The organism is Streptomyces sp. NPDC101194 (genome assembly GCF_044767885.1).
Lineage (GTDB): Bacteria > Actinomycetota > Actinomycetes > Streptomycetales > Streptomycetaceae > Streptomyces.
Genome location: NZ_JBIWOS010000017.1, coordinates 32,435 through 87,521, shown reverse-complemented (window position 1 = coordinate 87,521; position 55,087 = coordinate 32,435). Strand labels below are relative to the sequence as shown.

Here is a 55,087-nt window from a genome sequence, read left to right as displayed (position 1 = left end):
ACACGTGGCTCAGCTACTGAGAGTCCAGAACTTCAATGTCTCGAGTGACGGAATCGGTGCCGGTGAGGACCAGACCCTCGAGAGGCCATTCGGTCATGTCGAGCCCGAGAGGCTGTTCGCCTGGGCCGGCGCCACGGCGAGCTGGCCCATGCGCACCGACCCCGGGGGCAGCCGAGGTCTCGACGACTACCTCACGCGGGACTACGCCCGCAACATCGGCGCCGAAATCATGGGCCGCAACAAGTTCGGGCCCCAGCGCGGGCCCTGGCACAACCACGAGTGGCGCGGCTGGTGGGGGGACGAGCCCCCGTTCCGCACCCCGGTGTTCGTCATGACCCACCACAAGCGCCCTTCGTTCACACTCTCCGACACCACGTTCCACTTCGTCGACGGCGGCCCTGCCACGGTCCTCGAACAGGCCCGGGAGGCGGCGCAGGGCAAGGACGTCCGACTCGGCGGTGGGGCTACCACCATCCGGCAGTTCCTCGACGCCGACCTCGTCGACACCCTGCACGTGGCGGTCTCGCCGCTGAAGCTCGGATCCGGAGTACGACTCTGGGAGTCCCCCGATGAGCTGCTCGACCGGTTCCACCTGGAGGTCATTCCCAGCCCGAGCGGGGTGACGCACCATCTGTTCTGGCGAAAGTGACCGGTCCTCAGGGCTGGCCCCGGCTGGCTGTTTTGCTTCCCGGGGCTGCCCTGAGGCGGGCCGTCATGCTCAAGGGCCGCACCCGCGGGCCGGCGTTCGTCACCCACCGCCGCCCCGGACCGGGCAAGGTCCTCGGCCCGCGCGACGTCTGCCCGGACACCGGCCTGGCCCACCTCTCCTGCGGCCAGGCCCGCGCCCTGCTCGACCAGCACATCGCCCTCGCCGGGCCGGGCACGGGCTGGGACCTGCACGAGTACCGGCACTCCTCGCTGACCCACCTCGGGGAGCGGGGCGCCTTCGAGCTGATGCTGATGGCCAAGTCGAGGCACAAGAAGGTCGAGAACGTCCGTCGGTACTTCTGGCGACGCCTGTCATTGAGGGCCGGCCCCGACCCGGTTCGTCCCGGCACCGGCCCTCGTCGTCGTGGCGGTGACCAGGCCTCGGCCCGGTCACGGATTGGCTGGGCCGCCTTGCTTCACGGGGTAAGGCCGGCGGCCTGGAAGGCGGCTTCGGCTTCGTTGCGCTGGTTGAGCGCTCCGTAGTAGTTGGGGTGGACGAAGGTGCACGCCTCGCCCTTGGGTAGCAGCGCGGGTACCTGTTCGCGGGCCGGGCACTGGTACTGCGCCGGGTCGGCGGGCTTGTCCACTCCGGGCGGCATGACCAGGTTGGAGAAGACGCCATACATCCAGCGGTCGGAGCCGCTGGCACACACGCCGTGCTGTTCGCTTGAGGTGTAGGTGTCGACGTAGGTGGCCTGGTTCTCGTCGGCCGCGTCCGCGATCTTCTGGTTCAGCCTCTGCTGCAGGGAGTCGAGGTACGGTGCGTCGCTGGTCAGCCGGACCGTGCCGAGCTGGTGGAAGTTGCCGTACGCGCAGCCGAACGCGGAAGGCACGATGGCGGGGTACCCGAGCAGGAACACCTTCGCCTCGGGGGCCCTGGAGTGGATGTCCGCCAGAGTGGCCTGCAGGCCGTCCTCGACGATCTGCCAGCGCTCGTTGAGCCAGTGCTGCCCTTGCTCGGACTCGTAGTAGGCCTTGCAGTACTTGACGGGCAGCGTCTGCTCGGCCCCAATGGCCAGGCAGTTGTTCATGATGTCCCCGAAGCCGAGGTCGTTGCCGCCGATGCCGACGGTGACGATGTCGGTGTCGGCGTTCACCGCGTCGATCTGCGGCGTCTTGGTGACCCAACCGCCGTGGTCCTTGCCGTCGGCCGGCGGGCCGAAGAGCACGCCGTCCGGCTGGGGCCCGAGAACCCCTTGCGCGACGGTGGCTCCGCCGCACGTCACGTCGGTCATGTTCACCCAGCCCGGGTGCGCCGCGTTGAGGTCCCGCTTCAGCATCGCCTCCCAGCTGTACCCGGAACGGCCGCACCCGTCGCTGTCGGCGGGAGCGTCCCACGGCGGGACCATCACATCCGCACTGTAGGAGTCTCCCAGAGCCACCCAGTTCAGCGTCTGTGCGGCCCGGCCGCGCTCAGCGCTCGCGTTGGCTGATCCGGCACTCACCGCACCGACCAGCAACAGGGCCGTCGAGGCGAGGGCCACCAGTCGACCCATGGACTTCGGACGCATCCGCGTCCCCTCTCACTCAGCGTAGCCATTTGACTACACGCTAAAGATAGGGCGGCCATGAGGCCGATCGAGTGGGGTGCACCAGCCAAACCACCTGGGCGTATGACGCTGAGGGCTCGCATGGCCGCTTACGTCCGCACGATCCAGCGTCTGCCCCCCGTCTCCAGCACCCGTTCCGTGCGCGACTTCCTGAACACGAGGGGGCGAAGGAGGATGATGTCGCGGCTTCCGCCCGCACATGGACGACATCGACCGCGTGAAGAACTCGCCGCTGGTCGGGATCGGCCTGTGACCGCCCACGCGAGCACGCCCGCCCGCCGGACCGTCGACCAGGAGGACGACGCCAGCAGGATCGGTGACAGCGTTCTTACCGGCACCCCGTCTTCCGCGAGCGGGCGGTTGGTGGGGGCTTCGGTCGCGAAGGTTCTAGTCGGAAACCTCAGACCACACAGTCACCTGTGCCGTGTCACCGATGTCGGAGTCATTGCTCGTCGACGTGATCGTCAGCACGGCGATGCGCCCAGCATCGGTCCGGACGCAGACCACCGTTCCTTTCTCCACCTTCACTCTTGTCCCCCCCTGGGTGGAGAGCAGGTCGGAACAGTCCCGTCTGTTGGGCATTTTCGAGCCTGTCCAGAGTGCCAATCGGGGCTCGTTCACCACGCTGTAAGCATCTATATGTGAGGGGTCGAACGGGGCGATGACAATGTCGGGGTCAGGGTCGGCGATGCCGATCTTCGGAGGGACGACGTCGAGGTCCGGCCCTGCGTTCGCAATACGCACGGACCCTGTGTACTGGATCGCTTTCGAGTCAGAGCTCGAACTTACGCTAGGTGCAGGGTCGTCCGCCGAACCAGACTCCGTGGGCTGATTGGTCGGCGGAGTAGCAGTCACTGGTGGCACGGTCCTGCCTGGCGTCTCGGAGGCCTGCACCGATGGCTTATCGTCCTTGCCGGCGCTGGTCAGAACTGCAGGGGCGACAGCGGTGATCAAGCCGAAGACGCCACCGCCAAGGGTCGTGATCACAGCTACGAGGAGGGCGACCTTGCCGGTTTCGCTCAGCCCCACGAACCAATCCCGGGCGCGGCGCAGGGCTGACCGTCGAGACGGTGGGGGCGGTGGCTGTGGGGCGGAGCCCGGGTTGGGCGTCGGGCTCGGATTGTTGTTGTTAGAAGGCGACGCAGAAGACACCCAAACTCCCAACTACGACTGTTAGTTGTGATCCGAGAGAGTAAAGCAGTTGGGTCGTCGGCGGACGGCTCGCAGAGATTCAGGGTGCACGGCGAAGCCCCCAGCGGGAGGCGGCGCAGGGCAAGGACGTCCGACTCGGCGGTGGGGCTACCACCATCCGGCAGTTCCTCGACGCCGACCTCGTCGACACCCTGCACGTGGCGGTCTCGCCGCTGAAGCTCGGATCCGGAGTACGACTCTGGGAGTCCCCCGATGAGCTGCTCGACCGGTTCCACCTGGAGGTCATTCCCAGCCCGAGCGGGGTGACGCACCATCTGTTCTGGCGAAAGTGACCGGTCCTCAGGGCTGGCCCCGGCTGGCTGTTTTGCCTCCCGGGGCTGCCCTGAGGCGGGCCGTCAAGCGATGGTTGCTTAGCGATACTTGTCGGGCTACGGCAGTTATACGAGAACCGGGCCTTCCATACCGGGCTGGCCGTCAGCACTGTGAACTCGCTGCGCGAGGCGCTGTTGCGAGCCCTGCCCTTCCTGTAAAGCAAGCTTGACATCCACCGAGGGGTGACAAGTAAGCTTTACACGTGCGAAACAGCGTCAGGGAACTGAGGTCGTCACGAGGGCTCTCCCAGGGCCAACTGGGCACGGCCCTCGGGGTCTCCCGGCAGACGATCAACGCCATCGAGACCGAGCGGTACACACCTTCCCTGCCGCTCGCCCTGTCCATGGCCAAGTTCTTCGAGGTCAGCGTTGAGGAGATGTTTCATGCCGATGAGGGCCCAGCAGATGACCAGTAGCACAGCCAGGTGGTCCGTCCCCGGCTTCTTCCTCGTTCTCGGAGGCGCCTGCCTCGTGGCCGCGACGTTCGGAGGCCGCCTCGCTCTCGGCCTGGTGACGTTCGGGATCCTGGCGGTCTGCAGTCTCGCCTTAGTGCTGCTGGGGCGCCGGAGCGAGACCTATCAGGGCCTCACCGAGAAGGAACCCGACGAGCGCTTCGCCCGGATCGCAGGACGAGCCTGGGCCGGCACGGGCGTGGTGCTAACCGTGGGGAATCTCAGCGCCTTCATCGGTGAGCTGGCATCCGGACGAAGCGGCGATCCGTACTTCTGGTTCGTGGCCACCGCCGCCATCACCTACGTCACGTTCGCCGTCTTCTGGTCTCGGCATACCTGAGACGCTGGCGCCTCGAACGGCTCGTCACCGTACGTCCAGCCAGGCAACGCGATCATCCTGGTCACCGGAGGTCAGTGCCGGATGACGCTGAGCGGGCGTGGGCAATGGCGGACAGGTCAGTTCCCGGCCGAGTCCTGGGCGGCGGCTCGACCTTGGACTTCGGTGGCATCGGCGCCCCTTCATCACGCAAAGCACTCCGATGGCCCCACCGCAAGCACCCAAGTGGTGTCAAATCTCAGGTTCTGGTCCAACTTCTGTGGAACTCTCACGCTCTGTAACCTGCCGGACTGGATGGCCCTTCGTGACTCGTTGACAGATCTGTTTGGGATCATGCCCACATGGACCTCGACCTCGCCCCGCCGACTAACGTTGGCCCGTTGCGGATCGGTATGACTCGGCACGCGGCCAACACAGCGCTGGACTCGCTCCGCGATCTCTCTGCGATCTCGGAGTCCGACCGGCCGGGTCAGCACATCTTCCGTCCCAGTGGACTGATGATTAGCATCCACTGCGTGCGCGACATGCTTGAAGCCGTCGAGCTGGGAAGGCCGTCGTCCCAGACGGATCGAGTGTGGTTCCAGGGTGTGGACGTGTTCGCGCTTCCGGCCCGCGAGGTTGTCCGGCGCGTCGGTGAGGTGACCTCGATCGAGGAAGACCCTGACGACGATGCTTCATTCATCGCCCCGGACTTGCTGCTGAGCTTCTGGCGTCCGTTCGCAGCCGATGATGAGCCGGAGGAAGAGCAGGGCTACTACTTCAGCTCGGTCTTGCTGGCACGGCCTGGCTACTACGACACCCCTGCTCAGGCTGCGGAACGACTCCAGCAGAGCTCGTGACTGTCCCGTCAGGATGCCAGCAGTACTCGTTTCCGCAGGAGGCCGAAGCTGGCCCGGCCGTACATCTGGCGCTTGATCATTTTGATCCGGTTGATGTGGCCTTCGACGATGCCGGAGCTCCACGGCAGTGTTAGGCCAGCGGTGACGGCGGCGAGATCGCGTTCGAGGCCGTTGACGAGGGTGTGGAGGCTGGGCAGGTCGTCAGCGCGGACCGCCTTGATTCATGGTGGGAGCTGGTCGCCCTGGAGCTGGGCGAGCATCTTCCCGAACGCGCGGACATGCCTGGTGAGGGCATCCAGTTCGGGGGAGCCGGCAAGGACGGATTTGAGCTTCAGGCGCTCGCTCTCCGGCAGGGTGTCGGGGTGAGTCAGGATCCAGCCGGTGACCGTGCGTGGGGACGGCGGGCGGGCTGCAGGTGCGATCGGGGATGTGCGGAACGGCTGGAGGTAGGTGCGGACGGCGCCGTAGCCGCCGGTGTAGCCGTGCGTCTTGATCTCTTCCCAGAGGGCATCGAGCAGCGAGCCAGGAAGATCCCCACGATGTTCTGGCCGTCCTGGACAGTCCGGCTCACACCGCCTGAAGGAATCCATGCACGGACCCTGGCCCCCGTTCTGGCCGCCTTGCTGCTGATCCCCAACAGCCGCACCCCCTTGGACCACGCCGCCAGGCTGGTCGACGAGGTCAGTGACGGCTCGAGATCTCACGCCTCCTCCAGGAACTCGACGACCTTCCGCAATGGCCGGACATCGTCACCGTCCTGGACCGGCTCGCCGACCATCTCGACGCCGATGACATCCCCATCCACCACGGCCGGCGCCTGGACTACACCGGTCTGCTTCCCCGCGACCGCTGGCTGGAGATCTGCCGCTGCACCGGAACACCGCCGGGAACCGGCCGACGCGAACGCATCGTCCGCAGCCAGCCGACGACCTGGGTGGGCTCGACAGCACAGAGTTCCGGGCGGCATCAGCGCGGTTCACCGCGCCGGAACTCGCACACGCTCTCCAGCAGGAAGCCCTCGGCTTCCTGACCTCTCCCCACATCCACGACGAGCCCGTGGCTTGGCAGCCTCCCACCACCTTGCTGGCCGGACTCTCCCTACCCGGACCTGACCCGGCGCACATCGCCCTACTCCACCTGCAACCAGCTCGTACGAGAGCGCCGGCACCCCGTTCAGTACGCCGCCCAGGCCCTGGGCACGACCGTCGAGGCCATCCGGCATGTCCTCGACGAACACCCAGCCCCCGCGCTCCCGCTGACGAAGAACGCCGCCAGAGCCACCGGCCGCGTCCGGCAGCAAGCCCGGCAAGACATCCCGGCAGAGCGCTTCACCCAGTTCTACCTTGACGAACACCGCTCGCTCCAGCAGATCGCCACCCTCACCGGCTTCTCCCGCAGACTGCTGACCGATCTCGCCAAGGAGTATGGAATCCCGCTCAGGAAGGGCCCCCAAAACTACAGACACCGTGGCGTCGTCGAACGGGACTGGCTCATCGAGCAGTACGTCCACCGTCGGCGAACTTTGCCAGACCTCGCCCGCGAAACCGGCATGAGCACCGCGAATCTGGCCCGCTGGGCCCACGCCCACAACATCCCTGTCCGCCCCCGTGGCGGAGCAAGTCACAACGTGGCCCTCCGAGCCCACGACCGCCGTCAATCGCCTTCGCCATCATGAGCGGATGACGACAAGCTTGCGCTGCTACTGGGATGAGGAAGACATCTGGTTCTACTTCGAGGTCGGCCCCGAAGGATGGATGACCCCAGGTTGACATTGACCGGCCGGTCAATAATATTGGCCGCATGGTCAATAGTGATGGGATTCACGCACCTCATCAGCTCGGTGCCGTCAGTGTGCTGGTCGGGGTCTACGTCGCCGCCATGGTCGGAACGGTCGTGGCGCTGGCGGTCATGGCGTCCACGGCCCCGGAACAGGCGACCGATGAAGCGTGGGGGCACGCCCTGCTCGTCATGTTCTTCGCAATCCTCCTTCTGGTGCGACTCCGGTCCGCCCGATCAGGCAGCACGAGGGCAGTCCGGGCACTCGGCATCATTGCCACGGCGATGCTTGTCGTGAACCTGGTGGAAGCCGCCCTGCCGGGTGTCTTCCCGGGGTGGATGCGGGTCGAGATGGTGGCGATCGCCCTGTGGATGTCGGTACTGCTTATCCTGGTCCGTCGTTCGGCAGGCCGCTGACTGGTGTCTCTCACAAACGCGCTAGCTAGGAATATTGGTGTGAACACACCCCACGGAGAGCCTCGACCACGTCGGAGTAATCGCCAGCGCCTCAGCGAGGAGGTGCGTCGGACACAGATCATCAAGGCCACGATCGCGGTGGTTGCCGAACTCGGCTACGAGGGTGCCTCCCTGGCCCGGATCGCCGAGCAGGCGGATGTTTCCAAAGGCCTGGTCTCGCACTACTTCACAGACAAGGATCGCCTGATGGAAACAGTCGCCAGGACGACTCTGGCGACCCTCAGGCAGACCATTGCCGACTCTCTCGTCCTGACCGATCCGGTTCCCGAGGTCATCCGCGCGGCGATTCGCCGTGTGGCCCGCCTGAGCGCGACGCACCAAGCCGAGCTGACCGCGATGCGACAGATCAGCACCAACCTGCGTGAGGCCAATGGGACCCTACGTCTCGGCCTCACCGACTACGAAGAGACCTACCAAGGCCAGGAAGCCCTGTTCCGTCGCGGTCAGGAAGAGGGTAGCCTCCGCGACTTCGACACCCGGGTCATGTCGATCACCTACCAGGGTGCCATCGACACGATGGTCACCTACCTCCATGAGCATCCCGAGGCCGATGCCCACCACTACGCGGACGCCCTCGCTGACCTCATCGTCGCCGCCATCAGGCGCTGCTGAAGAGATGCCACGGAACTGAGACACAAGCGCCTGGACACGGCCCGAGACAACTCCGAAACCCGCTGATCAGGGCGGTGTCCTAGGACATGAGCGGCGAGATCCTACAAATGCGATGCGGCGAGCGGGCGGGCCTGTCCCGACGCGAGCAAGAGCCCCTTCAGGGCGCTTGACCGCCCCCTCGCCGCCCATCGATGTCTCCCGAACGGGGCCCTGTTCTCAGCCATTGCTTGCTGGGAACAAGGCAGTCTTCTCGGCGAGTGGCGTGTCGTCGTGCGAGGGACCTGATGATCTACGGCAGCGGCCCTGTCCAGGGCGCTCGCGAATCGTCCACTGGAGGCAGAGCCGTGCACGGCACCATCACCCTTGACGACGACCCCGATCTCGCTCACCTGGTCGACCTCCTCGATGTCCTTCCGCACCCGGACGTGTCAGCCTTCTGGGGCGACGGTGACCACAGCATCGGGTCCAAGATCGGGTACAGGCTCAGGGAAATCCTCAACGGCAACGGACGCTCACGCCGAGTCGTTAAGACTGCGGAAGGCCCCATCAACCCCCCCGACGCAAGCAGCTCGGCGATCACCGTCACCATCTTCCGGATGCCGGGATCTCGAACGATCAGCCCGTCCGAGCACCAGAAGCACCGACCGCCTGCCGCTTCTCCTGTCTCCTCCCACCTCTTCGTCAACCGGCTGACCTCGGCGACTGTGAAGATCGTCGCACTCCAGCGAGAGCCGTCGGGGAGGCGAACCTCAGCATCGACGTTGCAGACCTTGTCGAGTGCCTCCTCAGGGTTCGGGAGGAAGAAAGCCTCGAAGCCATCGGTTCGGACGCGATAGTAAGGGCCGTCCCATCTGGCCTCGGAGCGCAGTTCCGTGCTCGTGCTGGTCACCTGGGGAGGATCCCGGCGCGCGACGCCGGGCACAACTGGCTTGCGGGCAGATGATCACACTGGTGACACCCCGGCCAGTGAGCAGGTAGTTTGCGGGAGGACAGAGAGAAGAGTTCGCATGGACTCCCGGATCGCCCGCATCCGACGCAAGCTGGCCAAGGTGCCCTACGCCGCACTGCGAAGCCACTCCTTCGGTGAAGAGAAGCACGGGTTCCGCCTTGAACCCCCGTTGCCGGATGCGAAGGTCGCCGAGTTCGAGGCCGACCACCACATCGAATTGCCCGATCCCTACCGCAGCTTCCTGACCACGCTGGGCGGGGGCGGAGCATCGCCTTTCTACGGCCTGATGCCGCTGCAGTCATGTCGGCTGTTCACGATGGACCCCCGAGGCGAGCCCAGCCGCCCTCGGGGTTTCACGTTCGCCGGCGGCCCGCCTCACCGAAGCGACCTTTTCCTGCACATCATCGAGGCAGGGTGCACCGACCTGGTGCTTCTCGGTATCACCGGTCCACTGGCCGGCCGTGTCGTCACCGGCAACGTCGACGGCTTCTGGGGCCCCAACGTCTCGTCGGCCACCGACTTCCTGGCCTGGTACGAACGCTGGCTCGACCACATGCTCGACGGCCGCGACAACCGTGACCTGGAACTGACCTCGCCCGCCCTGCGAGCGCCTCTCGGCCGCCTGATGAGGAAGCACCGCAGCCGAGAGGATGTGTCACGCAACTGAGAATCCGGATTCATGTCATCCGATTGAGAACGGGCCGAAGGCGCACGTCGTGCAGTCGATCACATGACATCGAGGCTGAGAACCTACACCAGCTGTAGGGTCTCAAATTTCGTGTCGGAATCTCACGGTCGATGTCGGATCTAAGCCGGATCCGACACTGAGCTGAAATTCGCAGGTCGCTGCCGTACCTCAAAGTGTTGCTGGTGCGGTCAAGAAGCACCGGAAGTAACGGAGCCATCCGTTGTCAGTGGTTACTGAGACCCTCCCTGCATGCATTCCGACTCGCTCCGCTTCGCACAGGCGACCACCGCGCAGGACATCGACCAGGACCGGCGCCAGGCCCTCCTCAACTGCTGGATCGATGTCTCCAACGCCGGCGGCGCTGCCGGCTTCCCGTTCCCTCCCATCGACGAACGGGATGCCACCCCGGCCCTTGAGACCATCCTCGAAAGCCTCGCCCCCCGAACCAGCCGCCTCCTGATGGCCCTCGACAATGACGAACTGGTGGGCTGGCTCAACATTCGCCGCGATACCTACGCCCTCATCGCCCACTGGGGAACACTGCATCACGTTCAAACCCACACCAGCAGACGCGGGCAGGGGATCGGCGGCGCCTTGGTGAAGGAAGCTCATCGCATCGCGCGTGAGGACATGGCCATTGAGCAACTGCACCTGGCTGCACGCGCTGGAGAGGGGCTGGAGACCTTCTACGGAAACCTCGGCTGGAAGGAGATCGGGCGCTGGCCAGGAGCCCTCCGCTTCAGGTCCGGCGACGATCGCGACGAAGTCCTCATGCTCGTCAATCTCTGATCTGAGGAAATGACACGTTCCTGAGACTGCAGCTGAAAGACACGCTGAGTGGCTGTTGTTGTTCCGATCTTGAGCGGTGCCGCTCGAACGAGAGTCTCAGTATCGGGTGACCACGGTAGGCGCCGGGCATGAGAAGGCGGCGTACATGGTCGTCTCGGCGCAGACCCTCGCGCGAGGCTCGCCGTGGCTCCCCAGGGTGGAGTGTCGCCCCTACCCGGATCGCCTACGCGCGAGATGGACGATGATGTCGGCGGCGATCTCGATCGTCTCGGGCAGGACCCGCGTGATCGCATCGTATGCCTGCTGTCGCCTCGATTGCGGCAGTTGGAGATACGCCGAGACGGTCGACAAGTAGCCGATGTAGTCAGGAGCGTTCATCGTCAAGCGCCGCTTGACGACGGCCTGCTGAACGTCGAGGAACAACGGAGACCGTTGCAGCTCCGTGCCCGGCCACTGCATTTCCTCATCAGAAGCAGTCCCGTCGGGAGATGGAACCTCGTCGCTTTCCAGGAACGGCGCCCGCGCCGTACGCACAGACTCCGCAACAGCTGGGTCAGCCAGCTGAACCTGACCACCGAATGAGGCGAACATGCCCTCTGGCTCCAGTAGCGCGGCCACTCTTGACCACCGACCCTCCGGGCGTGTCCAGTGCAGGGCTGCAGCCGCATAGACCAACCCATAGGTTTCACCTAGCCGCAGGTCCTCGAACGCGGCCCGCACGGTCGCCACGTTCGCGGGCACGGCCTTGTTCAGCTCGGCGAGCATGGCAGCATCGGGCTCCGTCGCCGTGACCGCGACCCCGTGGTCAGCGAACAGGCGGGTTGCTTTGCCTGTCCCTGCACCGATCTCCAGGGCCGTCCGAACTGGCTGGCCCGCATACGTCATCACCAAGTCGAAGAGCTCCTTGGGATACTCCGGCCGGAACCTTTCGTAGGCTTCCGCGATTGCGCCAAAGCTCAGTGCACGAGCAGACATGCCACGCATCCTGACACGAACGGGGCAGACAGCGCTTGGCGATCGAGGCGTTGGCGAAGACCTACGGAGCGAAGTGGCCCAAGGCCGTCGCGAAGGTCACCGACGACCGGGAGGAGCTGCTGGCGTTCTACGACTTTCCGGCCGAGCACTGGATCCACCTACGGACCACGAACCCGATCGAGTCGACGTTCTCCACGGTCAAGCTCCGCGCCAAGGTCAACCGCGGCGCCGGCAGCCCGGCCGCAGCCCTCGCGATGGTGTTCAAGCTCGTCGAGTCCGCCCAGGAACGTTGGCGCGCGATCACCGGAGCCCACCTGGTGCCCCTGGTCCGTTCGGGCGCCCGGTTCGAGAACGGCTTCCTGGTCGAGCGCTCTGAAAGAATCACAGCATGACCGGCCAACGCCACGCCGCCACCGAATCCCACCGGCCCTTTGCTGAACCGGTCCGGCTCGACCTGTCCGATCCCGACACCCTGCGTCATCTGTGGGACCTTCAGCGGGGCTCCTACGCGGTCGAAGCCCGGCTCATTGGCTTCGACGGCATCCCGCCCCTGCACGAGTCCCTTGAACAGTTGCGCGCATGTGACGAGTCCTTCCTCGGGGTTCACGACGAGTTGAGACTTGTCGGAGCGGTCGCCTGGACCCGCTTGCGGAACGGGGCTCTGGACATCTGCCGCCTCGTGGTCCATCCCGTCGCGCATCGCCGCGGCGTTGCAACAGCACTGCTCGACGCTCTGGACTCGATCGAGTCCGCGGAACTGACCGTCGTCTCAACCGGAACCGCCAACCTGCCCGCGGTCGAGCTCTATCGTCGGCGCGGATTCATACCTGTCGGCGAGCGCCAGATCGCGCCCGGCGTCGCGGTCACGCTGCTGGAACGCAAGAACGCATCAGCATCTCAGCCAACCCAGGTGATGTAGTCAAGATGACGTCCGATCCGCTGCGGGAGTGCGGACGCCGCCGTCGCCGCCCGGCCTTCCTGATTCAGGGCCGTGCGTCGTGCAGATGTCCCGTACCCGCTCCGTGCGGAGGACCTCAGCGCCGCTGATGGTCGGCGTTCGAAGTCAAGCACAGGGCGTTGTCGACCAGCTTGCTTTCGGCCTGTTCCACGTGCAGGACGTCGTTCGCCGATTGGGCGAACACGCCCGACAATGAGACCGTGACGCTACGCCGGCCGTCGGCGGTGACACCGTCGGCGGTGATCCACCCGGAATCGCCGCCCTCGTGGCCCCAGTACGTGCCGCCGCACGACAGCGGGCGCGAGAAGAACCCCAGCCCATCACGGACGCCGGGCATGAGCTGCTCGAACTCCTTGCTGACTGGGATGGTCTGTTTCATCTGCGTCAGCTGCGCCGGGGGCAGGAGTCGACCGCCGAGCAGGGCGCGGAAGAATCGGTTGATATCTGCGGTGGTGGAGACGAGTCCGGCCTCTCCATTGGTGCCCGGGCCGACCTGCTCGGTGACGTTCACGGGCGGTTCGCCGGGCTTGAACCTTTGGTAGGTCTCGGCGTGTGGCTGGGGCAGCTTGGGTGAAGTACCCGGCCCGAAGGTGTGCTTGAGGCCGAGCGGCCGGACGATCCGATCCTGTACCTCCTGATGCCAGGGGTGCCCGGTGACCCGCTGGATGATCATGCTGAGCAGGACGTAGCCGGTGTTGGAGTAATTCCAGTCCTTGCCGGGCTGGAAGTCCGGCCGGTGGCGCATCGCTCGGCCGACGGTCTGCTCGGGGGTGTAGGTGTCGTATCGGTGCTGGTAGAAGTTCTTCGCCGAGGTGTAGTCGGGGTAGTCGTCGTGGAGGCCGCTGGTGTGCTGGAGCAGTTGGCGGATGGTGATCGCGCGGCCGTCATTGCCGTTTCCGGACACCACGCTGGGCAACCATCGCTCGACCGTGTCGTCCAGGGAGAGTTTGCCGTCGCCGGCGAGTTGCAGGATCACGGTGGCCACGAACGCCTTGGTGACGCTGGCTATCCGGAAGTAGCCGTTCGAGGGGACCGGTCGCCGGGCCGTCAGGTTGGCGACGCCGCTGGTGGCGGTGAGGTTTCGGCCGTCAGGGGTGGCCAGGCGGGCCTGCACTCCCGTCACGCCGAGTGCGGTGATCGCGTCGGCGTCCCGCCGGAGCTGGGCCTCGGCGTCGTGCTGGAGCCGGGCCTGGTCGTCGTGCTGTTTGGCGGCGCTCGCGCCGGACGTACAACTGGTGGAAAGTATTCCGGCCACGACGGCGGCCAGGGCCAGGTTCCATCGCATGGATCGGCCGCGCCGCCGCCCTGAACGAATCGGTGAACTCATCATGGGCGTTGACACTAGGTCTGGCTCAGGTGTGCAGACGATACAGCTCACCCGTGGGAAAAAGGGGTAGCTGGCTGTAGTGCCAGGCTCGGTCGCCATGGCTCAGTCTTGTGCGAATGAACCACCATGGAGCCAGTCGGCTTTCGGCGATGTGGCGCGGCCTGGGTTATCTACTCGGAAGCCTGTTCACCGCTGCGGTCGCCCTGTTCGCGCTGCCCATACTCATCGTCCCGATGATGGCTCGCGCCTGGGCGTCCTGGCATCGTCGCCGCGCAGACCGGCTGCTGCGTTCTCCGTTTTCCGGTCCCGTCCATGTCGGTACGTGGCGTGTTCTCGGGTGGCTATGCACATCCATCGTGAGCAGTTTGGCGTTCGGGCTCCTCGTGGTGCTGTGCGCAGGTAACGCGGTGGCCACGGCCATCACGGTGCCCTTGTGGTGGGCGTTGCCCGCCGGCACCCGCGCGGGCGGCTTCGCCGTCGGTGTTCCATTGTCCGGGTGGGGCACGGCGTTGACCCTGGGAACCGCACAAATCGTCATCTTCGCGGCCCTGACCTACTGGCTGGTTCCACTGCTGGCGCGCCTACACGCCCGGATCTGTGCTGCGTTGCTGTCCCCCTCGGCCGCCGAGAAGTTGGCGCAGCGTGTGGAGACGCTGACCGAGACGCGGGTCGGCGCCATGAACGCGCACGGCGCGGAACTCCGCCGGATCGAACGTGACCTGCACGACGGCACCCAGGCCCGGCTGGTGTCCATCGCGATGCGGCTGGGCGTGGCCCGTGAGTCGCTGAGCGAGGACCCCCAGATGGTGGCCAGACTCTTGGCGGAAGCGCATGAGAGTACCGAGGAGGCCATGACGGAGCTCCGTGCGGTGATCCGGACGATCTACCCGCCGATCCTCGCCGATCGCGGCCTCGCCGGGGCGCTGACCGCGCTGGGGACCCGATCGGCGATCGACACCACCCTCGATATCGGCGGCCTCGGCACGATCCCCGCCGCAGTCGAGGCCGTGGCGTACTTCACGGTCGCCGAGGCGCTCACCAACGCTGCCAAGCACAGCCAGGCCACCCGGACCACCGTTCGCGTCGCACGCGACGGTGACCGGCTGTCGATCGAGGTCACCGACGACGGAGTCGGCGGCGCCGACGAGACGCTGGGTACCGGCATCGCCGGAATCCGCCACCGTGTCCTGGCGCTCGACGGCACCTTCCACATCCACAGCCCCGTCGGCGGCCCGACCACGATCACTGTGAGGCTGGCATGCGGGTCGTGATTGCCGAGGACAACGTCCTGCTGTCCAATGGGCTGGAACTCCTGCTGACCGCCAAGGGCTTTCACGTCGCCGCGATCACCCAGGACGCCCCCGGCTTCGTCGCTGCCGTCACCGAACACCGACCAGACGTCACCATCGTTGACGTACGGCTACCGCCAACCTTCCGCGACGAGGGCATCCACGCCGCCATCCACGCCCGCCGCGAGCATCCCGGCCTGCCCGTGCTCGTCCTCTCCCAATACGTCGAGCAGCAGTACGCCGGCGAGCTGATCTCCGATGGACGCGGCGGCGTCGGCTACCTTCTCAAGGACCGGGTGAGCCGGGTGAGCGAGTTCATCGACGCGCTGCGGCGGGTCGCCGCCGGCGGTACCGTCATGGACCCCGAGGTGATCGAGCAGCTCCTCACCCGTCACGCCCACGACCCGATTGCCGCCCTCACGCCACGCGAACGCGAAGTTCTCGCCCTGATGGCCGAAGGAAAGGACAACGCCACGATCGCGGCCCGGCTCGTCATCACCGAGAACGCCGTCCACAAGCACATCGGCAACATCTTCGCCAAGCTCGGCCTCTCGCCGGCCGACAGCGGCCACCGCCGCGTCCTCGCAGTCCTCACCTATCTCAGCCGCCACTAGGTAAGACGTCATCTCAATTGGTGTCTGACTGCGGGGATAGCCGCTGGCAGACAGGCTGCGGGGGTTGTCGAATGCTTCGGTGAGTGACTACTGGACACCCGCTCATCACGCAGTCGAGCACGAGGATGTAGTGACCCTGGCCCGGTTGCTGGCCGTGTTATGATGGACGAGCCAAGTCTTGTGCTGGCGGCCGCCGGTCACCGGGCAGTACGTACTGAAGCCAGAGAGCGCGCACGTGAGCGAGCACGCAGGCGCCGGAACCGGCCATCACTTACGAGTTGGTGCGTGACAGCGGGTGGGTCGTGTTGGCCTGGAGAGGGCCGTTGTTCAGATGGCCGCAGCGCGGTCGGAGACGAGGCCGGCGATGGCCTGGTAGGTGGCGGGCAGCCGGTCTCGTCGGTGTGTCCAGCGGGTGAGTTGCTTCCAGCGTTTGTGGTCGGCGAGGGCTCGGGTGGGCGTGGCCCGCACCTGCCTCGGGCTCGCGGTGCGGGCAGTTGGGCTCTGACGGCATCGCGCAGGCCGTCTCGGACGGACCGCTGGACGAAGTCCTCGATCTGGGCGTCGTCCAGGGCCGGATCGGTCGACTGGGGGCGCGGGACGTCGCGTTGAGCGAGGACCTGCCCCGGCGCGCCCACGTCCGGGCGGGCGCCGAGGTGTGCCTCGCCCTGGAGGACGAGCGGGTGGTGAAGGTCAGGGTCGCCGCCGTGTACAGCCGCGCCCGCGGCTTCGGCGACGTCGTGCTGCCCCAGCGTCTTGGATCCGGGCACCTGGTCGGCCGGTCGCTGCTCCTGGACGCCGTGTACGTACGCGCCCAGCCCGGCCGGGAGCGGCTGTTGACCGGCAGCCTCGCGACGTTGCACCGGGCCGAGCCGTCCTGGCAGGTGCTCGACCGCGACGCCTACCGGGCCGAAGCCCTGCGCTGCCAGAACGCCTCCATGGCCGCCACCTATCTCCTCCTCGCGGTGGTGACCGTCTTCACCTCGATCTCCGTCGTGAACACCCTGGTGATGACCACGATGTAATGCTCCGGCGAGTTCGCCCTGTTGCGTCTCGTGGGCGCTACCCGCAGACAGGTCGTCCGCATGATGGGCCTGGAGAACGCGGTGATCGTGCTGGCCGCGCTCCTGGTCGGATCACTGGTCGCGGGGGTCGTTCCGTCGGTGTTCAGCCAGGCCCTGACCGGGTCGTCGCGCCGGCGCCTCGACGGCGCCACGCTCGCCCTCATCCTGGGCGGCGCGGGCATCCTCACCCTTGCCACCGGCGTCTCCACCACACGCATCGCCCCGCGCCAGCGCCCGTCCGCCGCACTGCGCGGAGCCGAGTAGAGGGCGGGCGACACAGGCCTGGCAGGGGGGGCAGCCGAGGTACGGCCGGAAGGGATGGCAGGCGGTAGAACCCGACGCTGGGAAGCAGCATTCGGGGTGGTCAGGAGCGTCGGCGTGGGTTGAGTTCGGCGTGGGTGTGCAGCAGGTTGCGGCGGGTGTGGTCGTCGATGGATCGGGTTGCCTCGCGCAGGGTGAGGCCGGATACCTTGGGCAGTCGCTGGAGCAGCCAGTCGGTGATCTGTTGTGGGTGGTGTTTGGCGCCCTCGCGCAGCGTCCAGCCGAGTGCCTTGCGCACGAAGAAGCGGGAGTCGGTGAGCAGTGGGGCGGCGAGCTCGGAGAATCCCGGGAAGTAGTGGGGGAATTCGCCCGGGTCGCGCAGTGCTGGCAGGTAGGAGAGGATTCCGCCGCGGCGTACCCACTGGTGCTCGTCGCGGCTCCACCGCAGGTAGTCGTCGGCGGTCTGCGGTAGCCGCAGCAGCAGGGTTCCTGCGACCTTGGGGGCGATCAGGTCGACGTGCGCCCAGGTTTGGCTCTCGCGCAGCAGTTGCTCCAGGTAGGCGGTGTCCTGGGGTTCGAGTAGGTCGGTGCTGCTCTGCAGGAGCAGAGCGGCGCACGAGCGGGATTCGTGGACCGGTGGGGTCCACAGCTTCTGGCTGAGTTCCAGCAGGGTGTCCCGGTCGAGCCCGGGGTGTCGGTGCAGGAAGTTGCGGACCACGGTCCGCATGGCGGGCAGTGGAACGCCGATGTGTTCTAGCGGGCTCTTGAGGTAGGCCTTCTCGCCTTCGGCCCGTCCGGGCACGGCGTTGTCCTCCAGTGCGGTCCTGAGCTGGGCGGCGAGAACCGGCGCGGGCGGGGTGGGCGAGGGTCGGGAGGCTGTGCGGTTCACCGGTGTCTCTTGGTTCGTGTGAGGTGCGGTGTCTGGGGTGGGCCGCGGTTTACCGGTCGAGGTGTTCGACCGGCTGGCGCAGGATGGTCTTCATCTTCTCGGGGGCGGTCTTGCGGGGGTCGCTGAGGTAGATCTCGTGGTGCAGGCCCGATTCCCGCAGGCCGTGGGCGTCGAGGTAGCTGTGGTGGAGTTCGTGCAGCACGGGTGCCTCGTCGTCGTAGGAGCCGGTGTGCAGCACCTGGGCGCTGGGGCCCTCGTGGAGGGGCAGGTGCCGCAGCTGGGAGATCGTGGGGAGTTTCTTCTTGGCCAGCGCGGTCTGCTTGGCGTCCTCGATCATCTCCTTGGTGATCCAGGGGGGCATGTTGATGAGCATGGTCCAGTTCCAGGTGTCCTTGGCGCGGGCGGTGAACGCCTCGGGCCGCTGCGCCCACCACAGTCCTTCGAGCGGGGCGACGACGAAGTCGCCGCCGCCCGTCCGCTTGCTGGCGAACTTCAGGGTGTAGGCGACCGCGTAGAGGGCCTCGACCGCGGCGGCGTAGGCGGGCGCGGTGTTCGGGTTCCCGGTGCCGTCGATGGCGATGAACTGCTGTTCCGGAATGTCCACGACGGCCCACGCGGTGTTCTTGGGTGCGTAGAGCTCCTTGTGTTGCTTCTTGACGTCGTACGGTGCCACGGGTGTCTCTCTTCCTTGGGGGCGAGCGTCGCCCAGCGATGCCCGGTAGTGGGTGAGCCAGGCCTGTTCGGCTGACAGCTGGCCGAGGGTGTAGTCGAAGATCGCGTGCACGAATCCGGGGGCATGCTGCTGACTGGACGCGGCCCGGCGGACGTGTTCGATGCGCTCCGCGAGGGCGCGGGAACGCTGGTCGAGGGCGGCGAGCAGGCGTTCGTGGTCGACGGCCGGCTGGTTGGCCAGTCCCACCAGGACGCGCGGGAAGAGCGGATGGGGCTCCGCGATCGCCTCCTCGGCCGCCTCCGCGCAGGCCCGGTGCCCTCCGGCGGTCGCCGCGTAGATCTTGCGCGCCTTGCCGCCCTGGGACTGTGACGGGCCGACCTGGCTGATCAGGCCCCGTTCCCGCAGTTTCGTCAGCAGGTAGTAGATCGAGCTGAAGCCGATCTCGGTCCAATCGCGCATCCCTCGCTCGGAGATCACCGCCTCCAGCTCGTATCCGTGCCGGGGCTGCTCCACGAGCAGGCCGAGCAGCGTCAGCTCGGCGGCGGACAGGTTTGACTTCATGCTCTTATTCTAGCGCTAGAATAGCTGGCGTCTGCTGTACGTCCGGCGCCCGGACGGCCTTGCTGGTGCGGCGCTGCCGGCTGCTCGGCTGATCAGACCAATGCCGGTGATTTAGAGGTCGCACAGATAGGCGTGTGCTCATGGACGGCGGTGCGGGCGTTCGTCCCAGCGGTGAGTCGTCCATGCCTGTCGAATGAGGCTGCGCACGGTGGTGATCGTGTCGGCAAGATCGAAGAAGGCGTCGATGACGGTGGCCCGGCGCTCGTAGCAGCGGGCAAGGCGGTAGAAGGCGTTCTGCCAGGCGTGGGTGCGCTCCACGTGCCACCTCTGGCTCGCCTGGATCGGCGCCTTCTCGCCTTTGCGCGCGATCCGGCCGTGCAGGCCACGGTCGCCGAGCAGGGTGCGAGTGGTGTCGGAGTCGTAGCCGACGTCCAGGTGGACGGTGATGTCGTCGGGTAACGGCCCGAGGCCGTTCAGGCGGTCCAGGGTCGGGGCGAGCAGCGAGGAGTCGTGGCAGTTGGCTCCGGCCAGGACGCGGCTCAGTGGAATGCCGTAGCCATCTGTCATGCCGGAGCGTTTCAGGTCCTGTTTGCCGCGGTCGACCGGGGAACGCCCGGCCACCTTGCCGCCGGGGGCTTTGGTGATGGTGTCGTCGATGGCGATCTGGTCGAGAATGAGGCCGACGATCCGGTCACAGGACTCCAGCGCGATTTGCTTGAGGCCGGGCGAAGATGCCGAGCTGGATCCACTCGTCGCGGCGGTTGCGGATCGTGGTGGCCGGTCGTGTCGGCGATCGCCTGGTAGGAGCAGCCGAACCGCAGGAGCTTGTCGAACACGATCCGGTCCTTGATGCGCGGGCGGTGGCAGCGCAGGGGATGGTCCGGGTGATACCGCGGCCGCTCCGGAAGCAGGGCGGCGAATTGGTCCCACAGGGGTCGGGTCAGCCATGCCGGTAGTGCGGGCACGAACCTTCCAAGTGATCAAGGAATGTCAGCCTCTTGGCTGAGGCCGTTGACAGGCTGCGTCGAACTCGGCCCATGTCGTCCACGCCGTCTGTGCCTCACTGGGGTGCTCGGCGGCTTGTCGACCCGGCATCGTGCATGGATGCGTGACTGCCCCCGGGGGAGGGCGGGGCTTGTCTGGCCGCCCTCCCCCGGGGTGGGGTCAGGCGGACTCGGTGGGAAGGCCCGCCTCCGCCCAGTCCTGGATGCCCTCGCGGTATTTACGGACGTTGGTGTAGCCGAGAGCGGTGAGCCGGTCGGCGACCTGTCCACTGTTGGGGCACGCCGGGTTGGAGCAGTAGGTGACGATCGCCGCGTCGCGGTCGGGGAGCAGGGCGGACGCCTGGGTCTCCACGTCGGCCAGGACCAGTTCGAGTGCGCCAGGAAGGTGCTGCTTGGCGTAGTACTCGCCGCCCAGAGTGTCGACGACGGTCACGCTGCCCGCGTCCATGGCTGCCTTGAGCTCGTCTCGTGTGATGAGTGCGGTCATGCCCCTGCCTTTCAAATATCGGACTATAGTCCGGTTGTGGCTCACGACAATAACGGACCGCAGTCCGATTCTGCAATGCTGCTGGAACTCCTGCGCACCCCGCCGCCAAAAGAGCAAGCACGCTCGGCACGCAACCGTGCCTCCGTGCTGGAAGCGGCCGCACGGCTGTTCGCCGAGCACGGCGTGGAAGCGGTCTCCATGGACCAGGTGGCCGAGGCCGCCGGTGTCGGCAAGGGCACCCTGTACCGCCGCTTCGGCGACAAGTCCGGGCTGGCCGCCGCACTCCTTGACGCTCGAGAACGCGTACTGCAGGAGGCGATCCTGTTCGGACCGCCACCGCTTGGCCCTGGAGCCGCCGCCGAGGAACGGCTCACCGCATTCATCGACGCTTATGTCGACTACCTGCTGGAGAACCTGGCTCTCATCCGTACCTCGGAGACTGCTGCGGTCGGCGCCCGGTACCGGATCGGGGCCTACCGGTTCTGGCACCGCCACACAGCGATCCTGCTGGGCACCACACCCGACCCCGAACACGCCGCTCACGCCCTGCTCGCCGCGCTGGCCGCCGAACACGTTGCCGCCCTCCTGCCGGAGCTCGGAGAACAACGGATCCGGGCCGGCCTCATTCGCCTCGCCCGCTCGGCGATGCAACCCCCCAGTCCGTAGGGCAAGGGCCGAGTCGTGAACCCACACCTATCCGCGCGACCTCTAACGACTCGGTCCGCGATTGAGGTCAGGCCGTGCTGGCCTGGCGGGTCGGCTGGTGGGTGGTCAGCGGACCGAGTCGTAAGACCGTGTCAGTGGGGGCGATTACCGTGTCGGCCATGACTGACGCTCTGTGGGATGAAGCTCCATCGGCTGGCCCCAGCGCGGTGCCCGGCGGCTTGACCGACCCGGGCTGGCTCGTCTGCGCGGACCCGGACTCGGTGCTCGCGCTGCTGGGAAGTGCGTCGGAGCCGGAGGATCAGCGGGGGGCGACGGTGTACCGGGCCTCGCTCGACGTGCACCGGCATCTGACTGCCGCCGAACGTCGCTTCGTCCTTGCACTGGACGCGGCCAGGCTGGACGATGAGGATCTCGCGGCGCAATTTGCGGCGGTGGCGGTTCCCGGTGCAGAGCCGCTCGGCTGGGAGCCGGCCTGGGTCAGAGGCTCGCAGGCGGATTCCCGCCTGGTGTGGACGCTGACCGGTCACCAGGGCCACGTGTCCGCTGTCGCCACCGCCGTGGTCGCCGGTCGCGCGGTGGCCGTGACCGGCAGCCGGGACGGCACCGTTCGGATCTGGGATCTCGCCACCGGACGGGAGGCCTGCCCATCCCTGCACTGCCGCACGAATGTCCGGTCGGCGCTGACCGTGGAGGTCGACCGCATCGCCACGGCCACCTTGGACGGTCGCGAGGTCGCGCTGCTGCGCTCGGAGCTCGCCGGCGAGCAGCGGCTACTCCTCCTCGACCTTGCGACCGGGTCCCTGACAGGTGAGTGCGTCCGTGTCGTGGCCGTGGCGGAGTTGGCCGGCCGGAGCGTGGTGCTGACGCTGGAGGACGACCGGGCCCTGCGGCTGTGGAACGTCGCCACCGGCGAGGAGCTGGGCTCGTCCGTGCCGGCGCAGGTGCTGGCCGGTTCGCACGGCTACCCGGCCGCGGTGCGCGTCGAACTCGGCGGCGCGGTGCGGACCTGGGACCTTGCCGGGAACGAGCTCGACTCGGCGCCGGTGGACGCGGACGAGCAGGCGTACGACCCGCAGGCCGTCGCGGTGGTGGTCGACGGTCGGCCGGTCGCCTGCGCCTTCGACGCCCTCGACATCGACCATCTCCACGACGGCGACACCGCGGTGGCTCTCCTCGGTGACCTGGCAGCCGCTTGCGGGCATCGATCCGGTGCGCCCGTTCGCGTCTCCCAGTTTGTGGTGGTGGCCGGGCGCCCGGCCACCCTGTTCCAGGAGTACGGCGGGTCGCTGCGGGTTTGGGACCGGGTGGCCGGCTCCCGGCCCGGCACGCAGGGATGGGTGGTGACCACCGACGAGCTGCACGGACAACCGCTCCGGTTGCCGGCCGAGGCCCCGGGCGAGGACAGCTGGTGCTGGCAACTCGCCGACCCTGCACCGGCCGTGGCAGTGGACGCCGAACGATCAGCCACGCGGGTCCTGGATACCTGCGTCGTCGCCGGACGCACGCTCCGGTTGACTGTCGACGCCGACCACGTGGTGCGGGTGCGGGACACCGCCGCCGGGGCGGAAGTCGGTGAGTGGCCGTTCCCCTGCCACGAGGACCGGATCCGGGCCGGCGCCTTGGCCGAGGTGAACGGGCAGCTCCGGGCGGTGACGGCCGTCCTCGACCAGGGCGTGCGGCTCTGGGAGGTGGCCGGCGGGCGGCAGGTCAACGGCCCCTTCAAAGGGCACACCGGGCACGTGTGGGACGTCGCGACGGCGATCGTGGACGGGCAACCGGTGGCCGTGACCGCCAGTGCGGACCACACCGTGCGCGTCTGGGATCTCGGGGAGCGCAGGGTACGGCGCCGCACCGAGATCTGCGGTCACAAGGACGTGGTGCTGGCGGCCGCCATGACCACCACTCAGGGCCAACCGGCCGTCGTCACCGCCGGTGCGGACAAGACGCTGCGCACCTGGGACCTGGCCACCGGCGTACCGTACGGCGGGGACATCGCCGCCGAAGCCAGCCTCCTGGCGACGGCGGAAGTGGACGGACGCACCGTCGCGGTGACCGCCGCCCCGGACGCCACGCTCCGCAGGTGGGACCTGGATACCGGCAAGGAGCTCGGCCAGGCCGTCGCCGGACCCAACGGCCGGATTCTGGCCCTGGCCACCGCCCGGGTCGACGGGCGACCCGTCGCGCTGACCGGCAGCTCGGACGGCACCGCACAGCGCTGGGACCTGGCGACCGGTCAGCCCCTCGGCCAGCCCCTCGCCGGCCACACCAGCCGACTCACCGCGCTCGCCACCGCCACCGTGGACGGGCGCGCGCTGGCCGTGACCGGTAGCTGGGACAAGACGGTGCGGCTGTGGGACCTGGCCACCGGCCGCCAGCTCGGCAACCCCCTGACCGACCACACCGACTGGGTCACCGCGGTGACCACCACCACACTCAACGGGCACCCCATCGCGGTCACCGCCGGCCGGGACGGCACGATTCACACCTGGAGCCTGCCCGACGGCCGGCCGTACGCCGAGCCGCTGTCCTGCCCCGCCGGGCCCGTACGCGGGCTGGCAACGGCCGTACACGGCACCAGCACCCACCTGATCACCACCAACGGCACCAAAACGGTATCGGTGCGCGACCTGGCCACAAGCACCGAACTCGCGCCACCCCTGCGCTGCCCCGCGCCCGTCCAGTCGGCCCTCGCCGCGCCGGACGGCACACTGGTGCTCTGCTTCGGCCCGGAGATTGCCGTGCTGTCCGCCATTGACGGACAGGCGTCGGCTCGGGTGGGGCCGCGGACTACGACTCGGCCCGCGATGCTGATCGACCAGGCCGTGACGTGACGGTGGCCGCACGGGTTCTTTGAGTGTGACCAAGAAGTGGGCCCGCGCGGCCTTGACTCATCCTGCCTTTTGCGGTGTCTCGCGTACACATCTCGGCGATTTGATCGAAGAGTTGACAGACCCGTGGCTCGCCCGGTGCGAGTCCGTGCGCCGTGAGCGGAGAAGCAGAACACGATCAAGACCACCACCATCAGCGACGGCCAGGGGCCGCCTGCTGTGGTCGGGTGCGGACCGCCCGGGCCGCATGCACGACCAGACCGCGATGCGTACCGAGGGTATAACCGAGCAACTCCGACTCCACCCAAAGGCGACAGCCGAGGTCGACGAGGGCTACCGGGGCCTGGCCAACGAGTTCCCCGACCAGGTCAGCGCACCGCCGAAGAAGCCGAAGGACGACGCGCCGCTCGGCGAGCAGTACGCCTGGCGGGAGATCCGCCGACGACAGTCCTCGGAGCGGATCTGTGTCGAGCACGCCAACGCCGAGCTGCGGCAGTGGTGCCCTCTGCAGCGATACACCGGCCGACGTGACGACTACGCCGAGACCCATCGTGCGATCGCTTCACTGATCTCGGATCGCTCTGCCCGTCGGGCGACCCACCGCAAGCCGAGCACCGAACTGGTTCTCGCCCGGCAGGCGACATGCTGATCAACGACCAACCAAACTGCCAGGCCAGCACGCCCCGACCTCAATCGCGGACCGAGTTGTAAGCCCTCAAAGATCACCTTGACGGCGGCCTTGGCAGTGGGACGGTGGCTGTCTCTCCGGGCTGGGAGGCGTCTGCGGCCGGTCGCCAGACAGTCGGACAGCTCGACCTGAAGCGCCCCACCACAGGGCCTACGGTGCGGTCGGCGACCTGCGACGTCGTGGTCGCTTCCAGATGCTCAACGACCTGGGCCCGCCGGAGCCACGCTGACCGCCGCCGTTCGTGCGCTGGCCGAAGCGCCTTGGGCTGCGCGTCTCAGGCTTTCGGCGGCCTCGCGCCGGGCAGCTCCCCGGAGAAGGCCCACCACTGCTCGATGGTCCACACGGCGACGCTGGAGCGGTCGGTGGACATCCGCAGCCACACCTCCTCGCCGCCGGGCATGAGCGCCACCTCCAGGTGCGCCTCATCCCACGTGCCCACCGGGTACATCCACTCGATGCCGTCGGGCCAGACCCGCATCGCCACCGTGCGCACACTCAGCGCCGCGGCGAAGGCGTCCATCGCCGCCCTGGGTACCCGCACCTCCGCCGGCTCCGGTTCAATCCCTGCCACTCCGAGCCCCTTCCCCTTGACTGTCCGACGTCAGCGGTCCGCAGTGCCCATGCTCTCGAAGGTCTCGCGCATCAACTGGTCGATGGCCCCAGGCTTTTCGACCAGGGAGTCAAAGAGGTCAGCGAGCAGCCACAGCACGAAACCGTGGACCATCGCCTCCTTCGGCGGGATCTCCCCGAACCGGCCGCGCCAGGCCACGGTGTCCATGCCCATCGCGGCGGCCATGAGGACACCGGTGACCATCGGCACCTGCTCCGGGTCGGCCGGCTCGAAGGAAGGAAGCCGACCAATCACAGCAGGGATGAGATCGCTGAGCGGATCAAGCCGATCCCCGCCACCGGGCGGCTCGGCAATCAGATACCCGGTCAAGACCCCCACCAGGAACACCGTGCCCCGGGAGACCTCTTCACGCCCGACGGAGTCCACCGCGGCCTTCACCCGCTGCTGCGCCTGCTGGCGCTCCTCGGCGGGCGTCCGCTCCTCCAGGACCCGGTAGGCGTCCCACGCCGCACGGACCGCCTCATCCACCACTACACCGTCACTGGTCATGAACCAGACCGTAGGCGAGATGACACACGATACGGATGAGCCATCACGGAAACTGCAGCACCCGCACCCTGTGAGGGCTATCAGGCTCACAGCTTTTTCCCCAGGCGGGCGGGGTGACCTGTCAGGGTGTGAGGCTGTGAGGTATCGGCTTCGCGGGCCGTGCTCCCGCACGCCCTGGTCCCGGCCGCCAGCCCGGAGGACGATGGATTAGTGGGCAAGCACAACGAGGACCAGGAGCACGTTGCCCAACCGGCGCGGCCGCCGCTCACCGCGCCCCGCGCCCGCGAGATCACGGCCGGGCTGCGCGAGGCGATGGACGACGTCCGGCGCTCTGTGACGGTGCTCGCCGCCCGGGTCCGCGACGCCCACGCCGCCCGCGTCTGGCTCCCCCTCGAGCACAGCAGCTGGGAGTCGTACTGCGCGCACGAAGCGGTCACCGCCGGCACCGAGACATCTCGCACGCGAGACACCCCACCATCCGCTGCGGCCGCGCTCGGCTACGGCCTGTCCCAGCGCGCCCTGATCGCCGTCTCCAGCCGCGCGGAGGACGTCGCGGAGCCCCTGATCACCCGCCGCCTCGCCACGGCAGTCGGAAAGGCAGCACAACCCCGCATGACAGCAGATGAGATAGCGGTGATCGGGGGCGTCGACACCCACACCGACCTCCACCAGGCGGCAGTCATCGACAGTATCGGCCAACACCTCGCGACCGAGGCGTTCGAGACCACCCCGGCCGGGTACCGGCGACTGTTGGACTGGCTACGTTCACATGGCGAGGTCCTCGCCCTCGGCATGGAGGGCACCGGAGCCTACGGCGCCGAACTCGCCCGCTTCCTGACCGCGCACGGCGTCACGGTGGTGGAGGTGGACCGGCCCGACCGCAAGGCCCGCCGCACCAACGGCAAGTCCGATCCCATCGACGCCTACGCGGCCGCGACCGCGGTCCTGTCCGGCCGGGCCACAGGAACTCCCAAGAGCCGCGACGGGATCGTGGAAGCGATCCGGGTCCTACGCGTGACCCGCAAGAGCGCGGTCAAGGCCCGCACCCAGACCATCAACCAAATCCGCACCCTCATCGTCACCGCCCCTTCCGAAGTACGCGACAAACTGCGCGGCTTGTCCGCGCGCGAGTTGATCGACACACTCGCCCGTTCCCGTCCCACCGGTGATCTCGACGGCCTCACCTGCGCGGTCAGGACAGCACTCCGGCGGCTCGCTCGCCGCTACCAAATGCTTGACGAGGAGATCAAAGATGCGGACAAAGAGATCGGACCGCTTGTCACCCGGGCCGCACCCCGGCTCGTCGCACTGCCCGGAGTCGGCCCTGAAACCGCCGGCCAGCTGCTGACGAGCGGGGGTGACAATCCCGACCGGCTCCGCTCCGAGGCAGCCTTCGCACACCTCTGCGGAGCGGCCCCCGTCCCTGCGAGCTCCGGCCGGACCAACCGCCACCGCCTCAATCGTGGCGGCGACCGCGCAGCCAACAACGCCTTGCACACCATCGTCCTGGTCCGCATGAAATGCGACCAGCGCACCCAGGAGTACGTCGTCCGACGCACGGCAGAGGGCATGGTCAAAAAGGACATCATGCGTTGCCTGAAACGGTTCGTCGCCCGCGAGATCTACCGCCACCTACCCCACGTGATCCACACCACCCGAACCCTTCCACAGACCACTTGACGATCTATAGGAGCTTCTCCTCCGGCTCACCACATAGGACACGGTCCAAACAGGGGGGTTGTGGCGTGATTACTCATTCGGTGACTTCAACTCCGCGGAATGGCAAGCCCGTCGGGCCGCGCCGCGTGCTGATTCCCGTACAGGGATTCGGCATTGCAGAAGCGACTGTCGCCCGGATGCTTGATGAAGCGGGCGACGCCAACGCAGGCCCGCGTCCTGGCCCCCGGTGAGTACATCCCGTACGGGGCTCACCCCGTCCTGATCGCCGACACGACCGTCTACGACGCCACGCGCGTCGAGGAAATGCTGCGTCAGTGAGGTCCTCTGCCGAGACCGTGGCTGGTTTTCACCTCCGATGCCCCGGCCCGCCCGGTGGCCGAGGCGCGCTATCTGGTGCGCGCTCTGGAGGGACGGCTGGCGGGAGTGGCGAGGGTGCCGTACCTGCCGGTCCTGCGTGCGGTCAAGGGGCCCGATGAGGCCCTGGAATACAAAGACGTCCGGGCCGCTGCACAGAAGCTGCGGCGCACGATGGAGGGGAAATGATCACGGGCGTGAGGCCGGTCAGGCTGGCGGACGGCCTGATCCCGGGAGCCAAGCCGAAGAAGATCCCGGGCCTGGACGGACCGGTGACGACCTTGCTCGGATACGGGGCTGTGGCTGCTGGTCCTGGCCGGCGTCGTCGGTGTCGGCATCGGCGTCTTCAAGCTCGTGACGTCGGACAAGGGGCGTGGGGGTGGCGGCAGCGAGCCGTTCAAGTGGATGGGCGGGGGAGTCGCCGCCATCCTCCTGTCAGGGTCCCTGATCGCCATCCTCAACGGCATCGCGGGGGGCTGACGTGTCGCGCACACGGGGGGCCTGGGGCGTGAAGGCCAAGTGGGCGGCCGGTGGACTCGCCGCTGCCGTGGTCCTGCTGACGGGTTATGCGATGGTCAGCGGGGACGGGGACGACTTCGCGAAGGGCAAGGACGGGCGCCCCGCCGGGTCCGGCTCCGCGACGCCTTCCCCGGGGTACTCGGCCCCGGAGGACTGGACCGAACCGGAGCGGTGGGCGGCCCTGCCCAGGGGCGCCCGCACGGACAAGTACGGCAGCGAGGTCGGTTTCGCGCACACCACCGAGGGCGCCGCGGCGATGCTCGCGGCCGCCAGTTCCAGCCCCGTGGGGAGCGGCAAGACGTCTGTCGACGAGCAGCTGCGCATCTACTACTCGTACGTCGGCAAGGCCGACCGGTCCGACGAGAATGCCGAGCAGATCGAGCTGGCCGCCGGGGACACCGACAGGTCCCTGGCCCGGGAAATGGGTGTGCGTGCGGGTCAGCCGCTTCCGCCCGGCGCGTACGTGCACAGCACCGTGGTCGGCTACGAGGTCATCAAGGCGTCTTCCGGCGAGGTCAGCCTCTGGCTGCTGTCCAGGGTCGTGCAGAAGAACGGCGAGACGGCCAAGGAGAAGGGCTCCTACACCCACAGCCTGGCCGGTGCCCAGTGGGAGGACGGCGACTGGAAGTTGACCGGGGCCGCCACAGGCCGGGCCCAGCAGGGCGCCCAGGGCCAGGCGCGGCCGAAGATGGTCGCCCCGGGCGACGCCGCGTTCAATTCTTCCGGGTCGACTGCCATCCGGGAGGCGTCGTGAGGCGCCGGTTCACCGCTTTCCTCTGCCCGGGGGAGCCGCGATGGGAATGGTCCCCGTCGAGCAGGTTCCGCTCGCCCTGTCCTTCTCCTCGACTGGAATCCTGCACGTCGCGGGGAGCGCTGGCCTGACATCGATCCACCACTTCTCATCCTGAGGCTGCAAGGCGCCGCCTGACACGAGGTGGCGCCTACGCATGTCGAACAGCGGGGCCCGCCGTCACTGACGGCGGGCCCCGCTGGCGCGACGCCCGGGAGCGGGCTCGGGCCGAGCAGTCGTGGAAGATCCAGCCCAAACGCTCTGGCGACACCGCGATGCTGCACCGGGGTGGATGCACCCTGTACAACTCCGACCTCGGTTTCCTCGACAGAGACGAGGCGATCACCGCCATGAGGGAGCCGGGCATTGAGCCGTGCGAGATCTGCCGGCCGGAGACGGAACTGACCTAGGCTGATTCGTTTGGATCACCGGACTCCGGCCCTGTGTTGTAATCCTCCAAACGGTGCTGGGGAGGGCCGATGAGAGATGAGGGGGACAGGGCGTGGCTGCTCGGGTTGGACGCGCTGCTGGGATGCTCGTGATGGCGATGGCCCTGCCGCTGGCCGGTTGCGGCGGTACCGGCGGCGGTGGCGGGAGTAACGAGCACGCGGCGGCTGCGATCGAGGCCGCCCGGGCCTACCAGCAGGCCTCGGTGGATCAGGACTGGGAGACCGCCTGCGAAGCCCGGACCGAACGCCTGCGGCAGAGTTTGGGGGCGGACACTATCGCCGAGTGCGTCGAAATCACTGGTGCGCCTCGGCTCGGCAACTACTCGGACGCGCAGGTGAGCATCGGTGAGACGGTCGAGGTCTCAGCCTTCGGTCCGCACCCGGCGGGAATCGGACTGCGGGTGACCTTGGAGACCGGTACAGGGGGACTCGGCATGACCACTCACACCGCGCTGCGGCTCGTTCCTGGGGAACAGGGTAAGTGGCTCGTAGATCAGGCGGTCAACCTCGTCGGCACCGAGGGCACGGACGCCGAGGCCGTGTGGGCCGCGCTCGATCGCAAGTGAGCTAGGCTGATTCGTTTGGATCACTCTTGCTGGCCGAGGTTGTCGTTGATGATGACGTCCGCGTGACTAATCGCTAACAGCGTCCGCCAGTAGGTGGTTGACTGAGCGGTTGGTAGCCAGGCAGGTGTAGCCCCAGGCGAGTGGCATGCGTCTACTGGGGTCCCCAGACCCGCATCGGTCAGACTGCACACCATGAGCGAACTCCTCGACGGTAGTGGTGGGATCCCCGGCTTCCTGAGTGCCTGGTACGGCCCACCCGATTGTCCCGCCGATACCGAGATACCGGGCGCCGACCGGCTGCCGCCAGCGTTGCGGGAGTGGTATGCGATGACCTCGCGGTACATCCGGCCGGTTTTGTTCAATCACAAAGTCTTCCCGGCAGACCAAGTGTGCGAATACGACGGCGTGCTCGAGTTCTGCATGGACGACTTCGGGTATCAGCAGTTCGGCGTCGCACCTGGTGACGCGGACTCGGTGGTGCTCCAACGGGTGGTGGACAGTGATGATCTGTGGGAGCCGTGGGGTTTGACTCTGTCTCAGTTCTTGCACGGGCTGTTGGTACACGAGACGACTCAGGGGGCTCGCCACGCCGCAGTGGCCAGCCAACTCACTTCTGATCAGGTTGAATACCTCCTCGCGCCACTGCGCAAGATGTCCGGCCCGGAGCTGTTCACCACGTACTACGTGGGCGAGGGACTGCTCGCCACCGCCTGGCCGAGCACGGGCGCCGAGGGCTGCTGGACGGTCCAGCTCGCGGCCCGGACCGACGGGCTGCTTACATACGCTGAATCCTTGCCCGGGGTCAAGTTCGGGCCGGGCGAATGGTGTCCCAACGATGGCTTCACCGCCTGACCCTGTTCATCATTTCCGACCGAAACCATCCAGCTGCCAATGTCGACCTTCGGCGGTGCCACCTTGCGCGGCGCTTGGACGGTGAAGCCGATTCCTACCACGAGAATCGTGTAGGACGGTAGGCACGGCTGTTCAGCCTCGACCATGGAGTTCTCCATGCTTCGTGATCAACGGGGGATCCATGCCTGCCGTCCCATCAAGGATTCTGGACCTGATCCGCGACCAGTTCCTCGCTCTCCTGCCTGCACGCGAGAACCGGCACCCTCTGGGCTGCCATAACCCACGGATCAGCGACGGCGTCGTCTTCGATCGCCTGGTACAGGTCTTGCTCTTCGGCTGCGGATATGAACGGGCTGCGGACAGGCACTGCTCGGCCACCACCTTGCGGCGCCGCCGCGATGAGTGGATCGCCGCCGGCGTCATGGAGGATCTACGGCTGCTCGCTCTCGCCGCCTATGACCGCATGATCGGCCTCGAACTCGACCGACTGGCTGCGGACGGCTGCATCACCAAGGCGCCGTCCGGCGGCGAGTGCGCGGGCAAGAGCCCGGTCGACCGGGGCAAGATCGGCTTGAAACGCTCGCAGTTGGTTGACGGAGCTGGTGTACCGCTGGTCACCGAGCCCGCACCGGCCAACACCCGCGACCACACCCTACTGCCCACTACCCTCGACCTCTTCACCGCCCTGGAGCCAGTTCTCGGGCCGCTGCCGGAGCACCCGCGCCTCGCCTTGGACCGGCTACGACTACCGCCTGGTCCACGATGACCTGGCCAACCGCAGGATCGACGCCCGCATCGCCACACGCGGCGCGAGGACCCCGATCCAGATCGGTGGCCGCTGGGTCGTCGAGCGCACGAACTCCTGGATGAACAACTTCGGCAAAATCCGATGCTGCACCGAACGCCGCAAAGCCGTCATCGACTTCTTCCTCGCCCTGGCCTCCACCATCATCACCATCCGCTGCCTGATTCGACGCGCCTGGGCCCTCTACCGCTGGAACACTAGGCCTTGAAGGCCGCTCATCCGATGATCTACTGGCGGACGCCCTAAGCGCTCCGATTTCGACCTTCGGTGTCCTTGCCAGCACTGTGCTGCTCGTCGGATTCATTCGTGAGTACTGCTCCGGAGCGTCCGCTCTCTGTATCGCGGCTGGAGCTCTGATGCTCCTCAGCGCCCTCTGCACGCTTGTGCGTGACATGCGGCGCCTTCGAACAGAGGCTGGATGCTGACCGTGACTCGGATGCGATGACCTGCGGCAGGTCGCCCCATCTGTTCGCCCTGTCTACTTCGGGCAGATTCGGCGCCTACTTCGGAGAGATTCGTTCAATTCTGCTCATGGGCATTGGAGCTTCAGGCCGGTCCATAGCGTGCTGATCACACGGTCCCGCCTTGCCGCGTCTCTCCGGTCCAGTTGGCCCGAGGGAAGACGGCCTCCCCTCTACGCTGCAGCAGATCGATTGACGACAGGTCGGCGTTGACCTCTGGCGTTCGGTCGAGAAGCAGCCTCCCGACTGCCGGTCATGGGCGTGCCAGGATCTCCTTGATCGCTGTGTGGGGGAGTGCGCCCTCGCGCAGGATGACGGGGGTGTCCGCAGTGGTGAGGTCGACGATGGTGGACGGCATGTTCGTGCCGGTAGGGCCGCCGTCGAGGTAGGTGTGCACGGTGTCGCCGAGTTGGCGTCGGGCCTGTTCGGCCGTGGTGGCTGGGGGGCGGCCGGTGAGGTTAGCGCTGGACTGCGCGATGGGGCCGGCGCTGCGCAGCAGGGCGAGGGCCAGGGGGTGATCGGGCATGCGGAGCATGACGGTGCCGTGGGTGTTGCCGAGGTTCCAGGCCAGGGTGGGGGCGGCGGGCAGGATGAGGGAGAGTGCGCCGGGCCAGAAGGCTTCGGTCAGTCGCCGGGCTGCTGGTGGGAGGGTCTGGACGAGGGCTTCGGCGGTCGCGGGGTCGGCGACCAGGACGGAGGCGGGCTTGTCGGCGTCTCGTTGTTTGGCGGTCAGCAGGGCGTGGACGGCTCGGGGGTTGAAGGGGTCGGCGCCGATGGCGTAGACGGTGTCGGTGGGGAAGACCGTCAGGTGTCCGGCGCGCAGGGCGTCGGTGGCGTGGGTGATTCCGGTCTGCCGGGCTGCCTCGGTCCGGCAGTCGTATACGTGCATGGTTGGCTCCGGTGTCTGGTGCTGTTGTGGTGGAAGAGTTTCGGTCGACCCGGCTGCGTTGGACACCGGTTACCGGTGTGGGTCGTGTGCGGCCGGTGCGGGGGCGGAGCGAGGGGCGGGTCTGACGGCGAGGGTGGCCGCGCTGGTCGCGTGCCGTATGAGGTCGTGCGCGGCGTTGGTGATGTCCGCGCTGGTGCCGGGGGGACAGGGTTCGGGCGGTGCGGGCCGGGGCGTGGCCAGGCCGTCCAGTGCGGCGCCGGTGTGCCGGAGTTGCTGCGCCAGCTGGTGGAGTCCGTCGGCGCTGTAGGGCAGGGGCGGGGTGGCGTGGGGTGGGTGCGCGGTCAGGGGTGCGCGCAGGCGGGCGGAGGCGTCCCGGACGGCGTCGAGCCCGGCGATCAGTTGCCGCGGGGGGCGTGGCTGGGCGGCGAGTCTGTTCTTCGAGGTCGCCAGGTGCTGTTCGGCGGCCTCGACGGCGTCGCGGGTGTGGGCGCGTTCGGCGGGCGGGGGTCCTCCGGCCAGGGAGGCGACGCGGTCGAGGTAGCGGGCCTGCGCCATGAGCAGGTCCTCCAGGCGCCCGGGGATAAGGGTCTGTTCACGGTGCGGCCACAGGAAGAGGGTGGCCAGCGCCGCCAGGGCAGCGCCCGCCATGTTGTTCGAGACGCGCTCGGCTGCATCGATCCAGGTGGACTGGGTGTCCAGAGAGAGGAGCAGGAGCATGGCGGGTGCGGCGAAGATGGGCCACAGGCCGTAGTTGTAGCCGCGCAGGATCCGGGCGATGCCCGCACATATCACGGTGACGGCGGCCAGGGCCGGCGCGGACGGGGAAGGGGCGAGTATCAGCAGGGCGGCGGCAAAGCTGGAGCCCAGGACGTTGCCGATGACCCGCTTGGCCATGCGGCTGGTGGTCTGCCCCCAGGTCGGTCGCAGGCAGCCGAAGATGCCCGCCAGAACCCACATTCCGTGCGGGGTGTGGAGCAGGTCGACGGCGATGAAGGCGAGGGCGAAGCAGACCGCGAGCCGCACCTTGTGACGGAATTCCGGGGTACGGTCGGCGGCCGAGGCGCGCACCCCGGCCCAGTGCCGGACCCACACCCGGTCCTCGGGGCGGCGGGAGTCATGCGTCGTGGTCCGGACAGGGTCCGGGCGTCCTGCGATGAGCGGGAGGAGGAGCAGCAGGCTGGTCCACAGGCCGCCGGCGGCGAACAGCAGCACAAAGGTGCCGCCGCTGACGCCCGCCAGCCCCTGCACGGTCAACACCAGGGGGATGGCCGGCGCCATGCCCGCTGTCGTGACCGGCACGATCAGCACGATGGCCAGCACGGTCAGGGGAGGGCTACCGCTCACCAGGGTCCCCAGCACCGTGGCTGCCGAGCAGGCCAGCCATTGCCAGCCGATCTGCCTGACACGGCAGAGCAGATCACCTTGCGGGACCAGCAGATTCATCAGGTAGGCCCCGATGCCGGCCGCGACACCGAAGGCCGGACGGCCCGAGGCGATGCCGATCGCCAGCGGGACACCGAGGGCCAGGACCATGCCCACGCCGAAGGGCCAGGCCCAGTGGCCCTCACGGGCGAGGTAGAGGCCAGTGACCGTACGACCGGCGTCCCGCACGGACCGCAGGGATGCCTGTGCCGTCATGTCGCCTCCTCGAGGGTTCCGGCGCGGTCCGCGCCGACGGGGTGGTTGAGCGGCTGCCGCGGGCGCCGTCAGTGCGCCGACGCGGTGCGTGCCGCGGCCTCGAAGGCGGCCACGTCGATGACGTCGGCCTGGGTGGGCAGCAGCGAGGTGATCAGCGTGTCGTGCAGCTGCTGGTCGGGGTCGCCGCACACGTCGCCGAGCACCAGGAGGCGGTAGTCCTTGTCCGCGCCGTCGCGGACGGTGGACAGGATGACGCCGCTGGTGAAGATGCCGCCGAGCACCAGGGTGTCGATGCCCTGCTCGCGCAGCAGCGGGTCCAGCGAGCCTGTGGAGAACGCGCTCACACGGGTCTTGGTGACCGTCAGCGGCTGGTTCTCGCGGGCATCGCGCAGCGCCGGGTGCACCTCGTTCTCCGGTTCGGTCGCGGCCAGGGCGCCCGCCTGGGCGACGGGGGCGAAGGCCTTGTTGTGCGCGGGCACGGCGGCGTGGTCCTCGGGGGTGAAGGCCACACGGACGTGGATCTCGTGAATGCCGGCGTTCAGGGCGGCGCGCTGGGCGCGCTGGGCGGCCCTGAGGATGCGCTCGGAGTCCGGAAGGGCACCTAGCAGGGAGTGCTGGAGGTCCATCAGCAGCAGAGCAGTGCGCTCGGGGACTAGAGGGGAGGTGGTCATAGCCGTTCCTTTCAGCGGGGGGCACAAACAGATTACTACAGCGCTGAATAATCCTGTACTGTAGTAACTGTGATGAGTGAACGCGAGATCGATTGGCTCGACCCCGACGAACTGCGCGTATTCCGCGCCTTCAACCGCGCCTGGGAAGCCGCCACGGCCCGCCTGGAGGCCGACATGGAGCGCGAGGCCGGCCTGCCCCGCAGCTACTTCGACATCCTGTGGCGACTGCGCCGCGCCCCCGGCCGCACCCTGCGCATGACCCGGCTGGCGGAGCTCACGCACTCCAAGGCCAGCCGGATCACCCACGCGGTCGGCCGCCTGGAGGCCGCCGGACTGGTGCGCCGCGAGGTACCCGAGGGCGACCGCCGCGGCTGGCAGGCCGTCCTGACCGACGAAGGTCTGGCACGGGCCGAGCAGGCCGCACCCGTCTACGCCCGCAGCGTCCGCGACAACGTCCTCGCACCGCTCAACACCCAAGAGCGCGAACAGCTGACCGCCATCGGCGACAAGCTCCTGGCCCACCTGGACCCCGAGGCGCTGCCCGGCGCCGGGCAGCGGGAAGAACGGCCATGACCGGCTACTCCTGCCTGTCGTCCTCGTCCAACTCATACGTGTCCGGGGCGCGCAGGGAGCGCAGGGCGCCGACGGGCGGGGCCGACGCGGTGAAGCTGTAGCGGCCCAGGACGTTCAGATTTGCGTGCTCGAGTGAGGAGAGCCGGTCCACCGGGCAGCGTTGGCCACCGTTGCGTACAACCGCTTCCCTCCCCCGAGGCCGGAGTACTGCAACTCTCGAATACCGACACTGCGCCAGTGGCACGCGGGCACCGTGGACGCCCTGGTGGTGGGGTCCACAGCGCCGCGGCGCTGACCCTCACCTGGTCCTGGCCGTCGGGATGAGGGCGGGCCCGCCCGTTTGCCAGCGAGGTTGAAGCCGGTTCTTGCCGTCCAGGTCGGTGAGGCGCTGGGCGGCGCGATGGTGGTCGGGGAGCGGCAGGCCGGGGGCGGGACCTACACGCGGGTGGAGACGGATCTGGTGGTCGAGGTGCTGGCCGGGACCGGCCGGCACGGGACGCTCACCGTGACCCGGATGCGGTGACCTGCACGTCGCCTTTCGGATCCGTGGTCAGGTAGCGGATTCGCGTAGCGCTTGGCGCCGGTCGGCGATGCGGGCATGCGGGCCGCCGTCGGCCAGGTGCCGTGTCAGGGCCTCGCGCCCGGCACGGCGCACCTCGTCGAACTCCGTTGTTTCGTACAGGCGGAGGAGGTCGGCGGTGGCCTCTCCGCCTGTGCCGGCGGGGGCGCCACTGCTCTCGAGCGAGGAGACCGGGCACTTCGAACCAACCGCATCGACCTCCCCCTCGCCACGAGAAGGGACCAGCCACTGGAGACCCGTTGACCGCCACCCTGACCCCCGACCAGCTCGACCTCGAGGCCGCCCGCCTCTACGACACCGCCGCCTGGCAGCAGATCGTCACCAACTGGCAGTACACCGCCCCCGAGCCCACCCCCCGGGCGGCGACCGAGGCGACCAAGAGCCCGGCACCAGGGGACTGGCGGAACCTGCTGTCCGTCCCCGTCGACCAACTCGTCGACACCGCGATCCGCACCCTCCCCGCCGCCCCGCCCGACGAGCGCCCCCTGCCCGGCCGGCTCGGCGCGATCCTCCCCGACCGCCTCCACACCTGGCGCCGCATCGGACAAACCGACATCCGCCCGTCCACGCACCTCGCCTACGCCCGGCAGATCCTGACCGAGTGGGGCTGGCAGAACGGCCAGTACCGGCTCCGCAACAGCCGCGGTGCCCGCTGCATCTGCGGAGGCATGCTCACCGCCCACCGCCTCGGCTACGGCTCCACCGACAGCATGAACCAGGCCGGCGCCTGGCTCCTCACCGAACTCCGCACCCAGGGCTGGACCGGCCTCATCGGCGCATGGAACCGGGCCCCCAGCCGCACAGCTGCGGACGCGCTCAGCCTCATCGACGCCACCATCCGCCGCGCCTCCCACGCCGGACGCTAGACACGGGCGCTGCACAATCTTCCGCACCCTCGACCTGGAGGTACCTCATGTGGCAATCCCTTGTAGCGGTCGCAGGCACCCTCGCCGGCGTCCTCCTCACCTCGCTCATCCAGCGCACCGAACGCACCGCCGCTGCCAAAGAGGCCCGCCGCCGAGAAGCCCTGGCCGCCGTATCCGACCTGGGCACCGCACTGGAGACCGCCCGCACCAGGGCGCTCACCGCCGCCAACCAGGTCACCACCGACGCAGGCCGCCTACTCGCCGCCTGACCACCGACCCGCGCACCCGGGGGATAGCAGCCCGGACAAACCCCGCCCCATACGCCACGCTGGTACTGCACGGCCCGGACTGCCGAGTCTCACGGTGTCCCCGCGCCCGGATGACGCACAACGGGCCGTGCCACACACACCCCCCGCGCACGCTTTCTCGGCCCCGTTGGCACCAGCTGACGGGGCCTAAGCGCGCCATGGGGCGCCGCGAGAACAATATTTACATGTGACATGCGTCACTGGTAGTCCCGACAATTCTCACTGGCAATCCCGACAATTCGTTCCGTTCGTGTTACCCAGTCCACCACGTGCTGCTCAGTCCAGTTCAGGGCGCCTCGGAGGCTCACCTGAACCGTCATCAAACCTTCTTCAGGGCAAGGAGCTGGCTGTGTCACTGCGTAAACTGCTCGCCAACGCAAAAAGGAGCCCCGCTTCCTCGACACGGTTTCTGAGGCCATGGGTCGAGAGGGCTCCTTGCGCGGGTCCCTGCATCAGCACAACGAAAGGACTCCGAGTGAAGTCTAACGCACTACTCAGTGCGCTGCGTGTCGGGTTCGCCAAACACAGGCAGAACATCGCCCGCCACCTGCATAAGTGGGTGGCCAGTCACGGACGCGGCGTCCAAGCGAGTTTCATGTGCGGCGTGGCGTACCGGCTCGGCGACTTCGCGACGGGCCTGGTCATCGCCTGGCTGATCGCCCGGTACTGACCCGAGCTGGGGTGAGGTCGGCGCCAGCGCGTCGGTCTCACCCCCCGCCTACCCGTCCGGCACCTGCGGTCCGGGTCCTTCGCTACGAAGCCTCCCGGGTCTTCTTCAAGTGGAAGTCGGAGAAGGTCTACAGCCACGCTGCGGTGGTACGGGCCAACTCACGCGGTGAGATCCATCTCGTCCAGCACGGGATCAAGGAACTGACTACGCTCAGCGACGTGATCGCCCGCTACAAGAAGAAGGATCCGATCGAGAAGGTCCTGATCGTTCGCGTCAAGGACAGGTGACAGTGTGAGACACAGGGCCGTATGCGGAATAACGGCAGCCCTGCTGCTGAGCTTGTCCGCGTGCTCGCTGCTCGGGCCCGGCCTCCAGTACGAAACGGATTACGCCAACCACGAACCGCTGCATGTGTTCGGCTATCCGTCCACCGGATCCCTGCAAGTGGTCCAGGAGGTCGTGTGGCGCATCGCCGACGGCAAGGCCGGGGATCTGGAGAAGCTGGCGACCAGCGACAGCACCGACAGCGAGACCCGGAAGACGGCCGCGAACTGGATCAAAGGCTTCCAGAAAGGGGCCAAGGGTAAGGTCGCGGCCGACTTCTACGACGAGGCATCCGAACGCCAGGTGGTAGTGCTGTACTTCCAGGACACCCACCAGGTCAAGCAGATCACCGTGCGGGTGGACGACCCGGAAGGTGTCGACAGCTGGCGAGTTCGGATGAACGAACCCAGCTTGAAGGAAGCCACCAGCGCGCCTGACTGGGCTCCCAAGGAGCCCGGCGGGGATGGATCGATCTCCACCGGCTGAGCCCGGATCACAGGCGCGGGGCCTGGCACGGAGTGTGTGTGTCCCGTTGGGCCTCAAGAGCATGGTCATCGACGCGTGGTCGTGGCTGAACTACAAGCCGGTCTACTCCGACCCGTTGCTCGGCATGCCCAACCGCAAGGCGTTCCCTGAGGCCCACGGCTCCTGGGTACCGGCCGCCGATGAGCGCCGCCTCGCTGCGTACAAGCTCCTTGCCGCGTACGACAACAATCAGGTCGGCGAACTTGCCGAGCTCCGCGACGGCCCGCACGGTCTGGCTGTGCGCGGGGTGGTAGCGCACCGACCAGCACAGGGCGTGGTGGAACGGGTCGGCGGTGAAGGCGTGCCAGCTGCCTCTATCACGGTTGCGGTCGTAGCGCCCTCACATGTCGTCGCCCTGGTGGCTGCCGACCGCCTCGATGGCCTCGGGGCCCTGGCCGAGGGGGATGTGCGAGTCGTCGATGAACGGCAGGCTGGGCGGTGACCGAGATGGGTCGTCGGGCCCAATTGCTGGTACGGATGGCTATTCGTCAGGGGTGACTTCCGGAGCCGGGACGGTGCTCGCCCTCGGGGTCAGTGCACCGACGCCATCGGCGAATAGACGTGGGAGCTGATTCGCAAGCACGGAGGGCGCGACCGTGCGGTGGACCGGCAGCCAGGTGACGGTGGCCAGGAGAGGGTCACCTTTCGCATCCAGTGGCGCGAAGCCCCAGCCACGGTGGCCACCCCTCGTGCCCCAGAAGACCACGATCCCATGCCTCCACGGCCCGTGTTCCAGCGCCGGGTCGCCTTCCGGCCAGTACAAAGCGGTGCCGCCGGACTCGTCCCATCGCTCAGTCGGGGGGATGCCGGCATCGGTGAGTGCTTCGGTCACGGCTGTGCAGTACCGGCGCCCCTCGGCGCAGTCCACGGTTGGCTCCCCGTCGGTGCCGCCGGCGTTCATCGACGATCCTTGTGCTGGGCCAAAACGCGGTCATGGTATACGCGCCATTTTGTCGAACGCGGAGTGTGCTGACTCCGTGGTGAGGAAGTCTCCCGATCCGGTCTCGAAGGCACGTGCGTCCAGCGCGTCGGCAAGGGCAAGGGCGGCGTGAGCTGCTGCATCTCAGCAGTCCGTTCCCGTTCGAGATCGACCCCGTCGGGCTCGCGCGGCAGTGACCGGACCCCGCACCTACAAGACCCCCGGCAGGCAGCGCCGGGAGTCTTGTCGCGTCCGAGGGTACGTGGTCGCTTGGCGGAGATGACCGCAGCGGTCGCCCCGGACGGTGGATGCAGTGGCGTCCCTCTTGCTGATTGGCCGCTCAAGGTGTCCTGGCGGAAGATGAGTGAGGGCCCAGGAACCTGCATCGTTCCTGGGCCCTCGTGGTTGTGCTGGTTGTGTATTGGTCGGCAGAGTCCTATCGGGTGAGCCAGGCGGAGCCGCTGACAGTGCTGATCACTCCGGTGGCGATAACGACGAGTCCGTAGGGAATACGTTGGATAGTCAGGTGCATGCCGCCTACGCGTACATCGATGGCGGGCTTTGGTTTCCTGTCGATCTGATTGCTGGTCGAGCTCGCCGGGGACGAGGCCGGGCGCCAGGAGCGCGACCGTGCGGCAGCCGAGACACTCCGCGCCAAGCACGGGGCGGACGCGACGACGATGCGCGAGAGCTGGAGGCAGCGCGCCCTGCAGGCCGGTGTCGACGTCGACGGGCCCGGCACCGGGCCGCGGATGCCGCCGCCCGCCGACATCGCCGCGATCGTGTTCGACCCCGACATCGGTCTCACCCGCAGCGACAAGACGTTCAGCCGCGCGCAGTTGCTCGCCGCGGTCGGCATCGCGCTGGAGTACGGACTGGACGACGTCTCTGGCCGCCTCGACGAGCTCGTCGATGACGTCCTGGACGTGGCGGGGTACGCGGTGCGCGTGCCGGACTACGGGTCCACCATCATGACGTCGACCGCCCGGTACACCACCCAGGACATCCTGGACGCCGAGGCCCTCGTCCGTGACCAGGCGCTCGCCCGGCACGAGGACAGCGCGGTCGCCCTGACCCCGGATCAGGCCACCGCCACGATCGACGTCTTCCAGGTCGCGGCCGGCTACGAGCTGTCCGGCGAGCAGACCGCGACAGTGACCCGGATCCTGACAGCCGGCCACGGCATCGACACCGTCGTCGGCGTCGCCGGAGCGGGCAAGAGCACGCTGATGGAGGCGTGCCGGATCGGGTGGGACGCGACCGGCACCACCTACGCCGGGGCCTGCCTGAGCGCGGTCGCCGCCCAGAACCTCACCCAGGCATCAGGGATCCCCGCCCGTACGGTCGCGGCTTGGCTGGAGCAGATCCGCACCGGCAAGGGACTCACCGGCATCGACGTCCTGGTCGTCGACGAGGCGACGATGGTCGACGACCGGTCCGCGGCCGCCCTGATGACCGAGGCCGCCCGCACCGGCACACAGGTCATCGGCATCGGCGACCCGCTCCAGCTCCAGGCAATTGGTGCCGGCGGATGGTTCCGCGAGTGCCACCGCCTGGTCGGCGGGCTTACGCAGCACGAGAACCGCCGCCAGGAGGACGCCGCGGAACGGCACGCGCTGGAGGTCTGGCGCACCGGCGACCACGACCAGGCGCTGCGCCTGCTCGCCGACCGCGGCCGCGTCCACGCGGTCGAGACCGCCGACGAGGCCCGCTCGCGGATCCTCACCACGTGGGACGAGCTGCGGCACGCTCGGTGGCCCGACACCCACGACCTCGTCGACGAACTGGTGGTCCTGGCCGCCCGCAACGTCGACGTCGACGCGCTCAACGCCGGGGCTCAGCAGATCCGCCGCGCCGCCGGCGAACTCGGCACCGAGCACACCTACGCCCTGCCCGGCGGCGACCGGCTCACCCTCGCGGTCGGCGACGCCGTACGGGTGCGGGTCAACGACTACCGCTCCCGCCGCGGTGAGGGCCCGGACCTGCTGAACGGGTACCGGGCCGTCGTCAACGAGATCGCGCAGGACGGGCGGATCGAGATCACCTGGCGCACCCGCACCCGCACCCGCAGCCGCGGCGAGGACGACGCGTACGTGTCCGCGTGGCTGACCCCGGACCAGGTCGCCTCGGGTGCCCTGTCGCTGGGGTACGCCATGACGATCGCCGCCTCCCAGGGCATGACCTGCGACACCAGCCTGCTGTACGGACACGGCGCCAACGCATTCGCGACCTACCCCGGTCTCATCCGGGGCAAGAGGGCCAATCACCTGTGGCTGCCGCTCGCGGCCATCGAGAACGAGGACACCCGTGCCCGGCTCGGGAACGCCCGCAGTGAGAAGGAGCGCCTGGAGCGCGCCGTCGACGCCTTCGCCCGCTTCCTGGGGCAGTCGCGGCCGGACTCGATGGTCTCTGACCTGCTCCACGAACCTCCGGCCCCCGTGCCCGCGCGCGTGCCGTCGCAGGCCCGCACCGTCGACCGGCGGGCCGCCCTCGCACGGTCGGTGTCCACCACCATCCACGGCCAGCGGCAGCGAGCCACCCTCCCGGAGCGCGAGTACCGGCTGACCGACGAGCAGAAGCAGCGGCTCGCCGACATGAAGGAGGAACAGGAGCTGGCCCGGGTCAGCCCATGGAACCGGCGCCCGTACGGTGACCGGAGCGACCAGGAGCTGACCCGGCTGATCGCTGTCAGTCCCGTCGAGGCCCGGCGCGAGGACAAGACGGCGGCCGTGGCCGAGGAGACCGAGCGGGCCCTGCTGGAGCAGCTCGCAGCCGACCACGCGCGGGGAGAGACCCGGGGCCGGCGAGAAGCCACGCCCATCTATCTGCTGCTCGACGCAGCCGACGCGCAGCTGGTCCTCGTACGTGCCGAGCAGGCCCGCGAAACCGCGGCCGCCGTCCATGCGGCGACGGCGGATGAGCACCTGCGCCAGCTCGCGGCCGCCGACGGCAAGGGCCGGATCGCGCTCCGCCTGGCAGGCACATCGCGCAAGGAGCACCGGCAGCTCAAGCAGCAGGCCACCGAACAGCGCGCCGCCGGGTGGAGGGAGGCGGCCGACGCCCGGGTCGCGGCCTCTCGTGCTGCCGAGGCCACGTGGACGATCCTGCAGACGAGCCCGTACGCCGCTGTGCTGGGTGCCACAGAGCACCAGGCGCCGGACGTCGACACCCTCGCGGCCCGGCTCACCGAGATGCGCGAGACCCGAGTGCCCATCCGCGTCCAGCAGATCGACACCAGCGACCAGAAGAAGGTCTCGCGCGTCCACGGCCAGGCGGCGCAAGCGCGGAAGAACGCGGCCATGTACCGGGCCATCGCCGACGACGCGCGCACCGAGAAAGCGCTGCGGGCCCGGATCGCTGAGCACCACCCGTCTCTGCACCAGTCAGAGACACGGGCACGGGCAGAGCTTCAGCAGGCACGGGAAACCCCCCCGCCCGTATCTCGCCCCAAGCGTCCAGCTACAGGCCGCCGTTGTCCCAGGGCCGCTCCGGCCCATCACAGCGCCGCTGAGAGGCCCTGAACATCGCCACCCAAAGGGGGCGGAGCCGACGTACCTCAGCGCCGTAGGCGCCCGGAACGGGCAGTCGGCGGCGTGCATGCCGCGCCGAAGGAACTTCCGGCCGGACTCCAACACGAAGGAAGTCCCGGGCCGTTCAGTCCGGGGCTTTTCTTCGCCCGGGTGCGTCACGCCACGAGGGCTACCGCCGGGAGCGCGTGCCCGTCTGGGCTCCTCCGACCACGGTCACAGACCCCCGATGGTGGCGACGGCGGTCGCGGCCTCGGTGCTGTGCGTCAGGGCCAGGATCACCATGGCGACGAGAACAGGGCCGAGTCGATGGGCGTGGTGTTTCCCCAACAGGCCCATCTGTGCGAACACATGCGGGTACGGGAACCTCGGCACTCCCAGCCCAGGTGGCGACACAGGCCCCAATACGCCCAAATCGTTCCCGGTCTCGGGCAGTTCCCCCGAGGCCGCTGCCTGCCAAACGCGCTGCCCCCTGCGATCCCCAAGAGGCCGCTCGTGACGGTGAAGCCGTCTCCGCGCAGAAGGGCCGGCGGGCGCTGGGGGACGGTGCGTCGGGGCTGTGGACCAGCTCCGACGAGGTGGAAAATGCCCGCTGACCTGCACCATTCCCGAGAAGAGCGCTCGCCTAATTCTTAAGCCTTGCGTGACGTAGAGAAATTGCCTGGCTGATTAAGGGATCCAGCTTCCATCGGCTGCCGTTGTCAGCCGTTGTCAGCCGTGTCTGCCATTGTTACGAGGGTGCCATGAGAGAGCATTTTGGGGTCTTCACATGGTGTACTCTCCATTACACCTCCCGACGGTTTTCCCTGAGGTAGAGCCCAGCTGGATCTATCCAGTGAGGGGAGGTGACAGGTGTCCGGTGACACGCCCCGTCAGGGCGAGGAGCCGGTGAGGACGAAGCTCCAGCGCGCCGCAGACGCGGTAAAGCTGGGGGCGAGCTTGCTCCAGGCCGCGTACTACGCGGTTCGCACGTGGAGCATCTGGCCCCAGTAAGTGCTGATGGGCCCACCCCGGCCAGGGTGGACCCATCGGTAGTCCGATCACCGGGGACCCCGTGTTTCGCTGTCTGGCGGAGGCACGGGGTCCAGTCATGTTCCGGACCAGAAGCCGAGCTACGCATCCGTAGCTCGCTGCTTGTACGGGCAGAGTACCACTTAGATATCATCTAAGTGGTCATTACTGCATTAGTCGATTAGCAATGCGACTAGATACGGCACTGCCATTGCCGTTAGCGCACATTAATAATGCTGCTCGCTCATCAAATAGCTACAGGAATCCAATGAGGCTCCTGAATATTGATCGGGCCAATACCCTAAACATGGGGTAGATGGATTTCGATGTACATGCACCGGTCAGGTACATGGGCGAGGACGCAGGCGCAGTCGAGCAGGATGCACCCCGCGGCCGAGTTGACCGGCCAACGAGTGCGCAATCGGTTGCAAACGAGTGCGCACTCGGTTGCACCGGATGCAGCCGCCAGACGCCCGGTGCAGCTGTGTCGAGTGGACCGAACACATAACTGATCAAGGTGTGGCTCACCCATCTCACCGGCCCCCAGCCGGTGAGACACCCAGCAAGCAGCCAGGGGGAGACGGACAGGCGAGAATGCCGCGGCCAGTGTCCGGACACAACCTGGATCCATGTGAAGCGACGCCCGACGACGCCCGTCGCAGATCCTGACAACGCCTGTGACACCGTGTCGGACACGGATGTCCGGACACGGTGTCCGCCCTGTCCTGCCGGGTGTGCCCCTGTCATACACGAGGTGTCTGGACACGGGTGTCTGTCTCTCTGTCCGACGCCTGACGCCTCTCGTCACACAGGCGTATTACGTCTGTGTGACGCCTGTAAAACACGCGTCGGACACGAATGTCCCGAGACGGTCTCGCCCTGTCCTGCCAGGCGTGCCCCTGTCATACACGAGGTCTCCGAACACGGCTGAGGGCTCCCGGGAGAGTGTCCGGAGACAGCTCTCTGTCTCTCTCGTCGGAGAGAGACAGACGAGAGAGACAGAGAGAGACGTCTGTCTCTCCCTGACCCGTGACGGCTCCCGTCACACCGGCGTATTACCTCTCACCGACGCTGTACTACATGCGTCAGACACAGGTGTCCGGACACGGTTGGGGCCCCGGCCAGTGTCCGGACACGGATGTCCGCCGTTCTGTCCGACCCCTGACGACGCCCGTCGGGCAGGCGTCAAACGGGCGTCGTCAGGCGTCGAACAGAAGGGGCCGGACGAACTGGGGCGAGACGACGGGCGCCTCAGGAGGAGCACGTGAGGGGCGCCCCCACAGAGGTCTGAGCCGGGCAATTAACTGCAGCTGCCTAGTCAACGACAGCGGTCCACGGGTCCATTGACCGCAGCTGCCCCTGCGGCCGAGCGCAGCTCAGGGCCCGCTTGCTGGGTGCACTCGGCTGCGGTCCCAGGTACGTCCCAGGTGTGTTGGCGATCTGGTCCCAGGAGGTCCTAGTGCGCCGGGGTGCCTCCGAGAAACCCTCGATTCACTTAGGCACGAGGCCCCCAAATGGGTGACGCGGCAACAGAAAACCGAGGTGCTCTACCCGCAGCCCAGCGAGGGCGATAACCCTCCGACAAACAGCTTCGTCTCGCTCCTGGAATTTCCCTGCCGAACCGGCGAAACCCTCCTGGCTGACAATCCCGATGAAAGCGTTGATCAAGGTGGAGTGGTCACCGCCCTGCATGGGACCAGCCTGCAGGCCACCCTCGGTGGCCGCGTGCTCCTCGTCCGGGTGACGGCTGCTCAGTCCGGTAGTGACCCCACTCCCGCCGGCCTGAGGCTTGGGCCATGTCTGAAGCAAGTGCTGGCAGCAGCGTTCCGACTCCGTGCGCCTGGTGCGGGAAGCCGAAACCCGACAGCTTGGGCACGAAGCCCCGGAAGTACTGCGGACGGGCGTGTGTGCAACGCGCTTATGAGGAGCGGGTAGTGAAGAGGCGGATGGCGACCGCGCTGGGCCCCTGGGTGCTCCCGTACCCCGAGGGACCTGGAGAACCGTCGTAAGCCTGAAGGAGGCGATCTCGTCAGGTGAGACCCGCGGAGGCGTTGTCGTCCCATCCGTCGTCGCGCTGCATGTAGCCGAGCATCGAACGGGAGTGCCGGGCCCAGCCGCCCTGGTCGGCGATGGCGATGCCGTCCTTGCCGTTCCTCCGGCCGACGGAGGCGAGGCCGATGCGCAGGGAGTGCCCGGTCCAGGCGACCGGCACCCCGGCCCGGGCGGAAATCCGCTTGATGGCTCGGGTGACGGAGTCCGGTCCCATGCTGCCGGTGATGTGGCCCCACCGATCGATGCCGACGAACGCGGGCGCCGACGGGTCGGCCCATCGCGGACCGTGCTCGACGGCCAGGCGAGTGCGGTACGTGGTCCAGGCCCGCACGGGGCAGATCTCGGCGTCGTCGGAGTACGGGATCTTGGCGGTGCGCACCGAGTGCTTGGTCTTGCCGGTGAGCACGGCGACGGCCAGGCCTCGGGGGTGGAAGGTGAGGTCGCCGGTGAGCAGCCCGGCCGGGTCCTGGGAGCGGCTAGCGTAATGGAAGCCGGTCAGGGTGAGGGCCTTGTCGCGGTCGCCGGTGAGGGTGTCAGGGCAGGCGCGGGCAATGGCCCGCAGCCCATCGATGTCGGCGCCAACCGCCTGTCCGCGGCCGCGCCGTTCCCCGTTCTGCAGGAGCCTGACCGCCAGGCCTTCCAGCGCGGCGCGGGCCTCGGCCTGATCGTCGCCGGACACCTTCACGCCGCGCTCGCGCAGCCCGACGACGGCGGCCGCCAGGTGGGTGGAGACCGAACTTGGGGCGTAGCCCGCGCCGGTCTGCTGGCCCTCGCGCAGCATCCACGTCACGAACGCCACCAGCGCGCCCCGGCTGCCCTCCCGTTCCGGCAAGTCGGCGGCGGCGCAGAACCGGGTCCACACCCGCCAACTCTTGGCGTAGGTGTCGAGCGTGTTCTCCGGGGTGATCTCCTTCGCCACGGCGTCGGCCAGGTCCTCGGCCTCGGCCAGGCGGCGGGCGGCGTCCACGCCGTGGCGCTCGGCCCACCGCTCGATGAGCTCGTGGCGCTCGACGACCACCTCGTCCACCGACGCTGGCGGCACCTCCGGACCGGAGGTGCCACAGGCGAGCGTCTCCGCAGTGACCGGCACGGCCGTCACCGCGGCGCTCACCGTGCCCCCCGCCGCTGGGCGGCGCGGCGCCGGGCGCGGACGGGGGCTGTCTCGTCGGTCCAGGTGATCAGGCGCCAGCGTTCTCCGTCGTGCCCCGGGGTGCCTCGCCACGGTTCCAGGGTGTGCACGAGGCCGTTCCAGAGCTCCAGCCGTTCCTTCAGCGTCTCCGGCTGAGAGACGGTGAGGGTGTCCTTCAGTAAGTCGAGTTGGAATCCGGCGGTCTCGTAGAGACTCTGGGCGATGCGGGTCTCCGGGGCGGTCGGCTGGTAGCGGGCGCCCACCTCATCGAGCCGGGCCGCGAGAAAGGCTTCCATCGCCGCGACGTCGGCCGCGGTGATCGACGTGGCGTAGACGTCGAGCGGGCCGTCAGGTGCGAAGCCGCAGTCGGGAAGCTGGTCCGGATTGTTCATGACGGGGTGTCTCCTCACCTTCCGGCAAGGGGACCTGACCCTTCGCCATGCTCGGTTTATCGCATCGGATAAGGAGGGCTTATCCGACGCGATCATCCTTGTCCGCAATTCGCGGACAGCGTGGGCGTGACTTGCGGGCGGCACACCTGGGGCACCGGACTACGCGTGATGAGCCACGGAAAACCGAAAGCGGACTACCGGGGCCTGCATACGGAGCCACACACTTGGATCACTTTCAGCAATGACCGGAGAGCGGGACGCATGTTCAAGACGTGGCGCGAGGAGCACCGGGCCAACCAGGCCACCAAGCGGCAGATCGAACTGGAGCAGTGGGAGCAGGAGAAGCGGTGGCGCGAGGAGGACCGGGCCGCCCGGCAGAAGGCCATCGCGGAGAACGCCACCGACCTGGCCGTGCACGACGAGAATCTGAAGGCGGCCACCGGCGTCTCGTACCTCACCCTGGTCTGCCACGAGTACACCTGGACCTTCATGGCCATCCGCGCCTTCGGCCAGTGGAAGCCCGAGTGGACCAAGAGCACCCACGCGGCGTCGATTTTGGAGCTCCGGCACGCCCCGACCAATACGGAGGTCCGGCAGTTCACCGTTGATCCGAACCTGCCGGAGGGACGGATCAAGAAGCTTGACACGTTGACCCGTGACGGGATGCAGCAGGTGATCCTCTCCGGCCACAACCTCACCCAGCTCCTGAGGTCGCTGCACGACGGGTCGAAGGAGGAGGACATCGCGGCCTCCGCCCTCTGCGGGCGGCTCTACAGCAAGCTCGTCGAGTTCTTGGACCTGATCGACCCGGGCGCCGAGGCCGGCCAGACGACCGGCGTCACGTACCGCATCGACGACTGGACGCCGCGCACGTGAAGAAGTAGCGGACGCCGGATCGAAGGACAAAGGGCCGCCCCGGCCGGAGACGCCGGGGGCGGCCCTGCCGCTGGGGAGGGAGGGATGCAGTGCAGGAAGACTTGTATCCGATGTGACCGGCGGATCGCTCGATCAAATTCTGCAGGAAACCGATCAACCCGCCCGGCCTGCGAGCGGGCTCCAGCAAACTCGCCTTGGCCTCCAACCGCCCTCGAATCGACCGGTCCGCCGTCCCGGCCGAGTCGCGGGTGAGGATCATCCGCCTGGGCCCGGGGCGGGGAGACCACCAGCGAAACCAAATCCACAAAGGAGCACCGGAGCGGTCGGGCCCTCGCGCTCCGGGCTGCCCTGTGAACCTTCTCCGCTCCGCCCTGCCCGAATTCCTTGGGAGCCTCGGGGCCACACTCGTCGTGGCTGGCTGCGCCTGGGGCGCCCGCTGGATCCGCGCACGCCGCCAACCCCCCTCCCTCCCTCCTGTCATCGACGTACAGCAGTCCGTGCCCGAGGGCGAAGAACCACAGGGGCAGCAGGCCACATAACAATCGCGACCGGGGGCGGAAACAACCGTTTCCGCCCCCGGCGTTGATTGGACTCGGCCCCGAACGGGTGGTTGCCGAGTCGGGGAGGCCGCAAGAGCCTCGGCCGGTCACTCCGGGGCGGTCTACCGCCCTCAGAAGGCGGAGACCGACCCGAGAGGGCAACCATGAACTCCTACGCCACTGTGCGCGCCGCCCAAGTCGCCCAGGAGCTGCCGAGCCTGCTCTGGGATTCGATCCGGTCCTGGAACGACGGCCAGCATCAGGAGATGGCGGCCGTCTTCCTTTTGGCCGAGCACGGGTCGTGGCCGGCCAAGCTGGCAGTGGCCGGACTGCTGCGGCTGGACGGCCCGAACGGCGAATCCCTGGGTGCCGAGTACCTGGGCAAGCCCCCGGCCGAGGAAGTGTGGACCTACGTGGAGTGGGACCGGGTCGCGCGGCCGCTCGCGATGGAGGAGGCGCCTGTGTACGCCACCCGCTCAGAGTGGGCCGTCCTCGGCTTCGCCAGCTCGCTGATGACGAGCACCTGGAGCCCGCTCCTGGACTCGGTAGACGAAGCCAACACGAGGCTCATGCACGCAGCACTCGCCTGGGCACGGTCTGGTGAGGGGGCCGCCGACAGCTTCCTCGGCTGAGGACCGCTCCGCCGACGGGCCCGTGGCTGCAGTTCGCAGCCACGGGCGAGGGGGCTTCGAACCGTCCTGGCTACCTGGTCCCGTACTGGGCTTGGATCCGGCCGAGCAGGGTGCGCGTGTCATCTGCGGAGAACGCTGTCACCTCGTCGTCGTCGGCGCCGGCGACAGCGATGTTCAGCTCCCCGTTCCCTGCGGGCGAGACCTGGATGGGCGGCTGGGCCATCCACATCACGTCGATCCCACGCCGGACCACCACCGCGAGGAGACCGGGCAGCAGCACCGCGCCACCGCCCGCGCAGGTCCTCCAGCGGCGCGGACTGCACCTGCGTATCGCGACCGGCGTGACGGTCCAGCACTCGAACGGTCCCGCCGGGAGCAACATCCCGAACCAGAGCCGCTAGCTACTGATTGGCTTCGAGAAAAAGGCCAACCCGTCAGCAGCAGCCAGCGTTCGGCCAGACTCTCGAAGCCGTGCTGCCGACCGGTCGTCACCAGGCACTCCAGGCCGGGCCGGTGGCGCTGACCGGTCCGCCAAGAGAACCGCCGTACCGGCACCGATGCCATCGCCGGCCCTGCCGACAGGTCCTTCACCGGGACGATGACATCGGACTTCCCGACCTTCCACGTCACCGTCCACGTACGTGGCCACCCCGGCCCCAGATCCAGGCACTCGGTGGCCCGCTCGGGCAGTGCGTACGGCAGCGCAAGGTCGTCAAGGCGGCAGGCATGGGACCACACCGGACCTGCCGGAACATCCGGTGTTCTTGCTCTTGCGGGCGGCGCGGCGGGCGGGGCGGGCGCGCTGGGCGGCGGCCAGGTCGTTGAGGTGGGCGCGTTCGGCGTCGTCGAGCTGGAGGGCCCGGCTGAGGGCGTCGAGGACTTCTTCCGAGGCGCCGGCGAGGTGGCCGCGCTCCAGGCGGGCGTAGTAGTCGATACTGACACCGGCGAGCAGGGCGACTTCCTCGCGGCGTAGTCCCGGCACCCGGCGCTTGCCGCCGAAGGCGGGCAGGCCTGCCCGCTGCGGCGTGATCTTGGCGCGTCGGGTGGCGAGGAACTCTCGGATCTCGTGGGCGGTGTCCATGCCGTCCAGGCTAGGTCGGGTCCGAGGGGGCTGGGGGCCCTGTCAGTACCTGTTACGACAGTGCCTTCCGGACGCTGGTGAGCTGCGGTTACCTCGATAGTGCGGGGTCGGTCCCGAAGGCGGGGGCCCGCCGGCGGGATGCCTGGCGGCCGGAAGGGGCCGGCAGTGAACAACGCCGCATCGTTGTGTTCGTACTGTCACAGGGAGTAGCTCATGGTTCAGCAGTCCGCGCCTCGTGAACTGGCCGGGATCGCGCCGAAGCTCGTCGAGGTCACCGATGAGGTCCTGTTCAAGGACGTGTGGGAGCGCTCCGAGCTTTCCCCGCGCGACCGCAGCCTGGTCACGGTCAGTGTGCTGGCCGCTCTCTATCGCAGTGAACAGTTGCCGTACCACCTGGGTGTGGCCCTGGACAACGGGCTGAGCGTGGAGGAGTTGTCCGAAGCGCTGACGCACCTGGCGTTCTACGCCGGATGGCCCAACGCGATGACCGCGATCACGCAGCTGAAGAAGATCGCCGACGAGCGCTCGGCCTGACCGGGCGGTGCACGCAGGACAGTCCACGCCCCGCACGGTGGCGGGGCGTGTGGGAGTAACGGAAGGAACGAGATGACCGCCAACGAGTTCGATCAGATGTTCCCCCTCGGGGAGAAGAACGACGCCTTCGCCGAGTACTTCATCGGCCAGAGCTACCTGGCTCCGCTCGCCTCGGGCAGCGTCCCTGTCAGCAACGTCTCCTTCGAGCCGGGCTGCCGCAACAACTGGCACATCCATCACGGCACGGCCGGCGGCGGGGACCAGATCCTGCTGTGCACGGCGGGTAGCGGCTGGTACCAGGCCGAGGGCGAGGACCCCGTCAGCATGGATCCGGGAACGGTGATCCGCGTCCCGGCGGGCACGAAGCACTGGCACGGTGCGAAGGCCGACGCGTGGTTCTCCCACCTCGCCTTCATCACCCCGGGCGAGGACGTCAGCAACGAATGGCTGGAGCCGGTCACCGACGAGGTGTACGGCAAGCTGCCCAAGAACGGAGCGAACGCATGACCGTCCTGGAGGAGACCTACACGCTGGCGAACGGCGTCGAGATCCCCAAGCTGGGGCTCGGCACCTGGTTCATCGACGACGACAAGGCGGCCGACGCGGTTCGTGCGGCTGTGCAGGTCGGTTACCGCAACATCGACACCGCCCAGGCGTACGGCAATGAGCGCGGCGTCGGCGAGGGTGTGCGCACCTCGGGGGTGCCGCGCGAGGAGCTGTTCGTCTCGACCAAACTAGCCGCGGAGATCAAGGACTACGACCAGGCGCTGGCCGCGGTCGACGGGTCCCTCGAGCAGCTGGGTCTGGACGTCATCGACCTGATGCTGATCCACAGCCCGCAGCCGTGGGACGACTTCCGCGGCGGTGACTACGCCCAGGGCAACCGCGAGGCATGGCGCGCGCTGGAAGAGGCCCACCAGGCCGGAAAGATCCGGGCGATCGGCGTCTCCAACTTCCAGCAGCACGACCTGGAGAACATCCTTGACGGTGCGAGCGTCGTCCCGCACGTGAACCAGCTGCTGGTGCACGCCGGGAACACCCCCGCCGAGCTGCTGGCCTACTGCGAGAGCCGGCAGATCCTCGTCGAGGCGTACTCGCCGATCGCCCATGGTGCGATCCTGAAGAACGCCGACGTCCAGGCGATGGCCGAGAAGTACGGGGTGTCCGTCCCTCAGCTGTGCATCCGCTACACCCTGCAGCTGGGCACGGTGTCGCTGCCCAAGACGGCCAACCCCGAGCACATGCGCTCCAACGCCGAGGCCGACTTCGAGATCTCGGACACGGACATGGACGTCCTGCGCGACCTGCGCGACGTGGACTACGGGGAGCACAGCGCCTTCCCCGTCTACAGCGGCAAGTAACGCCGCACAAGCCGCCTCGCGCACGGGCCGGTTGTGGCAAAACCGGGACGGAAGATCTCCGCGGCGCGTCGACGCCGAGACCGGCGTTCACGCGTCCGGGAGGGCCGTGCGCGACGTGGCACGTGACGTCGTCGGGCCCGCGCGGGCCGCCCTGCTGCGGAGCTTCTAGGCGCCTGTCGCCGGCGGCCTCGGCCCTGACCCGGCCCTCCGCCCCCTGCTTCTGCCCACGGCATCCCGGCACTGCCCTCTTCGGGAGGGCCGGCACGTCCGTTTCGACTGAGAAAGGCAGCACCATCATGCGCGGCGCGATTCTCCACGCCCCTGGCGACGTCCGCTTCGAGGAGCGCACCGACCCCACCGTCAAGAACCCGACCGACGCGGTCATCCGCACGGTCGCCACCTGCGTGTGCGGGTCGGACCTGTGGGACTACCGCGGCATCAACCCGGTCGGCCAGCCCACCCCGTTCGGCCACGAGTACGTCGGCATCGTCGAGGAAGTCGGCGCGGACGTGAAGACCGTCCGGCCCGGCCAGTTCGTCATCGGCTCGTTCTTCGCCTCCGACAACACCTGCCCGAACTGCCGCAACGGCTACCGGACCAACTGCCTGCACCGCGAATTCGTCGGTGCCGAGGGCTGCCAGGCCGAGAAGATCCGCATCCCCCTCGCGGACGGCACCCTGGTCGCCACACCCGACGTGCCCGACGAGGAGTACGTCCCCGGCCTGCTGGCCTGCTCCGACGTGATGGGCACCGGCTGGTACGCCGCCCGGGCTGCCGATGTGCAGCCGGGCGACACGGTTGCCGTCGTCGGTGACGATGCGGTCGGCCTGTGCGCGGTCATCGCCGCCAAGGAACTTGGGGCACGGCGGATCATCGCGATGTCCAGGCACGCCTCCCGGCAGAAGCTGGCGACCGAGTTGGGTGCCACCGACATCGTCGCCGAGCGCGGCGAGGAGGGGGTGGCCCGCATCAAGGAGTTGACCGGCGGGATCGGCGCCGACCGCGTGCTGGAGTGCGTGGGCAACGAGCAGTCGATGCGGCAGGCACTCAACTCCACCCGCCCCGGTGGCAACGTCGGCTTCGTCGGCGTCCCTCACGGCGTGGCGGTCGACGGCGCCGAGCTGTTCTACTCCCACGTCGGTCTGCGCGGCGGCCCGGCCCCTGTGCGAGTACCTGCCCCACCTCATCGACCTGGTCCTTGCCGACCGCATCGATCCGGGCAAGGTCTTCGACCTGGAGCTGCCCCTGTCCGAGGTGGCCGAGGGCTACAAGGCCATGGACGAGCGTCGCGCCATCAAGGCGTTGCTGCGTCCCTGAAGCCGTTGCGGGGGTGGGGGGGGGCGCCCCCCGGGGCCGCCCCCCCCCCCCCCCCCCCCCCCCCCCACACAACCCCCCCCCCCCCCCCCCCCGGGT

The 55,087-nt window shown here is 68.1% G+C and carries 57 protein-coding genes and 8 pseudogenes; 42 read left to right on the top strand and 23 right to left on the bottom strand.

The window, feature by feature from the left end; all coding sequences use genetic code 11:
• Positions 1-4 precede the first annotated feature (4 nt).
• Positions 5-649 (top strand): dihydrofolate reductase family protein, encoded by a 645-nt coding sequence (locus ACIRP2_RS37495; protein WP_404258249.1) that lies wholly within the window; start codon positions 5-7, stop codon positions 647-649.
• Between the two features lie 65 nt (positions 650-714).
• Positions 715-1,008, top strand: a pseudogene (locus tag ACIRP2_RS37490) (site-specific integrase); the annotation flags it as partial.
• A 116-nt stretch (positions 1,009-1,124) separates the two neighbouring features.
• Here the strand turns inward: ACIRP2_RS37490 and ACIRP2_RS37485 are convergent.
• On the bottom strand, positions 1,125-2,219 hold the full coding sequence (locus ACIRP2_RS37485; RefSeq protein WP_404258248.1) for an SGNH/GDSL hydrolase family protein: 1,095 nt from the start codon (positions 2,217-2,219) through the stop codon (positions 1,125-1,127).
• 426 nt (positions 2,220-2,645) lie between these two features.
• On the bottom strand, positions 2,646-3,287 hold the full coding sequence (locus tag ACIRP2_RS37480) for a hypothetical protein (protein WP_404258247.1): 642 nt from the start codon (positions 3,285-3,287) through the stop codon (positions 2,646-2,648).
• Between the two features lie 227 nt (positions 3,288-3,514).
• Between ACIRP2_RS37480 and ACIRP2_RS37475 the strand changes: the two are divergent.
• From ACIRP2_RS37475 to ACIRP2_RS37460, 4 genes and pseudogenes are all read left to right on the top strand, one after another.
• Positions 3,515-3,742, top strand: a pseudogene (locus tag ACIRP2_RS37475) (dihydrofolate reductase family protein); the annotation flags it as partial.
• Between the two features lie 242 nt (positions 3,743-3,984).
• The gene (locus ACIRP2_RS37470) at positions 3,985-4,197 is read left to right on the top strand and encodes a helix-turn-helix transcriptional regulator (protein WP_361293292.1); all 213 of its coding nucleotides are present in this window, start codon (positions 3,985-3,987) and stop codon (positions 4,195-4,197) included.
• Positions 4,187-4,573, top strand: coding sequence for a hypothetical protein (locus ACIRP2_RS37465; protein WP_404258246.1), 387 nt, complete (start codon positions 4,187-4,189; stop codon positions 4,571-4,573). The genes ACIRP2_RS37470 and ACIRP2_RS37465 overlap by 11 nt, the downstream gene beginning before the upstream one ends.
• A 338-nt stretch (positions 4,574-4,911) precedes the next feature.
• Complete coding sequence (locus tag ACIRP2_RS37460; protein ID WP_404258245.1) at positions 4,912-5,409, top strand: hypothetical protein; 498 nt, start codon at positions 4,912-4,914, stop codon at positions 5,407-5,409.
• 8 nt (positions 5,410-5,417) lie between these two features.
• Here the strand turns inward: ACIRP2_RS37460 and ACIRP2_RS37455 are convergent, their stop codons facing one another.
• Both ACIRP2_RS37455 and ACIRP2_RS37450 read right to left on the bottom strand, forming a co-directional pair.
• Positions 5,418-5,630, bottom strand: coding sequence for a transposase (locus ACIRP2_RS37455; RefSeq protein ID WP_404258267.1), 213 nt, complete (start codon positions 5,628-5,630; stop codon positions 5,418-5,420).
• A complete protein-coding gene (locus ACIRP2_RS37450; RefSeq protein ID WP_404258244.1) occupies positions 5,631-5,999 on the bottom strand; it encodes a hypothetical protein in 369 nt (122 codons plus the stop codon).
• Between the two features lie 1,210 nt (positions 6,000-7,209).
• Between ACIRP2_RS37450 and ACIRP2_RS37445 the strand changes: the two genes are divergently transcribed.
• Both ACIRP2_RS37445 and ACIRP2_RS37440 read left to right on the top strand, forming a co-directional pair.
• Positions 7,210-7,602, top strand: coding sequence for a hypothetical protein (locus ACIRP2_RS37445; protein WP_404258243.1), 393 nt, complete (start codon positions 7,210-7,212; stop codon positions 7,600-7,602).
• Between the two features lie 102 nt (positions 7,603-7,704).
• The gene (locus tag ACIRP2_RS37440; RefSeq protein WP_404258242.1) at positions 7,705-8,274 is read left to right on the top strand and encodes a TetR family transcriptional regulator; all 570 of its coding nucleotides are present in this window, start codon (positions 7,705-7,707) and stop codon (positions 8,272-8,274) included.
• Between the two features lie 385 nt (positions 8,275-8,659).
• On the opposite strand, the gene ACIRP2_RS37435 is transcribed toward ACIRP2_RS37440, so the two are convergent.
• Positions 8,660-9,163 (bottom strand): hypothetical protein, encoded by a 504-nt coding sequence (locus ACIRP2_RS37435; protein ID WP_404258241.1) that lies wholly within the window; start codon positions 9,161-9,163, stop codon positions 8,660-8,662.
• A gap of 118 nt (positions 9,164-9,281) precedes the next feature.
• Between ACIRP2_RS37435 and ACIRP2_RS37430 the strand changes: the two genes are divergently transcribed.
• The gene (locus ACIRP2_RS37430) at positions 9,282-9,890 is read left to right on the top strand and encodes an SMI1/KNR4 family protein (RefSeq protein WP_404258240.1); all 609 of its coding nucleotides are present in this window, start codon (positions 9,282-9,284) and stop codon (positions 9,888-9,890) included.
• 270 nt (positions 9,891-10,160) lie between these two features.
• Positions 10,161-10,700, top strand: a complete 540-nt coding sequence (locus tag ACIRP2_RS37425) for a GNAT family N-acetyltransferase (protein WP_404258239.1) — start codon at positions 10,161-10,163, stop codon at positions 10,698-10,700.
• A 210-nt stretch (positions 10,701-10,910) separates the two neighbouring features.
• Here the strand turns inward: ACIRP2_RS37425 and ACIRP2_RS37420 are convergent, their stop codons facing one another.
• Positions 10,911-11,675, bottom strand: a complete 765-nt coding sequence (locus ACIRP2_RS37420; RefSeq protein ID WP_404258238.1) for a class I SAM-dependent methyltransferase — start codon at positions 11,673-11,675, stop codon at positions 10,911-10,913.
• Positions 11,676-11,713: 38 nt separating this feature from the next.
• Here ACIRP2_RS37420 and ACIRP2_RS37415 point away from each other — a divergent pair.
• Positions 11,714-12,067: pseudogene (locus ACIRP2_RS37415) on the top strand (transposase); the annotation flags it as partial.
• Positions 12,064-12,594: a GNAT family N-acetyltransferase gene (locus ACIRP2_RS37410; protein ID WP_404258237.1), complete on the top strand. Its 531-nt coding sequence runs from the start codon at positions 12,064-12,066 to the stop codon at positions 12,592-12,594. The pseudogene ACIRP2_RS37415 and the gene ACIRP2_RS37410, both read left to right, overlap by 4 nt.
• Before the next feature lie 115 nt (positions 12,595-12,709).
• On the opposite strand, the gene ACIRP2_RS37405 is transcribed toward ACIRP2_RS37410, so the two are convergent.
• Positions 12,710-13,918, bottom strand: a complete 1,209-nt coding sequence (locus ACIRP2_RS37405) for a serine hydrolase domain-containing protein (protein ID WP_404258236.1) — start codon at positions 13,916-13,918, stop codon at positions 12,710-12,712.
• Between the two features lie 191 nt (positions 13,919-14,109).
• Here ACIRP2_RS37405 and ACIRP2_RS37400 point away from each other — a divergent pair, with 191 nt between their 5' ends.
• Both ACIRP2_RS37400 and ACIRP2_RS37395 read left to right on the top strand, forming a co-directional pair.
• Positions 14,110-15,231, top strand: a complete 1,122-nt coding sequence (locus tag ACIRP2_RS37400) for a histidine kinase (RefSeq protein ID WP_404258235.1) — start codon at positions 14,110-14,112, stop codon at positions 15,229-15,231.
• Entirely contained in the window at positions 15,219-15,863 is a 645-nt protein-coding gene (locus tag ACIRP2_RS37395; RefSeq protein WP_404258234.1) for a LuxR C-terminal-related transcriptional regulator, read from the top strand. Before ACIRP2_RS37400 ends, ACIRP2_RS37395 begins: the two co-directional genes overlap by 13 nt.
• A gap of 327 nt (positions 15,864-16,190) precedes the next feature.
• On the opposite strand, the gene ACIRP2_RS37390 is transcribed toward ACIRP2_RS37395, so the two are convergent.
• Positions 16,191-16,331, bottom strand: coding sequence for a hypothetical protein (locus tag ACIRP2_RS37390; RefSeq protein WP_404258233.1), 141 nt, complete (start codon positions 16,329-16,331; stop codon positions 16,191-16,193).
• A gap of 26 nt (positions 16,332-16,357) precedes the next feature.
• On the opposite strand from ACIRP2_RS37390, the gene ACIRP2_RS37385 reads away from it, so the two are divergent.
• Positions 16,358-16,885, top strand: a complete 528-nt coding sequence (locus ACIRP2_RS37385; protein ID WP_404258232.1) for a hypothetical protein — start codon at positions 16,358-16,360, stop codon at positions 16,883-16,885.
• An 18-nt stretch (positions 16,886-16,903) separates the two neighbouring features.
• On the top strand, positions 16,904-17,188 hold the full coding sequence (locus ACIRP2_RS37380; RefSeq protein ID WP_404258266.1) for an FtsX-like permease family protein: 285 nt from the start codon (positions 16,904-16,906) through the stop codon (positions 17,186-17,188).
• 100 nt (positions 17,189-17,288) lie between these two features.
• Here ACIRP2_RS37380 and ACIRP2_RS37375 read toward each other — a convergent pair whose 3' ends face one another.
• The 4 genes and pseudogenes from ACIRP2_RS37375 to ACIRP2_RS37360 form a co-directional block, all read right to left on the bottom strand.
• Positions 17,289-18,074, bottom strand: a complete 786-nt coding sequence (locus ACIRP2_RS37375) for a DNA alkylation repair protein (RefSeq protein ID WP_404258231.1) — start codon at positions 18,072-18,074, stop codon at positions 17,289-17,291.
• Between the two features lie 49 nt (positions 18,075-18,123).
• Positions 18,124-19,308 (bottom strand): GyrI-like domain-containing protein, encoded by a 1,185-nt coding sequence (locus ACIRP2_RS37370; protein WP_404258230.1) that lies wholly within the window; start codon positions 19,306-19,308, stop codon positions 18,124-18,126.
• A gap of 138 nt (positions 19,309-19,446) precedes the next feature.
• Positions 19,447-20,273 (bottom strand): annotated as a pseudogene (locus tag ACIRP2_RS37365) (IS5 family transposase).
• Positions 20,274-20,472: 199 nt separating this feature from the next.
• Positions 20,473-20,799 (bottom strand): rhodanese-like domain-containing protein, encoded by a 327-nt coding sequence (locus ACIRP2_RS37360; RefSeq protein ID WP_404258229.1) that lies wholly within the window; start codon positions 20,797-20,799, stop codon positions 20,473-20,475.
• A gap of 36 nt (positions 20,800-20,835) precedes the next feature.
• On the opposite strand from ACIRP2_RS37360, the gene ACIRP2_RS37355 reads away from it, so the two are divergent.
• The 3 genes from ACIRP2_RS37355 to ACIRP2_RS37345 all read left to right on the top strand — a co-directional run bounded on the left by ACIRP2_RS37355 (position 20,836) and on the right by ACIRP2_RS37345 (position 24,942).
• A complete protein-coding gene (locus ACIRP2_RS37355) occupies positions 20,836-21,465 on the top strand; it encodes a TetR/AcrR family transcriptional regulator (RefSeq protein WP_404258228.1) in 630 nt (209 codons plus the stop codon).
• Positions 21,466-21,623: 158 nt separating this feature from the next.
• Positions 21,624-24,296: a WD40 repeat domain-containing protein gene (locus tag ACIRP2_RS37350; protein ID WP_404258227.1), complete on the top strand. Its 2,673-nt coding sequence runs from the start codon at positions 21,624-21,626 to the stop codon at positions 24,294-24,296.
• A gap of 244 nt (positions 24,297-24,540) precedes the next feature.
• Entirely contained in the window at positions 24,541-24,942 is a 402-nt protein-coding gene (locus ACIRP2_RS37345; RefSeq protein WP_404258226.1) for a transposase, read from the top strand.
• Between the two features lie 313 nt (positions 24,943-25,255).
• Here the strand turns inward: ACIRP2_RS37345 and ACIRP2_RS37340 are convergent, their stop codons facing one another.
• Entirely contained in the window at positions 25,256-25,552 is a 297-nt protein-coding gene (locus ACIRP2_RS37340; RefSeq protein ID WP_404258225.1) for a hypothetical protein, read from the bottom strand.
• Between the two features lie 30 nt (positions 25,553-25,582).
• Positions 25,583-26,101: a hypothetical protein gene (locus tag ACIRP2_RS37335; RefSeq protein ID WP_404258224.1), complete on the bottom strand. Its 519-nt coding sequence runs from the start codon at positions 26,099-26,101 to the stop codon at positions 25,583-25,585.
• A gap of 612 nt (positions 26,102-26,713) precedes the next feature.
• On the opposite strand from ACIRP2_RS37335, the gene ACIRP2_RS37330 reads away from it, so the two are divergent.
• The 8 genes and pseudogenes from ACIRP2_RS37330 to ACIRP2_RS37295 all read left to right on the top strand — a co-directional run bounded on the left by ACIRP2_RS37330 (position 26,714) and on the right by ACIRP2_RS37295 (position 32,324).
• Complete coding sequence (locus ACIRP2_RS37330; RefSeq protein ID WP_404258265.1) at positions 26,714-27,781, top strand: IS110 family transposase; 1,068 nt, start codon at positions 26,714-26,716, stop codon at positions 27,779-27,781.
• Between the two features lie 153 nt (positions 27,782-27,934).
• Entirely contained in the window at positions 27,935-28,099 is a 165-nt protein-coding gene (locus ACIRP2_RS37325) for a hypothetical protein (RefSeq protein ID WP_404258223.1), read from the top strand.
• Between the two features lie 54 nt (positions 28,100-28,153).
• Positions 28,154-28,324 carry a hypothetical protein gene (locus ACIRP2_RS37320; protein WP_404258222.1) on the top strand — a complete coding sequence of 57 codons (171 nt, stop codon included), beginning with the start codon at positions 28,154-28,156 and terminating at the stop codon, positions 28,322-28,324.
• A 292-nt stretch (positions 28,325-28,616) separates the two neighbouring features.
• Positions 28,617-29,408 (top strand): hypothetical protein, encoded by a 792-nt coding sequence (locus ACIRP2_RS37315; RefSeq protein WP_404258221.1) that lies wholly within the window; start codon positions 28,617-28,619, stop codon positions 29,406-29,408.
• Positions 29,409-29,578: 170 nt separating this feature from the next.
• The gene (locus tag ACIRP2_RS37310) at positions 29,579-29,854 is read left to right on the top strand and encodes a DUF6233 domain-containing protein (RefSeq protein ID WP_404258264.1); all 276 of its coding nucleotides are present in this window, start codon (positions 29,579-29,581) and stop codon (positions 29,852-29,854) included.
• A gap of 131 nt (positions 29,855-29,985) precedes the next feature.
• Positions 29,986-30,459 (top strand): hypothetical protein, encoded by a 474-nt coding sequence (locus ACIRP2_RS37305; protein ID WP_404258220.1) that lies wholly within the window; start codon positions 29,986-29,988, stop codon positions 30,457-30,459.
• Between the two features lie 192 nt (positions 30,460-30,651).
• Complete coding sequence (locus ACIRP2_RS37300; RefSeq protein WP_404258219.1) at positions 30,652-31,311, top strand: hypothetical protein; 660 nt, start codon at positions 30,652-30,654, stop codon at positions 31,309-31,311.
• A 181-nt stretch (positions 31,312-31,492) separates the two neighbouring features.
• A pseudogene (locus ACIRP2_RS37295) lies at positions 31,493-32,324 on the top strand (IS5 family transposase).
• A 506-nt stretch (positions 32,325-32,830) separates the two neighbouring features.
• Here ACIRP2_RS37295 and ACIRP2_RS37290 read toward each other — a convergent pair.
• From ACIRP2_RS37290 to ACIRP2_RS37280, 3 genes are all read right to left on the bottom strand, one after another.
• Positions 32,831-33,466, bottom strand: coding sequence for an L-threonylcarbamoyladenylate synthase (locus ACIRP2_RS37290; RefSeq protein ID WP_404258218.1), 636 nt, complete (start codon positions 33,464-33,466; stop codon positions 32,831-32,833).
• A 69-nt stretch (positions 33,467-33,535) separates the two neighbouring features.
• Positions 33,536-35,104 (bottom strand): FUSC family protein, encoded by a 1,569-nt coding sequence (locus ACIRP2_RS37285; RefSeq protein WP_404258217.1) that lies wholly within the window; start codon positions 35,102-35,104, stop codon positions 33,536-33,538.
• A gap of 68 nt (positions 35,105-35,172) precedes the next feature.
• A complete protein-coding gene (locus ACIRP2_RS37280) occupies positions 35,173-35,775 on the bottom strand; it encodes a cysteine hydrolase family protein (RefSeq protein WP_404258216.1) in 603 nt (200 codons plus the stop codon).
• Positions 35,776-35,847: 72 nt separating this feature from the next.
• On the opposite strand from ACIRP2_RS37280, the gene ACIRP2_RS37275 reads away from it, so the two are divergent.
• Positions 35,848-36,348 carry a MarR family winged helix-turn-helix transcriptional regulator gene (locus ACIRP2_RS37275; protein WP_404258215.1) on the top strand — a complete coding sequence of 167 codons (501 nt, stop codon included), beginning with the start codon at positions 35,848-35,850 and terminating at the stop codon, positions 36,346-36,348.
• 4 nt (positions 36,349-36,352) lie between these two features.
• On the opposite strand, the pseudogene ACIRP2_RS37270 reads toward ACIRP2_RS37275, so the two are convergent.
• A pseudogene (locus ACIRP2_RS37270) lies at positions 36,353-36,499 on the bottom strand (hypothetical protein); the annotation flags it as partial.
• A 201-nt stretch (positions 36,500-36,700) separates the two neighbouring features.
• Here ACIRP2_RS37270 and ACIRP2_RS37265 point away from each other — a divergent pair.
• From ACIRP2_RS37265 to ACIRP2_RS37230, 8 genes are all read left to right on the top strand, one after another.
• Positions 36,701-36,871 carry a hypothetical protein gene (locus ACIRP2_RS37265; protein WP_404258214.1) on the top strand — a complete coding sequence of 57 codons (171 nt, stop codon included), beginning with the start codon at positions 36,701-36,703 and terminating at the stop codon, positions 36,869-36,871.
• Between the two features lie 296 nt (positions 36,872-37,167).
• Entirely contained in the window at positions 37,168-37,794 is a 627-nt protein-coding gene (locus ACIRP2_RS37260) for a hypothetical protein (protein WP_404258213.1), read from the top strand.
• 47 nt (positions 37,795-37,841) lie between these two features.
• The gene (locus tag ACIRP2_RS37255) at positions 37,842-38,063 is read left to right on the top strand and encodes a hypothetical protein (protein WP_404258212.1); all 222 of its coding nucleotides are present in this window, start codon (positions 37,842-37,844) and stop codon (positions 38,061-38,063) included.
• 514 nt (positions 38,064-38,577) lie between these two features.
• The gene (locus ACIRP2_RS37250; RefSeq protein ID WP_404258211.1) at positions 38,578-38,772 is read left to right on the top strand and encodes a hypothetical protein; all 195 of its coding nucleotides are present in this window, start codon (positions 38,578-38,580) and stop codon (positions 38,770-38,772) included.
• Between the two features lie 143 nt (positions 38,773-38,915).
• On the top strand, positions 38,916-39,059 hold the full coding sequence (locus tag ACIRP2_RS37245; RefSeq protein WP_404258210.1) for a hypothetical protein: 144 nt from the start codon (positions 38,916-38,918) through the stop codon (positions 39,057-39,059).
• Between the two features lie 4 nt (positions 39,060-39,063).
• A complete protein-coding gene (locus ACIRP2_RS37240) occupies positions 39,064-39,582 on the top strand; it encodes a hypothetical protein (RefSeq protein ID WP_404258209.1) in 519 nt (172 codons plus the stop codon).
• Positions 39,583-39,628: 46 nt separating this feature from the next.
• The gene (locus tag ACIRP2_RS37235; RefSeq protein ID WP_404258208.1) at positions 39,629-40,063 is read left to right on the top strand and encodes a hypothetical protein; all 435 of its coding nucleotides are present in this window, start codon (positions 39,629-39,631) and stop codon (positions 40,061-40,063) included.
• A 1,058-nt stretch (positions 40,064-41,121) separates the two neighbouring features.
• Positions 41,122-44,061, top strand: coding sequence for an AAA family ATPase (locus ACIRP2_RS37230; protein WP_404258207.1), 2,940 nt, complete (start codon positions 41,122-41,124; stop codon positions 44,059-44,061).
• Between the two features lie 222 nt (positions 44,062-44,283).
• Here the strand turns inward: ACIRP2_RS37230 and ACIRP2_RS37225 are convergent, their stop codons facing one another.
• From ACIRP2_RS37225 to ACIRP2_RS37215, 3 genes are all read right to left on the bottom strand, one after another.
• A complete protein-coding gene (locus ACIRP2_RS37225; protein ID WP_404258206.1) occupies positions 44,284-44,418 on the bottom strand; it encodes a hypothetical protein in 135 nt (44 codons plus the stop codon).
• Positions 44,419-47,107: 2,689 nt separating this feature from the next.
• A complete protein-coding gene (locus ACIRP2_RS37220) occupies positions 47,108-48,241 on the bottom strand; it encodes an integrase (RefSeq protein WP_404258205.1) in 1,134 nt (377 codons plus the stop codon).
• A complete protein-coding gene (locus ACIRP2_RS37215; protein ID WP_404258204.1) occupies positions 48,238-48,651 on the bottom strand; it encodes a hypothetical protein in 414 nt (137 codons plus the stop codon). Before ACIRP2_RS37215 ends, ACIRP2_RS37220 begins: the two co-directional genes overlap by 4 nt.
• A gap of 261 nt (positions 48,652-48,912) precedes the next feature.
• On the opposite strand from ACIRP2_RS37215, the gene ACIRP2_RS37210 reads away from it, so the two are divergent.
• Together ACIRP2_RS37210 and ACIRP2_RS37205 are read left to right on the top strand one after the other, a co-directional pair.
• The gene (locus ACIRP2_RS37210; protein WP_404258203.1) at positions 48,913-49,527 is read left to right on the top strand and encodes a hypothetical protein; all 615 of its coding nucleotides are present in this window, start codon (positions 48,913-48,915) and stop codon (positions 49,525-49,527) included.
• Between the two features lie 703 nt (positions 49,528-50,230).
• Positions 50,231-50,698: a hypothetical protein gene (locus tag ACIRP2_RS37205; protein WP_404258202.1), complete on the top strand. Its 468-nt coding sequence runs from the start codon at positions 50,231-50,233 to the stop codon at positions 50,696-50,698.
• A 70-nt stretch (positions 50,699-50,768) separates the two neighbouring features.
• Here ACIRP2_RS37205 and ACIRP2_RS37200 read toward each other — a convergent pair whose 3' ends face one another.
• Positions 50,769-51,080 carry a hypothetical protein gene (locus ACIRP2_RS37200; protein WP_404258201.1) on the bottom strand — a complete coding sequence of 104 codons (312 nt, stop codon included), beginning with the start codon at positions 51,078-51,080 and terminating at the stop codon, positions 50,769-50,771.
• A gap of 390 nt (positions 51,081-51,470) precedes the next feature.
• Positions 51,471-51,779: pseudogene (locus tag ACIRP2_RS37195) on the bottom strand (helix-turn-helix domain-containing protein); the annotation flags it as partial.
• Positions 51,780-51,992: 213 nt separating this feature from the next.
• On the opposite strand from ACIRP2_RS37195, the gene ACIRP2_RS37190 reads away from it, so the two are divergent.
• The 4 genes and pseudogenes from ACIRP2_RS37190 (at position 51,993) to ACIRP2_RS37175 (ending at position 54,991) form a co-directional block, all read left to right on the top strand.
• The gene (locus ACIRP2_RS37190; RefSeq protein WP_404258200.1) at positions 51,993-52,313 is read left to right on the top strand and encodes a carboxymuconolactone decarboxylase family protein; all 321 of its coding nucleotides are present in this window, start codon (positions 51,993-51,995) and stop codon (positions 52,311-52,313) included.
• 72 nt (positions 52,314-52,385) lie between these two features.
• Positions 52,386-52,820, top strand: a complete 435-nt coding sequence (locus ACIRP2_RS37185) for a cupin domain-containing protein (protein ID WP_404258199.1) — start codon at positions 52,386-52,388, stop codon at positions 52,818-52,820.
• Positions 52,817-53,674: an aldo/keto reductase gene (locus tag ACIRP2_RS37180; protein ID WP_404258198.1), complete on the top strand. Its 858-nt coding sequence runs from the start codon at positions 52,817-52,819 to the stop codon at positions 53,672-53,674. Before ACIRP2_RS37185 ends, ACIRP2_RS37180 begins: the two co-directional genes overlap by 4 nt.
• A 296-nt stretch (positions 53,675-53,970) precedes the next feature.
• Positions 53,971-54,991: pseudogene (locus ACIRP2_RS37175) on the top strand (zinc-dependent alcohol dehydrogenase family protein).
• Positions 54,992-55,087: the final 96 nt, after the last annotated feature.

What these genes read in the sequence shown, in the direction of transcription:
- ACIRP2_RS37210 (WP_404258203.1), top strand. Translation starts at nt 48,913, where the DNA reads ATGTTCAAGACGTGGCGCGAGGAGCACCGGGCCAACCAGGCCACCAAG.
- ACIRP2_RS37450 (WP_404258244.1), bottom strand. Translation starts at nt 5,999, where the DNA reads ATGGATTCCTTCAGGCGGTGTGAGCCGGACTGTCCAGGACGGCCAGAA.
- ACIRP2_RS37335 (WP_404258224.1), bottom strand. Translation starts at nt 26,101, where the DNA reads ATGACCAGTGACGGTGTAGTGGTGGATGAGGCGGTCCGTGCGGCGTGG.
- ACIRP2_RS37185 (WP_404258199.1), top strand. Translation starts at nt 52,386, where the DNA reads ATGACCGCCAACGAGTTCGATCAGATGTTCCCCCTCGGGGAGAAGAAC.
- ACIRP2_RS37460 (WP_404258245.1), top strand. Translation starts at nt 4,912, where the DNA reads ATGGACCTCGACCTCGCCCCGCCGACTAACGTTGGCCCGTTGCGGATC.
- ACIRP2_RS37330 (WP_404258265.1), top strand. Translation starts at nt 26,714, where the DNA reads ATGACAGCAGATGAGATAGCGGTGATCGGGGGCGTCGACACCCACACC.
- ACIRP2_RS37420 (WP_404258238.1), bottom strand. Translation starts at nt 11,675, where the DNA reads ATGTCTGCTCGTGCACTGAGCTTTGGCGCAATCGCGGAAGCCTACGAA.
- ACIRP2_RS37255 (WP_404258212.1), top strand. Translation starts at nt 37,842, where the DNA reads ATGTGGCAATCCCTTGTAGCGGTCGCAGGCACCCTCGCCGGCGTCCTC.
- ACIRP2_RS37360 (WP_404258229.1), bottom strand. Translation starts at nt 20,799, where the DNA reads ATGACCGCACTCATCACACGAGACGAGCTCAAGGCAGCCATGGACGCG.
- ACIRP2_RS37370 (WP_404258230.1), bottom strand. Translation starts at nt 19,308, where the DNA reads ATGAAGTCAAACCTGTCCGCCGCCGAGCTGACGCTGCTCGGCCTGCTC.
- ACIRP2_RS37405 (WP_404258236.1), bottom strand. Translation starts at nt 13,918, where the DNA reads ATGCGATGGAACCTGGCCCTGGCCGCCGTCGTGGCCGGAATACTTTCC.
- ACIRP2_RS37205 (WP_404258202.1), top strand. Translation starts at nt 50,231, where the DNA reads ATGAACTCCTACGCCACTGTGCGCGCCGCCCAAGTCGCCCAGGAGCTG.
- ACIRP2_RS37285 (WP_404258217.1), bottom strand. Translation starts at nt 35,104, where the DNA reads ATGACGGCACAGGCATCCCTGCGGTCCGTGCGGGACGCCGGTCGTACG.
- ACIRP2_RS37395 (WP_404258234.1), top strand. Translation starts at nt 15,219, where the DNA reads ATGCGGGTCGTGATTGCCGAGGACAACGTCCTGCTGTCCAATGGGCTG.
- ACIRP2_RS37300 (WP_404258219.1), top strand. Translation starts at nt 30,652, where the DNA reads ATGAGCGAACTCCTCGACGGTAGTGGTGGGATCCCCGGCTTCCTGAGT.
- ACIRP2_RS37215 (WP_404258204.1), bottom strand. Translation starts at nt 48,651, where the DNA reads ATGAACAATCCGGACCAGCTTCCCGACTGCGGCTTCGCACCTGACGGC.
- ACIRP2_RS37425 (WP_404258239.1), top strand. Translation starts at nt 10,161, where the DNA reads ATGCATTCCGACTCGCTCCGCTTCGCACAGGCGACCACCGCGCAGGAC.
- ACIRP2_RS37190 (WP_404258200.1), top strand. Translation starts at nt 51,993, where the DNA reads ATGGTTCAGCAGTCCGCGCCTCGTGAACTGGCCGGGATCGCGCCGAAG.
- ACIRP2_RS37345 (WP_404258226.1), top strand. Translation starts at nt 24,541, where the DNA reads ATGCACGACCAGACCGCGATGCGTACCGAGGGTATAACCGAGCAACTC.
- ACIRP2_RS37280 (WP_404258216.1), bottom strand. Translation starts at nt 35,775, where the DNA reads ATGACCACCTCCCCTCTAGTCCCCGAGCGCACTGCTCTGCTGCTGATG.
- ACIRP2_RS37200 (WP_404258201.1), bottom strand. Translation starts at nt 51,080, where the DNA reads ATGTTGCTCCCGGCGGGACCGTTCGAGTGCTGGACCGTCACGCCGGTC.
- ACIRP2_RS37410 (WP_404258237.1), top strand. Translation starts at nt 12,064, where the DNA reads ATGACCGGCCAACGCCACGCCGCCACCGAATCCCACCGGCCCTTTGCT.
- ACIRP2_RS37290 (WP_404258218.1), bottom strand. Translation starts at nt 33,466, where the DNA reads ATGCACGTATACGACTGCCGGACCGAGGCAGCCCGGCAGACCGGAATC.
- ACIRP2_RS37445 (WP_404258243.1), top strand. Translation starts at nt 7,210, where the DNA reads ATGGTCAATAGTGATGGGATTCACGCACCTCATCAGCTCGGTGCCGTC.
- ACIRP2_RS37485 (WP_404258248.1), bottom strand. Translation starts at nt 2,219, where the DNA reads ATGCGTCCGAAGTCCATGGGTCGACTGGTGGCCCTCGCCTCGACGGCC.
- ACIRP2_RS37275 (WP_404258215.1), top strand. Translation starts at nt 35,848, where the DNA reads ATGAGTGAACGCGAGATCGATTGGCTCGACCCCGACGAACTGCGCGTA.
- ACIRP2_RS37305 (WP_404258220.1), top strand. Translation starts at nt 29,986, where the DNA reads ATGGCGATGGCCCTGCCGCTGGCCGGTTGCGGCGGTACCGGCGGCGGT.
- ACIRP2_RS37465 (WP_404258246.1), top strand. Translation starts at nt 4,187, where the DNA reads ATGACCAGTAGCACAGCCAGGTGGTCCGTCCCCGGCTTCTTCCTCGTT.
- ACIRP2_RS37350 (WP_404258227.1), top strand. Translation starts at nt 21,624, where the DNA reads ATGACTGACGCTCTGTGGGATGAAGCTCCATCGGCTGGCCCCAGCGCG.
- ACIRP2_RS37180 (WP_404258198.1), top strand. Translation starts at nt 52,817, where the DNA reads ATGACCGTCCTGGAGGAGACCTACACGCTGGCGAACGGCGTCGAGATC.
- ACIRP2_RS37400 (WP_404258235.1), top strand. Translation starts at nt 14,110, where the DNA reads ATGTGGCGCGGCCTGGGTTATCTACTCGGAAGCCTGTTCACCGCTGCG.
- ACIRP2_RS37430 (WP_404258240.1), top strand. Translation starts at nt 9,282, where the DNA reads ATGGACTCCCGGATCGCCCGCATCCGACGCAAGCTGGCCAAGGTGCCC.